At 54.0% G+C, this 56,937-nt stretch carries 58 protein-coding genes, 1 other RNA gene, 1 pseudogene, 1 riboswitch and 1 other annotated feature (2 of these 62 running past the window's edge); of the genes and pseudogenes, 21 read left to right on the top strand and 39 right to left on the bottom strand.

Translation table 11 applies throughout. The features are described from left to right. Both ydiK and rprA read left to right on the top strand, forming a co-directional pair. On the top strand, nt 1–80 hold the 3' end of the coding sequence (ydiK, locus tag PAT9B_RS08445) for an AI-2E family transporter YdiK (protein ID WP_013508837.1). It extends 1,033 nt beyond the left edge of the window; the window shows 80 of its 1,113 coding nt (coding positions 1,034–1,113); its start codon lies beyond the left edge, outside the window; the stop codon is at nt 78–80. 256 nt (nt 81–336) lie between these two features. Continuing rightward, nucleotides 337–444, top strand: an RNA gene (rprA, locus tag PAT9B_RS29630) — antisense sRNA RprA. Between the two features lie 73 nt (nt 445–517). Here the strand turns inward: rprA and PAT9B_RS08440 are convergent. The 3 genes from PAT9B_RS08440 to ppsA all read right to left on the bottom strand — a co-directional run bounded on the left by PAT9B_RS08440 (nt 518) and on the right by ppsA (nt 5,310). Further along, complete coding sequence (locus PAT9B_RS08440; RefSeq protein ID WP_150105779.1) at nt 518–1,183, bottom strand: hypothetical protein; 666 nt, start codon at nt 1,181–1,183, stop codon at nt 518–520. Continuing rightward, nucleotides 1,177–2,694, bottom strand: coding sequence for a reprolysin-like metallopeptidase (locus tag PAT9B_RS30230; protein ID WP_013508835.1), 1,518 nt, complete (start codon nt 2,692–2,694; stop codon nt 1,177–1,179). Before PAT9B_RS30230 ends, PAT9B_RS08440 begins: the two co-directional genes overlap by 7 nt. 231 nt (nt 2,695–2,925) lie before the next feature. Continuing rightward, nucleotides 2,926–5,310: a phosphoenolpyruvate synthase gene (ppsA, locus tag PAT9B_RS08425; protein ID WP_013508834.1), complete on the bottom strand. Its 2,385-nt coding sequence runs from the start codon at nt 5,308–5,310 to the stop codon at nt 2,926–2,928. A 446-nt stretch (nt 5,311–5,756) separates the two neighbouring features. On the opposite strand from ppsA, the gene PAT9B_RS08420 reads away from it, so the two are divergent. Both PAT9B_RS08420 and PAT9B_RS08415 read left to right on the top strand, forming a co-directional pair. Beyond that, complete coding sequence (locus PAT9B_RS08420) at nt 5,757–6,584, top strand: pyruvate, water dikinase regulatory protein (protein ID WP_013508833.1); 828 nt, start codon at nt 5,757–5,759, stop codon at nt 6,582–6,584. A gap of 171 nt (nt 6,585–6,755) precedes the next feature. Next, nucleotides 6,756–7,802, top strand: coding sequence for a 3-deoxy-7-phosphoheptulonate synthase (locus tag PAT9B_RS08415; RefSeq protein WP_013508832.1), 1,047 nt, complete (start codon nt 6,756–6,758; stop codon nt 7,800–7,802). Here PAT9B_RS08415 and PAT9B_RS08410 read toward each other — a convergent pair whose 3' ends face one another. The 16 genes from PAT9B_RS08410 to PAT9B_RS08340 all read right to left on the bottom strand — a co-directional run bounded on the left by PAT9B_RS08410 (nt 7,803) and on the right by PAT9B_RS08340 (nt 22,080). Continuing rightward, nucleotides 7,803–9,242, bottom strand: a complete 1,440-nt coding sequence (locus PAT9B_RS08410; RefSeq protein WP_013508831.1) for a protein adenylyltransferase SelO — start codon at nt 9,240–9,242, stop codon at nt 7,803–7,805. Nucleotides 9,243–9,340: 98 nt separating this feature from the next. After that, a complete protein-coding gene (locus PAT9B_RS08405; protein ID WP_041525932.1) occupies nt 9,341–10,084 on the bottom strand; it encodes an EAL domain-containing protein in 744 nt (247 codons plus the stop codon). Nucleotides 10,085–10,398: 314 nt separating this feature from the next. Continuing rightward, the gene (locus PAT9B_RS08400; protein WP_013508829.1) at nt 10,399–10,857 is read right to left on the bottom strand and encodes an NlpC/P60 family protein; all 459 of its coding nucleotides are present in this window, start codon (nt 10,855–10,857) and stop codon (nt 10,399–10,401) included. Between the two features lie 74 nt (nt 10,858–10,931). Continuing rightward, nucleotides 10,932–11,678: a vitamin B12 ABC transporter ATP-binding protein BtuD gene (btuD, locus tag PAT9B_RS08395; protein WP_041525770.1), complete on the bottom strand. Its 747-nt coding sequence runs from the start codon at nt 11,676–11,678 to the stop codon at nt 10,932–10,934. Between the two features lie 3 nt (nt 11,679–11,681). Continuing rightward, on the bottom strand, nt 11,682–12,224 hold the full coding sequence (locus tag PAT9B_RS08390; protein WP_013508827.1) for a glutathione peroxidase: 543 nt from the start codon (nt 12,222–12,224) through the stop codon (nt 11,682–11,684). A 40-nt stretch (nt 12,225–12,264) separates the two neighbouring features. Then, a complete protein-coding gene (btuC, locus tag PAT9B_RS08385; RefSeq protein WP_013508826.1) occupies nt 12,265–13,248 on the bottom strand; it encodes a vitamin B12 ABC transporter permease BtuC in 984 nt (327 codons plus the stop codon). Between the two features lie 98 nt (nt 13,249–13,346). Further along, a complete protein-coding gene (locus PAT9B_RS08380) occupies nt 13,347–13,703 on the bottom strand; it encodes a DUF2502 domain-containing protein (RefSeq protein WP_013508825.1) in 357 nt (118 codons plus the stop codon). 193 nt (nt 13,704–13,896) lie between these two features. Next, a complete protein-coding gene (ihfA, locus tag PAT9B_RS08375; protein WP_007892687.1) occupies nt 13,897–14,199 on the bottom strand; it encodes an integration host factor subunit alpha in 303 nt (100 codons plus the stop codon). A 4-nt stretch (nt 14,200–14,203) separates the two neighbouring features. Further along, on the bottom strand, nt 14,204–16,591 hold the full coding sequence (gene pheT / locus PAT9B_RS08370; protein ID WP_013508824.1) for a phenylalanine--tRNA ligase subunit beta: 2,388 nt from the start codon (nt 16,589–16,591) through the stop codon (nt 14,204–14,206). A gap of 14 nt (nt 16,592–16,605) precedes the next feature. Next, nucleotides 16,606–17,589, bottom strand: a complete 984-nt coding sequence (pheS, locus tag PAT9B_RS08365; RefSeq protein ID WP_013508823.1) for a phenylalanine--tRNA ligase subunit alpha — start codon at nt 17,587–17,589, stop codon at nt 16,606–16,608. Nucleotides 17,590–17,660: 71 nt separating this feature from the next. Then, nucleotides 17,661–17,786, bottom strand: a sequence feature (Phe leader region). Beyond that, the gene (gene pheM, locus PAT9B_RS31090) at nt 17,737–17,781 is read right to left on the bottom strand and encodes a pheST operon leader peptide PheM (RefSeq protein ID WP_106120997.1); all 45 of its coding nucleotides are present in this window, start codon (nt 17,779–17,781) and stop codon (nt 17,737–17,739) included. (Overlaps the previous feature by 45 nt.) A 115-nt stretch (nt 17,787–17,901) precedes the next feature. Next, a complete protein-coding gene (gene rplT / locus PAT9B_RS08360) occupies nt 17,902–18,258 on the bottom strand; it encodes a 50S ribosomal protein L20 (RefSeq protein ID WP_007892678.1) in 357 nt (118 codons plus the stop codon). 42 nt (nt 18,259–18,300) lie between these two features. Then, nucleotides 18,301–18,498 (bottom strand): 50S ribosomal protein L35, encoded by a 198-nt coding sequence (gene rpmI / locus PAT9B_RS08355; RefSeq protein WP_006118955.1) that lies wholly within the window; start codon nt 18,496–18,498, stop codon nt 18,301–18,303. Between the two features lie 101 nt (nt 18,499–18,599). Then, on the bottom strand, nt 18,600–19,142 hold the full coding sequence (gene infC, locus PAT9B_RS08350) for a translation initiation factor IF-3 (RefSeq protein WP_013508822.1): 543 nt from the start codon (nt 19,140–19,142) through the stop codon (nt 18,600–18,602). 3 nt (nt 19,143–19,145) lie between these two features. After that, nucleotides 19,146–21,074 carry a threonine--tRNA ligase gene (gene thrS / locus PAT9B_RS08345; protein ID WP_013508821.1) on the bottom strand — a complete coding sequence of 643 codons (1,929 nt, stop codon included), beginning with the start codon at nt 21,072–21,074 and terminating at the stop codon, nt 19,146–19,148. 244 nt (nt 21,075–21,318) lie between these two features. After that, on the bottom strand, nt 21,319–22,080 hold the full coding sequence (locus PAT9B_RS08340; protein WP_013508820.1) for a YdiY family protein: 762 nt from the start codon (nt 22,078–22,080) through the stop codon (nt 21,319–21,321). 331 nt (nt 22,081–22,411) lie between these two features. Here PAT9B_RS08340 and ghoS point away from each other — a divergent pair, with 331 nt between their 5' ends. Further along, on the top strand, nt 22,412–22,696 hold the full coding sequence (gene ghoS, locus PAT9B_RS08335) for a type V toxin-antitoxin system endoribonuclease antitoxin GhoS (RefSeq protein ID WP_013508819.1): 285 nt from the start codon (nt 22,412–22,414) through the stop codon (nt 22,694–22,696). 90 nt (nt 22,697–22,786) lie between these two features. Then, nucleotides 22,787–23,680: a fructosamine kinase family protein gene (locus PAT9B_RS08330; RefSeq protein ID WP_013508818.1), complete on the top strand. Its 894-nt coding sequence runs from the start codon at nt 22,787–22,789 to the stop codon at nt 23,678–23,680. A gap of 4 nt (nt 23,681–23,684) precedes the next feature. Here the strand turns inward: PAT9B_RS08330 and PAT9B_RS08325 are convergent, their stop codons facing one another. Then, nucleotides 23,685–24,221, bottom strand: coding sequence for a YniB family protein (locus tag PAT9B_RS08325; RefSeq protein WP_013508817.1), 537 nt, complete (start codon nt 24,219–24,221; stop codon nt 23,685–23,687). A gap of 123 nt (nt 24,222–24,344) precedes the next feature. Here PAT9B_RS08325 and hxpB point away from each other — a divergent pair, with 123 nt between their 5' ends. The 8 genes and pseudogenes from hxpB (at nt 24,345) to PAT9B_RS08285 (ending at nt 30,474) form a co-directional block, all read left to right on the top strand. Further along, entirely contained in the window at nt 24,345–25,013 is a 669-nt protein-coding gene (gene hxpB, locus PAT9B_RS08320; RefSeq protein ID WP_013508816.1) for a hexitol phosphatase HxpB, read from the top strand. A 38-nt stretch (nt 25,014–25,051) separates the two neighbouring features. Next, nucleotides 25,052–25,120: riboswitch (Fluoride riboswitch) on the top strand. A 127-nt stretch (nt 25,121–25,247) separates the two neighbouring features. Further along, complete coding sequence (locus tag PAT9B_RS30560) at nt 25,248–25,433, top strand: hypothetical protein (RefSeq protein WP_150105778.1); 186 nt, start codon at nt 25,248–25,250, stop codon at nt 25,431–25,433. Between the two features lie 16 nt (nt 25,434–25,449). After that, nucleotides 25,450–25,815 (top strand): annotated as a pseudogene (locus tag PAT9B_RS08310) (phosphopyruvate hydratase); the annotation flags it as partial. 175 nt (nt 25,816–25,990) lie between these two features. After that, nucleotides 25,991–26,827, top strand: coding sequence for a 5-dehydro-4-deoxy-D-glucuronate isomerase (gene kduI, locus PAT9B_RS08305; RefSeq protein ID WP_013508814.1), 837 nt, complete (start codon nt 25,991–25,993; stop codon nt 26,825–26,827). 17 nt (nt 26,828–26,844) lie between these two features. After that, nucleotides 26,845–27,606 carry a 2-dehydro-3-deoxy-D-gluconate 5-dehydrogenase KduD gene (kduD, locus tag PAT9B_RS08300; RefSeq protein ID WP_013508813.1) on the top strand — a complete coding sequence of 254 codons (762 nt, stop codon included), beginning with the start codon at nt 26,845–26,847 and terminating at the stop codon, nt 27,604–27,606. A gap of 132 nt (nt 27,607–27,738) precedes the next feature. After that, complete coding sequence (locus PAT9B_RS08295) at nt 27,739–28,329, top strand: metal-dependent hydrolase (protein ID WP_013508812.1); 591 nt, start codon at nt 27,739–27,741, stop codon at nt 28,327–28,329. Nucleotides 28,330–28,481: 152 nt separating this feature from the next. Next, nucleotides 28,482–29,873, top strand: a complete 1,392-nt coding sequence (locus PAT9B_RS08290) for an L-cystine transporter (RefSeq protein ID WP_013508811.1) — start codon at nt 28,482–28,484, stop codon at nt 29,871–29,873. Nucleotides 29,874–30,102: 229 nt separating this feature from the next. Then, the gene (locus PAT9B_RS08285; protein ID WP_013508810.1) at nt 30,103–30,474 is read left to right on the top strand and encodes a DUF6515 family protein; all 372 of its coding nucleotides are present in this window, start codon (nt 30,103–30,105) and stop codon (nt 30,472–30,474) included. A 54-nt stretch (nt 30,475–30,528) separates the two neighbouring features. Here the strand turns inward: PAT9B_RS08285 and osmE are convergent, their stop codons facing one another. Next, nucleotides 30,529–30,864, bottom strand: coding sequence for an osmotically-inducible lipoprotein OsmE (gene osmE / locus PAT9B_RS08280; protein WP_013508809.1), 336 nt, complete (start codon nt 30,862–30,864; stop codon nt 30,529–30,531). 193 nt (nt 30,865–31,057) lie between these two features. On the opposite strand from osmE, the gene PAT9B_RS08275 reads away from it, so the two are divergent. The 5 genes from PAT9B_RS08275 (at nt 31,058) to cho (ending at nt 35,653) form a co-directional block, all read left to right on the top strand. Beyond that, nucleotides 31,058–31,642 carry a TetR/AcrR family transcriptional regulator gene (locus PAT9B_RS08275; protein WP_013508808.1) on the top strand — a complete coding sequence of 195 codons (585 nt, stop codon included), beginning with the start codon at nt 31,058–31,060 and terminating at the stop codon, nt 31,640–31,642. Further along, nucleotides 31,639–32,829, top strand: a complete 1,191-nt coding sequence (locus PAT9B_RS08270; RefSeq protein ID WP_013508807.1) for a multidrug effflux MFS transporter — start codon at nt 31,639–31,641, stop codon at nt 32,827–32,829. The genes PAT9B_RS08275 and PAT9B_RS08270 overlap by 4 nt, the downstream gene beginning before the upstream one ends. 117 nt (nt 32,830–32,946) lie before the next feature. Continuing rightward, nucleotides 32,947–33,774: an ammonia-dependent NAD(+) synthetase gene (gene nadE / locus PAT9B_RS08265; RefSeq protein ID WP_013508806.1), complete on the top strand. Its 828-nt coding sequence runs from the start codon at nt 32,947–32,949 to the stop codon at nt 33,772–33,774. Nucleotides 33,775–33,839: 65 nt separating this feature from the next. Continuing rightward, nucleotides 33,840–34,730: an aromatic amino acid DMT transporter YddG gene (gene yddG / locus PAT9B_RS08260; protein ID WP_013508805.1), complete on the top strand. Its 891-nt coding sequence runs from the start codon at nt 33,840–33,842 to the stop codon at nt 34,728–34,730. Nucleotides 34,731–34,792: 62 nt separating this feature from the next. After that, nucleotides 34,793–35,653, top strand: coding sequence for an excinuclease Cho (gene cho, locus PAT9B_RS08255; protein ID WP_013508804.1), 861 nt, complete (start codon nt 34,793–34,795; stop codon nt 35,651–35,653). Between the two features lie 79 nt (nt 35,654–35,732). On the opposite strand, the gene spy is transcribed toward cho, so the two are convergent. From spy to PAT9B_RS08225, 6 genes are all read right to left on the bottom strand, one after another. Next, entirely contained in the window at nt 35,733–36,230 is a 498-nt protein-coding gene (spy, locus tag PAT9B_RS08250) for an ATP-independent periplasmic protein-refolding chaperone Spy (protein ID WP_036626977.1), read from the bottom strand. A gap of 318 nt (nt 36,231–36,548) precedes the next feature. Then, nucleotides 36,549–37,544 carry a succinylglutamate desuccinylase gene (gene astE / locus PAT9B_RS08245; RefSeq protein WP_013508802.1) on the bottom strand — a complete coding sequence of 332 codons (996 nt, stop codon included), beginning with the start codon at nt 37,542–37,544 and terminating at the stop codon, nt 36,549–36,551. Nucleotides 37,545–37,591: 47 nt separating this feature from the next. Continuing rightward, nucleotides 37,592–38,920 (bottom strand): N-succinylarginine dihydrolase, encoded by a 1,329-nt coding sequence (gene astB / locus PAT9B_RS08240; protein WP_013508801.1) that lies wholly within the window; start codon nt 38,918–38,920, stop codon nt 37,592–37,594. Then, on the bottom strand, nt 38,917–40,386 hold the full coding sequence (gene astD / locus PAT9B_RS08235) for a succinylglutamate-semialdehyde dehydrogenase (protein WP_013508800.1): 1,470 nt from the start codon (nt 40,384–40,386) through the stop codon (nt 38,917–38,919). Before astD ends, astB begins: the two co-directional genes overlap by 4 nt. Continuing rightward, the gene (gene astA, locus PAT9B_RS08230) at nt 40,383–41,414 is read right to left on the bottom strand and encodes an arginine N-succinyltransferase (protein WP_013508799.1); all 1,032 of its coding nucleotides are present in this window, start codon (nt 41,412–41,414) and stop codon (nt 40,383–40,385) included. Before astA ends, astD begins: the two co-directional genes overlap by 4 nt. Continuing rightward, the gene (locus PAT9B_RS08225; RefSeq protein WP_013508798.1) at nt 41,411–42,631 is read right to left on the bottom strand and encodes an aspartate aminotransferase family protein; all 1,221 of its coding nucleotides are present in this window, start codon (nt 42,629–42,631) and stop codon (nt 41,411–41,413) included. Before PAT9B_RS08225 ends, astA begins: the two co-directional genes overlap by 4 nt. Nucleotides 42,632–43,517: 886 nt before the next feature. Here PAT9B_RS08225 and PAT9B_RS08220 point away from each other — a divergent pair. Beyond that, the gene (locus PAT9B_RS08220; protein WP_013508797.1) at nt 43,518–44,597 is read left to right on the top strand and encodes a porin OmpC; all 1,080 of its coding nucleotides are present in this window, start codon (nt 43,518–43,520) and stop codon (nt 44,595–44,597) included. 84 nt (nt 44,598–44,681) lie between these two features. On the opposite strand, the gene PAT9B_RS08215 is transcribed toward PAT9B_RS08220, so the two are convergent. The 7 genes from PAT9B_RS08215 to PAT9B_RS08185 form a co-directional block, all read right to left on the bottom strand. Further along, nucleotides 44,682–46,118, bottom strand: a complete 1,437-nt coding sequence (locus PAT9B_RS08215) for a YchO/YchP family invasin (RefSeq protein WP_013508796.1) — start codon at nt 46,116–46,118, stop codon at nt 44,682–44,684. A gap of 176 nt (nt 46,119–46,294) precedes the next feature. Then, entirely contained in the window at nt 46,295–47,092 is a 798-nt protein-coding gene (locus PAT9B_RS08210) for a glucose 1-dehydrogenase (RefSeq protein WP_013508795.1), read from the bottom strand. A gap of 11 nt (nt 47,093–47,103) precedes the next feature. Then, a complete protein-coding gene (locus PAT9B_RS08205; RefSeq protein WP_013508794.1) occupies nt 47,104–48,171 on the bottom strand; it encodes an ABC transporter permease in 1,068 nt (355 codons plus the stop codon). Nucleotides 48,172–48,188: 17 nt separating this feature from the next. Next, entirely contained in the window at nt 48,189–49,721 is a 1,533-nt protein-coding gene (locus PAT9B_RS08200; RefSeq protein ID WP_013508793.1) for a sugar ABC transporter ATP-binding protein, read from the bottom strand. 9 nt (nt 49,722–49,730) lie between these two features. Continuing rightward, nucleotides 49,731–50,342 carry a DUF2291 family protein gene (locus PAT9B_RS08195; protein ID WP_013508792.1) on the bottom strand — a complete coding sequence of 204 codons (612 nt, stop codon included), beginning with the start codon at nt 50,340–50,342 and terminating at the stop codon, nt 49,731–49,733. Between the two features lie 44 nt (nt 50,343–50,386). Then, on the bottom strand, nt 50,387–51,322 hold the full coding sequence (locus PAT9B_RS08190) for a D-ribose ABC transporter substrate-binding protein (protein WP_013508791.1): 936 nt from the start codon (nt 51,320–51,322) through the stop codon (nt 50,387–50,389). A gap of 65 nt (nt 51,323–51,387) precedes the next feature. Next, nucleotides 51,388–52,185: a GolD/DthD family dehydrogenase gene (locus PAT9B_RS08185; protein WP_013508790.1), complete on the bottom strand. Its 798-nt coding sequence runs from the start codon at nt 52,183–52,185 to the stop codon at nt 51,388–51,390. A gap of 374 nt (nt 52,186–52,559) precedes the next feature. Here PAT9B_RS08185 and PAT9B_RS08175 point away from each other — a divergent pair, with 374 nt between their 5' ends. Continuing rightward, nucleotides 52,560–53,378 (top strand): DeoR/GlpR family DNA-binding transcription regulator, encoded by an 819-nt coding sequence (locus PAT9B_RS08175; protein WP_013508789.1) that lies wholly within the window; start codon nt 52,560–52,562, stop codon nt 53,376–53,378. A gap of 110 nt (nt 53,379–53,488) precedes the next feature. Here PAT9B_RS08175 and cheZ read toward each other — a convergent pair whose 3' ends face one another. From cheZ to PAT9B_RS08150, 5 genes are all read right to left on the bottom strand, one after another. Next, nucleotides 53,489–54,130: a protein phosphatase CheZ gene (gene cheZ / locus PAT9B_RS08170; RefSeq protein WP_013508788.1), complete on the bottom strand. Its 642-nt coding sequence runs from the start codon at nt 54,128–54,130 to the stop codon at nt 53,489–53,491. 9 nt (nt 54,131–54,139) lie between these two features. After that, nucleotides 54,140–54,529: a chemotaxis response regulator CheY gene (cheY, locus tag PAT9B_RS08165; protein WP_013508787.1), complete on the bottom strand. Its 390-nt coding sequence runs from the start codon at nt 54,527–54,529 to the stop codon at nt 54,140–54,142. 39 nt (nt 54,530–54,568) lie between these two features. Then, nucleotides 54,569–55,618 carry a chemotaxis response regulator protein-glutamate methylesterase gene (locus PAT9B_RS08160; RefSeq protein WP_013508786.1) on the bottom strand — a complete coding sequence of 350 codons (1,050 nt, stop codon included), beginning with the start codon at nt 55,616–55,618 and terminating at the stop codon, nt 54,569–54,571. Then, nucleotides 55,615–56,490: a protein-glutamate O-methyltransferase CheR gene (gene cheR / locus PAT9B_RS08155; protein ID WP_013508785.1), complete on the bottom strand. Its 876-nt coding sequence runs from the start codon at nt 56,488–56,490 to the stop codon at nt 55,615–55,617. The genes PAT9B_RS08160 and cheR overlap by 4 nt, the downstream gene beginning before the upstream one ends. Before the next feature lie 106 nt (nt 56,491–56,596). After that, on the bottom strand, nt 56,597–56,937 hold the 3' portion of the coding sequence (locus tag PAT9B_RS08150) for a methyl-accepting chemotaxis protein (protein WP_013508784.1). Its footprint extends 1,336 nt past the window's final position; the window shows 341 of its 1,677 coding nt (coding positions 1,337–1,677); the start codon falls outside the window, past its right edge; it ends in the stop codon at nt 56,597–56,599.

Genomic DNA, 56,937 nt, shown 5'->3' with positions numbered 1-56,937 from the left:
TGCATGAAGCGCCCGCACCGGATGACGACCCGGAAACTGTGGTGGAAGAACTGACCGAGCACGACGATCACTCAGCCTAATCCCCCTGTGACGGTGATAAATTCCCAGTTAATCACCGTCACTTAATTCCCTTTTGTTAACGAAATTTTCCATAAGCGATTTTTAAGAAAAAACGCATTTTCACGCGATTCTGGCCAGTTTTGGTAACGGAAGGATTATTTTTTGTACTGATTCGCCGCCAAAACCCACCAAAAACACCCTTAAAAGATTATCAGCTTTAAACTAATAAGAGGATTCTTAAAGACGCCGCCAGCGGCTGTGAATAACATGTTTCCTATGTTTGAGATCAAACCACTGATTTTTAAACAACCTTTTTCCCCTGAGTAAAGTGAAGAATTGCTGTGTGTAGTCTTTGCCCATCCCCTGTGATGGGCTTTTTTTTTGGGGAATGCTAATGGTTCAGAGCATCCAATCCCGCAATTGGCAGCCTTACGGCTACCAACCACGTGTTTCCGCGTTACTTGTTGAATGAGACCTCGACTGTCTGGCTGGCGCGTTGTTTCTTCCAGATGTAGTTACGGTACTGCGACCCGGCAATAACCGTGAAACTGTTGTCACCGGTTTTTTCGCCCATTTTGATCTGCGTAAGGTTGGCATTTACCTCATGCGCTAAATATGGCGGCCAGTCGTATCGGCTGAGGCGATCTGTGGGGATCGCCACACTGCGTTGTTCCGCAACAGAGCCATCACTGTTTTTTACCTTAACGGTGACGACGCTTCCTGCGGTTAAATCTGTCTGGGATTTATCCCCGAAAGCATCCTCTTCTTTTAACCAGGGATTATCAGCAGCGTTTAACGTGGCAAATTCAACGGTTAAATTATTCTTCTTCGCCAGCGGCAGCCAGATTCGATTACGGTAACTACTGCCCGCTATGACGCTGATATTCCCCTCTTTCAGTTCACCGGCAATCACATTGGATGATTTTTGCGCGTTGATAATTTTGGCCAGCTGCGTAGGCCAGGTTGTCGCTGAGGAGCTTTCCGCCTCATTATTAAAGAAATACTGCTCAATTACTTTTCCTGATGACTTATCTTTAACAGCCATTACTGCCGTAGCATAGGCCGGCAAACCATCGCCGCCATTGATTACAGCAACATCTCCCCATTCAGTACCGTTTACCACCGCAAAGGTTTACGCTGGACACTGGCCTGATAAGCATCTTTATACTCCTGGTGAAGCCAAATATGATTCAAATAACTGGACCCGCTGACAGGAATAATGTTGCCGCCTTTAATCTGTCCGGCTTCAAGCATTCCCTTCGGAAAATAGCCGTTAACGGCAACCGCAATCTCGTAAGGCCAACTCCATTGAGCTGGATTAACAATTTTTTTATCGAGAGTCAGTGTTGTATTGGTCTTACGTTCTGTCAAACTCACTTCAAAATATTGATGTTCAGGCAGTTCACCATCAGCCAACTGATACTGACTGTCCCAATATGGAAAAGTATCACTATAGTTGAAACGCTTTTCCTTCAGATAACGAACTGCATCATTAGTTGATGCCTTGCCCATTGCCAGACCACCATAGGTTCTTAACGGATCAGAAAAATAGTTGACTCTGCCACAGCTTTGTTGCGAGCAGGCCTTTGACATAATAGTTCGGAATTTACCTTCAACTTTATAACCGTAAGAATAAGGTGCTTTCCCTGCCTCATCTTCATTATGACTTAAACCCATGTTATGCCCGATTTCATGCGCTAAAGCCCAGCTGCCTGCACCAACTGCACAACCTGTCACCACCACGTTTGTTCGGCCCCCAAACTGGGCCAGCCCGCACGCGTCCTTACTTTCCTTGATCAATAAAGTGACAAAATCTGCATGCGTTTCTGCTTGTTTAGCGAGTACAAATTTATTCAGCGCCGTGCCACTGGTAAACATTTGGGTTTGCATTTCGTATATTCCGCTTTCATCAATTCCGGCATCCATCACGCCTGCAACATCGAACTGAATTAACGTATCACTGTTTGCATAGCTTTCATTAAGTTTATTATTAAGATAACCGGCATAGCCTTCAGGATTAGGTTCAAACAATTCGCGCGACTGGTTGGTATAAAGATATAAAACCCGCATTCTGGCTGGCGTTGTATCGGCACGCGGTTCCTCATGCTCGCTCAGATTCTCATGCTCGGTATGCTGATTGATAGCGCTATGTTCGTCGACGATAGCATCGTGGTCATCCTCATGGCAGCCAGACTTTTCAATTTTTACCAATGCCTGGATGCCGTCCCCTACCGGATAAATTTCATAATAAGATCCATCGTTGAGGCTAATACCGCCATTAATCCCTTTATCATTGATGGAAAACGTTACTGTATCTTTATTGTTTTTCGACTGACCTTTCCAAATCCGATTGCCAAGATTGTCTCTTTCCAGAGAGTTAGCTATGATTTCTATTTCGCGATTTTTTCCTCCGATCTTAAACTGAAAAGAGGATGTCTTATTTAATAAGATATTCTTATTTATTTTAATTAACTGATAGCTCTTGTTTTCATCATGCAAGCTTCTGAGCAATGGAGTCTCAGGCTCATTCACCTGCTGTTTAGTCATGCTAAAAAGTTGTGGTGCGGCAAAGACGGAAGATGAAAGTGTTGTGGCAATAATAGTAACGAGCAGTTTTTTCTTGAAGGCAAACAAAACGAATATCCCTGAATAACATAGATATCAGCATATATAAACGCTGCGAATCACATGCGCGGAGTAAAATACCCAACCCGCATGTACATCATGTTATAAAATGGCGAACAAATAACCCATGCGGCTATTGCACCACCGATACAGGAATAAGGGAAAAACCTTCGTCAAAGGCGTGATACTGCGGGAAGAACATGCCCCGGAAATATTCCGGGACATGCGTATAACGGGGGATTATTTTGCTGCGTTCAACTCTGCCAGACTCAACCAGGTCTCTACCACGGTATCCGGGTTAAGCGACAGGCTGTCGATACCCTCTTCCATCAACCAGGCAGCAAAGTCCTGATGGTCGGACGGCCCCTGACCACAGATACCTACGTATTTCCCCTGTTTCTTCGCGGCCTGAATCGCCATCGACAGCAGCGCTTTCACGGCATCATTGCGCTCATCAAACAACGCCGAAACCACACCAGAGTCACGATCCAGCCCCAACGCCAGCTGTGTCATATCGTTGGAACCGATAGAGAAGCCATCGAAATGTTGCAGGAACTGGTCCGCCAGCAGCGCGTTTGATGGGATCTCACACATCATGATCACCTTCAGGCCATCCTCACCGCGTTTAAGTCCCTGTTTCGCCAGTTCTTCCACTACCGCTTCTGCCTGCGCCACGGTACGAACAAACGGGATCATGATTTCCACGTTGGTCAGCCCCATGTCATTACGCACCCGCTTCACGGCAGCACATTCCAACGCGAAACAGTCGCGGAAGCTGTCGGCAACATAACGACCTGCACCACGGAAACCGAGCATTGGGTTCTCTTCTTCCGGCTCATAGCGCTCGCCGCCCACCAGGTTGGCGTACTCGTTCGATTTGAAATCAGACAGACGCACGATGACACGCTTCGGTGCAAACGCGGCGCCGAGTGTGGCAATGCCTTCGGTCAGACGGGCAATATAGAACTCAACCGGATCGTCAAAACCTTTCATCATCTGACGAATTTCCTGTTGCAGTTCCGGTGTCTGCTGGTCAAATTCCAGCAGCGCCTTCGGGTGCACGCCGATCATCCGGTTAATGATGAATTCCAGCCGTGCCAGTCCAACGCCTTCATTCGGCAGGCAGGCAAAATCGAAAGCACGATCCGGGTTGCCAACGTTCATCATGATTTTCAGTGGCAGGTCCGGCAGGCTATCCACCTGAGAACTGGTGACTTCGAAATCCAGTAGATCATCATAAACGTAACCGGTGTCACCCTCGGCGCAGGAGACGGTAACTTTGTGACCGTCTTTCAGTCGTTCCGTGGCATCGCCGCAGCCGACCACCGCCGGGATGCCCAGCTCACGGGCGATGATCGCCGCGTGACAGGTGCGTCCACCCCGGTTAGTGACAATCGCGGAGGCCTTCTTCATGATCGGTTCCCAATCCGGGTCGGTCATGTCGGTCACCAATACGTCGCCCTTCTCGATACGGTTCATCTCACTGATGTCTTGGATCACCTTAACTTCACCAGCACCGATACGATGACCAATGGCGCGCCCTTCTACCACAATCTTGCCTTTGCCCTGCAAGTTGTAGCGCTCCATCACCTGACCATTGGAACGCACCGTTTCCGGGCGAGCCTGGACGATAAATAACTTGCCGGTGTGGCCATCTTTGGCCCATTCAATGTCCATCGGGCGTTTGTAATGTTGCTCGATCAACACCGCCTGTTTAGCCAACGCCTGCACCTCGTCATCACTCAGGCAGAAGCGGTCGCGGTCGGCTTCTGCCACATCTTCGATGCGCACCTGCTTACCGTGCTCATGAGAATCGGCGTAGACCATGCGCAGTTTTTTAGAACCCATATTGCGGCGCACAATCGCCGGGCGATTGGCTGCCAGCGTTGGTTTGTGGACGTAGAATTCATCCGGGTTCACGGCACCCTGAACCACCATTTCGCCAAGACCTAAGGCTGCGGTGATAAACACCACCTGATCAAAGCCGGATTCGGTATCAATGGTAAACATCACGCCAGAGGAGGCGAGGTCAGAACGCACCATGCGCTGGATACCCGCTGACAGTGCAACGCCGCGATGGTCATATCCCTGATGCACACGGTAGGAGATGGCGCGATCGTTAAACAGTGACGCATAAACGTGTTTCACCGCCACCATGACGGCATCAATGCCCTGCACATTCAGGAAGGTTTCCTGTTGCCCGGCAAAAGAGGCATCGGGCATATCTTCAGCCGTCGCCGAGGAACGTACCGCGAAAGAAGCCTCGGCATCATCAGCGGATAATTGCTGATAGGCATCATTGATCGCCGCTTCCAGTTCTGGCTGGAACGGCGTATCAACCACCCACTGGCGGATTAGCTTGCCGGCTTTCGCCAGCTCATCAACGTCATCAATATCAGTCTTATCCAGCAGATCATAGATACGCTGGTTCAGCCCGCTTTGATCGAGAAACTGATTAAAAGCATAAGATGTGGTCGCATAGCCATTGGGTACAGCCACACCCAGCGACGACAAATTGGTAATCATTTCACCCAGAGAAGCATTCTTGCCTCCCACCCGATCAACATCATGCATGCCAAGCTGGTTGTACCAGAGCACTAGCGGCTGTTCGCCTTTATTGGACATCGAGATTATCCTTTTAAATGATTGGGGCACATGGAACATTTTGCTATTCGCAAATACAGCCTGGCACAAGCGGAATATAAAGACTAAGTGTTGAATCGTTAAAGCAGCGAAAGAAATGAAAAATCGGATTAGTACCCGCAATTATTCAGGTTGCGCAACACCAGCCATTAGCGCTAACAGATTGCTTCCGCAATAAATTTCTCATTTTCAGAGGGTTAGCGCTTGCATTTTGTTGCGCAACAAAATACGACTTTATTTTGTGCGCGAAGCAAAATAAGCGAAAAAAGGATGATTTCCGAAACGCTATTTCATCTATATTGATGGTTAGATTAATGTCAGCACGGCCCTGATTCTTTGCTATATGGACATTTCATTTTATTATTTATAAAAATGAAATATTGGCAATGGTAATGTTGCACAAAGGTTATCAAGAGGAAGTTTTCATTATGAGCACCGAACGTAGCGTGTTTTACATCTCCGATGGCACCGCCATTACCGCTGAAGTCCTCGGCCATGCGGTGTTGTCACAATTCCCGGTCAACACCAATAGCGTTACCCTGCCATTCGTCGAAAATGTGCAGCGTGCTCAAGCGGTTAAAGCCCAGATTAATGCACTCTATCAACAGAGCGGTGTGCGTCCGCTGGTGTTCTTCTCCATCGTGACGCCCGATGTCCGGGAAATTATTCTGGAGAGCGAAGGTTTCTGTCAGGATATTGTCCAGGCGCTGGTTGGCCCGTTGCAGAGCGAATTAGGGGTGTCTTCCATGCCCGTCGCCCACCGTACTCATGGGCTGACGGCGAGTAATCTGGGTAAATACGATGCGCGCATCGCCGCGATTGATTATACCCTGGCTCACGATGACGGCATCTCACTGCGCGGCCTTGAGGACGCTCAGGTCATTCTGCTCGGCGTGTCACGTTGCGGTAAAACCCCCACCAGCCTGTATCTGGCGATGCAGTTTGGCGTCCGGGCCGCTAACTATCCTTTTATTGCCGATGATATGGATAACCTGAAACTGCCGCCAGCCCTGCGCGCCCATCAGCATAAGCTGTTTGGTCTGACCATCGACCCCGAGCGACTGGCCGCCATTCGTCAGGAGCGTGCGGAAAATACGCGTTATGCCTCGCTACGCCAGTGCCGCCTGGAGGTGGGTGAAGTTGAAGCCCTGTTCCGCACCCATCAGATTCGCTATCTCAACAGTACCAACTACTCGGTGGAAGAGATCGCCACCAAAATTCTCGACATTATGGGCCTGACGCGCCGCATGTATTGACCTGGCGTAGCGCGGCGGCAGGTGACCAATACGCGTTTGTAAAGCGCGGCTGCCGACTGGTGGAAATTCCTTTCGCTTTAGCCGGTTGAATTCGCAGGTCAATGGTTTATTGTGACTTTCATCACTTCCCGGTATTTCACCGTTGCGAAGAACAGATTTTCGAGAACCCTGATGAACAAAACTGATGAACTGCGTACCGCGCGCATCGGCAGCCTGATAATGCCCGCCGCGTTAGCACAACAGCACCCTATTTCGGCCGACATTGCCGCCACCGTGACCGCTGCGCGCCAGCGAATTGCCCGTATTCTCACCGGAGAAGATCGCCGCCTGTTGGTGATTATCGGCCCTTGCTCACTGCACGATCCCAAAGCCGCGCTGGAGTACGCACAGCGTCTGAATGTCCTGCGCGAACAGTACCAGGACAGGCTGGAAATCGTCATGCGCGCCTATTTTGAAAAACCACGTACCGTGATTGGCTGGAAAGGCTTGATCTCTGATCCGGATTTAGATGGCAGCTTTGATGTGAATCGTGGCATCGCTATTGCCCGCCAGTTGCTGATTGATATCAACGCGATCGGTATGCCGACCGCCACCGAATTCCTCGATATGGTGATCGGCCAGTTTATTGCTGATCTGATCAGCTGGGGTGCCATCGGCGCGCGCACCACTGAAAGCCAGATCCACCGTGAAATGGCGTCAGCGCTGTCTTGCCCGGTTGGTTTTAAAAATGGCACCGACGGCAACGTCCAGATCGCTGTGGATGCGATTCGTGCGTCGCGCGCCAGCCATATGTTCCTGTCCCCTGATAAGAACGGTCAGATGACCATCTATCAGACCAGTGGCAACCCGCATGGTCATGTCATTCTGCGTGGCGGCCGCCAGCCCAACTATCACGCGGATGACGTGGCAGCAGCAGCGGCGAATCTGCGTGATTTTAATCTGCCGGAACAGTTGGTCATTGATTTCAGCCACGCCAACTGCCAGAAACAGCATCGCCGTCAGCGTGATGTAGCAGAAGATGTGGCCGCGCAAATCCGCGCCGGTTCACGCGCGGTGGCTGGCGTGATGATTGAAAGCTTCCTACAGGAAGGCAATCAGAAAGTGGTCAGCGGCGAACCGCTGGTGTACGGCCAGTCAATTACCGATCCTTGCCTCGGCTGGGACGACAGTGCAGACGTGCTGGCACGCCTGGCGGCTGCCGTCGACAGCCGTTTCTGATTAGCTGGAGCAACTCACTTCCAGCGTTTTTCCCCACTCCGGTGGCCGTTGGCGCAACTCCGCGCTGACGGCCTCATCGCTAAACGGCTGCTGCAATGCCAGATGCAAGCGTTCCAGGGCAGCGGTTTCACCACGTTCAACCTCTTCAATCACCTGCTGAGCAAGATAGTTGCGCAACACCAAGGCCGGGTTGGCCGCTTTCATCACTTGCTGGCGTGTTTCATCACTGGCTTCATCCCGCAACAGACGCTGACGATAGCCGTCATACCAGCGGTCAAAAGCATCGCGATCGATAAATTCGTCCCGCAATGGCGAACGCGTCTGCTGCTGTTGCGTCTCACTGAGCAGACGGAATGTCAGGGTATAGTCGCTGTGCTCCTGGGTCATCAGTGCCAGCAATCCGGTAAGGATTTCGTTGTCATTGGCCTCCGGGGTGAGCAATCCGAGTTTGGCGCGCATTCTTTCTCCCCAGACGCGCATCAGCTCCGGTTCATAATGGCTCAGCGCCTGTTTCAATTGCTCGGTGCTCATTAAGCCGGACAACGCATGTGCCAGACGATTAAGATTCCATAAGCCGACCGCAGGCTGATTATCGAAAGCGTAGCGCCCCTGATAATCGCTGTGATTGCAGATAAAGTTGGGCTGATAATCGTCGAGGAAGCCGTAAGGGCCGTAGTCGATGGTCAGCCCCAGCAGCGACATATTATCGGTATTCATCACCCCGTGGGCGAACCCGACACTCTGCCACTGAGCGATTAAACTGGCGGTGCGCTTCACAATATCGGTGAACCACAGCAGATAGCGATCCGCCTCCTCCTGCAACATTGGCCAGTGATGGCGGATGGCATAATCGGCCAGCTGACGAACCTTGTCTGGCTCGCCACCATAGTAGAAATGCTCAAAATGACCAAAGCGCAGATGACTCTCAGCAATGCGCATCAGCATCGCGCCACGTTCCTGCGTCTCACGCAGCACAGGTTCCTCGCCCACCGCCAGGGATAGCGCACGCGTGGTGGGGATGCCCAGATGATGTAAGGCTTCCGAAGCGAGAAATTCACGCACCGTGGAGCGGATCACCGCGCGACCATCCCCCATGCGTGAATAGGGGGTCAGCCCTGCCCCTTTCAGGTGCCAGTCCAGCTTACGTCCGTCCGCCAGTTGCTGTTCACCCAGCAGAATGCCCCGCCCATCGCCCAATTGTCCGGCCCAGACGCCAAACTGGTGCCCGCTGTACACCTGTGCCAACGGTGCCATGCCCGGCAGCAACGCTTGCCCGAACCAGACACCATGGCCGTCCCCGCTGAACAGCGACGGGTCGAGCGCCATGGTCGTTGCCAGCGGCGCGTTGTGGTACAGCAGACGCCCTCCCTGCAACGGGGTTGGGGCCAGGGCGGTATAGAATCCCGGCAACTCACGCTGCCAGCTATTGGTAAACTGCATAGTCACTCCGCGAGGTGCATCGTTGCCGGGCACCGCGATTGGGTTGAAAATCAACGGATAGTGTAACGCTGACACTGCGGAGATAACAGATGAATGGATTACTGCTGCAACGGAGAATTAAGAGTCACGTCGGGATAAATCAGGTCATGCAAGCGTTCCGCTTTGACCACCGGAAACAGGCTACCCTGCAAATGTGCACCGCTAAGCGCCGTCACTTTCTCCAGCATCGCTGCATCATCAATGCCGCAAATAATAATCTGCGTGCTATCGCTGGTGAAATTGTCGATAAGCGTCTGAATAAAGGGTATAAAAGATGCACGTTTTGCCAGCGCCTGAATAAAGTTTTTGTCCATTTTCAGTACACTAAAAAGATTATCGTAAACCGCCGTCGCCGGTGCTTTACCTGCACCAAATTGCGAAAGTGATAAACGAAATTCACTTTTTAGCGCACTCAAAAGTGGATGTGATTTACCCTGCGATAATTGAGGGAAAGTCTCGCTGACATCCAATACAATAAACGGCAGTTGTTTAAATTTCCTTAACAGAAATTCACTTTCAAGCAGTGTCACTGCCATAGAATCATCAATACGAACCAACGCGGTAATTTGATTTAACTCAAAAAACTCGCGGTACTTTTCCAGTAATGTCAGCTGGCTCTGAAGCAAACGCAGTTGTTGAGCGTCGTCTAATTGCGGCAACAGCAAATCCTGCGGCAGCGTGATAGGCGCGCTGTCGTGGACAAATTGCGTAACCAGTTCAACCGCAGTTAACTGGCCCGCCAGAGAATAGGCTGGATAAAACCAGGTTTCCGACTGATAGTCGGCAGATAAATGAACTTTCATTTCAATAGCCAGAAGCAGTGGCGATTGGCGCATCGTATATCAATGAAAACGCTCAGGCAATAGGACCAAACGTTAGAAGAGAGATGCTTTTGTGCCTGATGGTGTCATTTTTAACGCTGAAATAATCCTTAAGCCAAATAACCAGGGTCTGATATCCATACGCTAAATTACATTAAGGTATTATTGTTAGTATTAAACCCGCCGCAGGTAAAGTGCCATTTTAAAGCAGAGCATTTTTAGGGGCAGAAAATTTAATTTAAGTACAGATATCCGCGCATCACTTTTAGCCAAAAGTGTTTTTTGGCTATCCTCGGCTAAATACGCCGTGCCTGCCAGAATACTTTTCGCCAGTAAACATTATCCAGCGACGATCGCATCACACCCTGACTGGTAGAGGCATGAATAAAGGTGTTATCGGTATCATAAATACCCACATGCAGACCATTTTCACCACTGCCGGTTTTAAAGAACACCAAATCGCCCGGTAATAGATCATCCTTATCAATCCGGGTACCGATATCGCTTTGCGCGTCGGTCGAGCGCGGTAGCTGAAGATCGAATCTATCGCGGAAGGTAAGATAGACAAAGCCGGAACAATCCACCCCACCACGACTCAGGCCGCCATAACGATAAGGGGTGCCATGCCAGTTATTGAGTTGATCATTGAGTTGGGCAATGACGGTGATGGAGTCGGACAGGCGACCATTGGGCGGGGGGGCATGGTGACTGCATCCTGCCAGCAGGAGTACCAGAATCAACATCATCAGCCGCATCAGAAAAATCCTTAAATCCGTTGCCCGAGCAACACTTTAGCGGCAAAACCTTATCTTGCGCAAGGCGTTGGCCTTCACGGCACCAGCAATAATGCGCCCTGAGGGGTTTCTATACGTTGAAACTGGATATTATAAAGCGGTGCCAATTGACTGACGGTCAGTACGCTATCAGCCGTGCCTTGCGCCACCAGCCTCGACTGATGCATCAGCCACACCCGATCAGCATGGCGCAGGCTGTGGTTAAGATCATGACCGCTGGCAACAATGGTGATACCGGCGGCACGCAACTGCGCCAGCAAGCCATCCACTGCCCGTTGCTGTGCCACATCCAGCGCACTCATCGGTTCATCAAGGAACAGCAATTTGCCACGCGCATTGATTGCCGGATGAATTTGCAGCACAACCGCGGCAAGGCGCACCCGCTGCCATTCGCCGCCGGAAAGTTGCAGCAGACTGCGCATCAGCTTGTCTTGCAGACCCAGCCTCTCCAGCACCTGCAATAACAGCAGGTCTGCCTCTGAGGTGACATGGAGCACATGCATACGCAGATAATGCCAGACTGGCATCTGTCCCGGGGGGGGCTGTTGTTGTGGTAACCAGCCACGCGTCTGCGCCAACGCGACGCCATTCCATTGTGCTAACGGCTGACCAGAGAGATGAATATCACCCGTTGCCGGCAGCAAACCGGCCAACACGTTGAGCAGCGTGCTTTTACCTGCGCCATTCGGCCCCACCAAATGCACCAGTTCACCAGCGCGCAGCTCAAGATCGACGGGGGCCAGCCGTCCTGTGACGCTGGCCCCGCGGCACTGCATTAACATGCCTTACGCCAGGGCCTGTTTAATACGGGCAACCAAGGTGGCATCGTCCGGCGTCATATCCGGCGCGAAACGCGCAACCACTTCACCTTGCTTATTGATCAGGAATTTTTCGAAATTCCACAGGATATCGCCCGGTGCTTTCGGCGCACGGCCTTTGCTCACCATACGCTCATAAAAACCGCTGCCTTCCGGACGCAGCGCTTCCGGCTGGGCCGCCACCAGGGCGCTGTACAGTGCGTGGCGCGCCGGACCATTCACATCGGTCTTTTCAAACATGGGGAACGTGACGCCGTAGGTGGTGCTACAGAAGGTTTTGATCTCTTCGCTGCTACCCGGCTCTTGCTCCAGAAACTGATTACACGGAAAACCAAGGACGCTGAAGCCTTGTGACTGCCACGCCTTTTGCAGCGCTTCCAGTTGCTCGTATTGCGGCGTGAGGCCACATTTTGAGGCGACATTCACCACCAGCAGCACCTTACCCTGCCACTGTTCCAGGGTGGTTTTTTCACCGTCAAGCGTAACCAGTTCTGTTTGATAAATGCTCATTGTCGATTCCTGTTGTTGATGCCAAGAGAGCCAGCCATAGCTAGCGCGAGGATTTTACTAATAACACGATAAACAGTGGCGCACCGAGCGTGGCAGTCACCACGCCGATGGGCAGCTCAGCCGAGGTCAGAACCAGCCGGGCGATAATGTCCGCCGCCAACAATACCACGGCTCCTGCCAGCGCGGCTGCCGGGAGCAGATAGCGATGATCGCTGAAACCACTGAGGCGTAACAGATGCGGGATAACCAACCCGACAAAGCCTATGGCACCGGCCATCGCCACGCTGACGCCCACCAACCAACCCATGGTCAGCACCAGCAGGTTGCGCCACAGCAGCATTGGCAGGCCCAACTGACGCGCTGAAGTCTCCCCCAAGGCCAACAGGTTGAGGACCCGTGCCGTCGCAATCAGGGCCAGGATGGCCGGGATCAGCGCCAACATCATCCAGCCATAGCGCCAGTCGATGCCGCTAAACCCACCCATCATCCAGTACATCAGTTGGCGTAGATCGAGGCTGGTGCTGAAGTACACCGCCCAGGTCATTATCGCACTGCAAATAATCCCCAATGCAACACCTGTCAGCAGCAAGCGGCTGACCGACAGATGACGATGGGCGAAGTGCAGCAGGATCAGGGTGATCAATAGCGCCCCAGCCATTGCCGCCAGCGCGAGGCTCCACAAGGAACCGTTGCCGAGCATCACGCCCAGCACCAGGCCAATACCCGCGCCATTAGATACGCCGAGCAAGCCTGGTTCGGCCAGCGGATTGTTGAACAGCGCCTGCATCACCACGCCGCAAACGGCCAACGCCGCCCCCACCAGCAGTACTGCGAGAGTACGCGGCAGACGTAATTGCCAGACGAACAGGTCACCCTCGCCTGAGAACCAGTGCAGCGGTGAAATCCAGCTATCACCGGCACACAGGCTTACCACCATCAGGATAATCAGTAACGCGCCCAGAGCAATAAGCCAGCGCTGGCTGCGGCGGTCTGCCTGGCGGGCAAGCTGATCCAGCAGAGTCATAAATAAGATTGGCTGAGAAAACAGAGATTTGATTGTAGTGGGATTACAGCAAAAAGAAAGGTCATTGACGGCGTCAGGATGACACCGTCAATGAGGAATTAATTACGCGGAGGGATCGGTTGGCCGTTGTGGTTATCACGTTTGTCGTGATTCTGCTGCGGCTGGTTGTTGTGCTGTGGCGGGCGCTTCTGCGGTTCTTTGTTACCCGGATGCTGTGTCTGCCAGCCATTACCGTTCCAGTAACCGTGCGGACCTTTCATCCCCACACGCTGGTTGTGATGCTGTTTCCACCATGAAGGTGAACGCCAGTCGTAACCATCCCAGAAGTAACCGCGTTTATCCTGATCACCAATATGAATCGATACGCCCGGTGTGTTGATGTTTACGGAAACATTCGCACTGGCGAGCAGCGGCATGCCTAACAGGATGCTTAATAAAAGTGCTGTCTTTTTCATCAGCTTAACCTCTTGTTTTGTGTTGGCGCTGTTATAACAAAAGCGCAGAAGAGGTCACTATCAGCAAGTGCCGATTTTCATGCTATTTTCCGCATACTTACGCAATCCTTACATTGTGGAAAAAGCATGGAGAATGGCGTTTTTCTCACCAAAATAAAAAAGGCCGCTAAGCGGCCTTTTTGTTGTACTGAAATTAGTCAGCATCCTTGGGTGTCGCATTCTCGACGCGGCTTTTCAACTTCTGACCGGGACGGAAGGTCACCACCCGACGGGCAGTGATCGGAATATCTTCCCCGGTTTTTGGGTTTCTGCCCGGACGCTGGTTTTTGTCACGCAGATCAAAATTACCAAATCCGGACAGTTTAACCTGTTCTCCGTTTTCCAACGCGCGGCGAACCTCTTCAAAAAATAGCTCGACCAACTCTTTGGCGTCGCGTTTGCTCAGCCCGAGCTTTTCAAACAGGTACTCTGACATTTCAGCTTTTGTAAGCGCCATAGGTTCAATCCCTCAAGGTTGCCTGGAATCGCTCTTTTAATGCCGCAACACATTTGGCAACGGTCGCGGCAATCTCCTCTTCTTCGAGTGTCCGGCTGGTATCCTGCAAAATCAGGCTAATCGCAAGGCTCTTTTCACCTTCGTTTACGCCCTTACCACGGTACACGTCAAACAAGTTTACGCCAACTACCTGATTTACGCCAACTTTCTTACACTCCGCGATGATATCTGCTGCGGGCACGTTTTCAGCCACTACCACAGCGATATCACGACGGTTCGCCGGGAAGCGAGAAATCTCGCGCGCATCAGGCAGGACGCGGTCTGCGACCTTATTCCAAAGCAGTTCAAACACTAAGGTGCGGCCGTTGAGATCCAGCTTACGTTCCAGCTCCGGATGAACCACCCCGATAAATCCGATTCGTTCGTCGTGTAAATAAATTGCTGCACTTTGTCCCGGATGGAGCGCTGGATTTGCTTCGGCACGGAAAGAAATCGCATCCAGTTTGCCGGTTAAATCCAGCAGCGACTCTAAATCGCCTTTTAAATCATAGAAGTCAACCGTCTGACGCGCCAGATCCCAATGCTCTTCATTGCGATTACCGCTCAATACGCCCGCCAGCATAAGATCCTGACGGATACCGAGATCGGCCTGAGTATCAGGTACAAAGCGCAAACCGCTCTCAAACAGGCGTACACGGCTCTGCTGACGGTTCTGGTTGTACACCACCGCCCCCAGTAAACCGGTCCATAATGACAGGCGCATCGCCGACATATCGCTGGAAATCGGGCTGGGCAGAATCAGCGCTTCTTCGCCCGGATGCAGCAGTTGCTGGACTTTCGGGTCGACGAAACTGTAGGTAATCGCTTCCTGATAGCCTTTATCCACCAGCAGTGTTTTGGCGCGTTTCAGCGACAAATCGGCTTCGCGATGCTGCGTCATCACCAGGCTGGCCTTGACCGGGACATCCGGGATGTTGTTGTAGCCGTAAATACGCGCCACTTCCTCAACCAGATCTTCTTCAATAGCCATGTCGAAACGCCAGCTCGGCGCGATGGCCGTCCACTCACCGGCGCTCACCGTGACTTCACAACCCAGACGCGTCAGGATATCGGTCACCTGGTCATCCGCAATCACATGACCGATCAGACGGTCCAGTTTTTCGCGACGCAGACGGATGGTGGCACGCGGCGGTAATGCCGCGGCGTCAGTCTGATCGATAACCGGACCGGCTGCGCCACCACAGATGTCCAGCAGCAGCTGGGTTGCACGTTCAATCGCTTTGTATTGCAGTGCCGGATCAACACCGCGCTCGTAACGATGTGATGCATCGGTGTGCAGACCCTGGCGGCGGGCACGACCGGTAATTGCCAGTGGGTCGAAGTACGCGCATTCGAACAGAATGTTTTGCGTCGCATCATTCACACCAGAATGTTCGCCACCGAAGATGCCGCCCATCGCCAGCGCTTTGTGATGATCGGCAATCACCAGCGTATCGCTGCTGAGTTTTGCCTCACTACCGTCCAGCAACGTCAGGCTTTCACCCTCTTTCGCCATGCGTACCACGATGCCGCCATCGATACGATCGAGGTCAAAGGCATGCATCGGCTGCCCCAGCTCCAGCAACACGTAGTTGGTGATATCCACCACCGGATCGATAGAGCGGATACCGCAGCGGCGCAGTTTTTCACGCATCCACAGCGGGGTTGCCGCTTTGACGTTAACGCCTTTCACGACACGGCCAAGATAGCGCGGGCAGGCAGCGGTGGCGTCAACGCGAATCGGGAAAGTATCGCTAATGGTGGCTTTAACCGGCTCGATAACCGGCGCAGTCAGCGGCAGGCCGTTCAGCACCGCCACATCACGCGCGATACCGATGATGCCGAGGCAGTCAGCACGGTTCGGCGTCACGCTGATTTCGATGGTGTTATCGTCCAGCTTCAGGTATTCGCGAATATCGGTGCCGATGGGCGCATCAGCGGGCAATTCAATAATGCCGCTGTGATCGTCGGAAATACCCAGCTCAGAGAAGGAACACAGCATGCCTTCAGACGGTTCACCGCGCAGCTTGGCCGCTTTAATCTTAAAATCACCCGGCAGTACCGCGCCCACGGTTGCGACCGCAACTTTCAGGCCCTGACGGCAGTTCGGTGCACCACAGACGATATCCAGCAGACGATCGCCGCCGACATTGATTTTGGTGACACGCAGTTTGTCCGCGTTAGGATGTTGGCCGCACTCCACCACTTCACCCACGACAACACCGTTAAAAGCACCGGCAACAGCATCAACGCCGTCGACTTCCAGACCGGCCATAGTGATTTGCTCAGACAGCGCGGCGCTGTCCAGGGCTGGATTTACCCATTCGCGTAACCAGAGTTCACTGAATTTCATTGGATAACCTGCCCTTATTTAAATTGTTTGAGGAAACGTAAATCATTTTCGAAGAAGGCGCGCAAATCGGTCACGCCATAACGCAGCATAGTCAGACGCTCCATGCCCATACCGAAGGCGAAGCCGGAATAAACTTCCGGATCGATGCCAACGTTACGCAGCACGTTCGGGTGCACCATGCCGCAACCCAGTACTTCCAGCCATTTGCCGTTTTTGCCCATCACATCCACTTCAGCGGACGGTTCGGTGAACGGGAAGTAAGACGGGCGGAAGCGGATTTGCAGGTTTTCTTCAAAGAAGTTATTCAGGAAATCGTGCAGCGTGCCTTTCAGGTTGGTAAAGCTGATGTCTTTATCCACAATCAGCCCTTCCATCTGATGGAACATCGGGGTGTGGGTCTGATCGTAATCGTTACGATACACACGGCCCGGCGCGATGATGCGAATCGGCGGCTGCTGATTTTTCATGGTACGAATCTGTACGCCTGAGGTTTGGGTGCGCAGCAGACGGGTGGCATCGAACCAGAAGGTGTCGTGATCGGCACGCGCCGGGTGATGACCCGGAATGTTCAGCGCGTCAAAGTTGTGGTAGTCGTCTTCAATTTCCGGCCCGGTGGCGACCGCGAAACCCAATTCACCGAAAAAGGTTTCGATACGATCGATGGTACGGGTGACCGGATGCAGACCACCGTTCTCAGTACGGCGACCCGGCAGTGAAACGTCGATGGTTTCTGCCGCCAGACGCGCATTCAACGCGGCGTTCTCCAGCGTCTCTTTACGCGCGTTAAGACGATCCTGTACCTGCTGCTTGGCGTCGTTGATAACCGCACCGGCCGCCGGACGTTCCTCCGCCGGCAGTTCGCGCAGGGTGGTCATCTGTAATGTCAGATGGCCTTTTTTCCCCAGGAATTCGACGCGCACAGCGTCCAGAGCGGCGATATCCGACGCCTCGTCGATGGCGGCCGTGGCACGGGCCACCAGGTCTGCGAGTTGGGACATGATTTCCTCTTCTTCCAGTCAGGCTGGTCTGTTCTCGTTGGGATCTCGCGATCCAATGTAGTGTCGCCAGAAACAAAAAAGCCTCCACGTGGGAGGCTTTCAGCGCGATTTTTCGTTTCTTTTCTTATGCGCAAAAGCCCCCGGATGTCAGGCGCTAAAGTAAAAAAAGAAACGGAAAATAGCAGCATTCATGCTTGCGTTACCTTGTGATGATTTCAACGGCCCTATTGAAAAGCGCGGCGCGTAAAATGTCAATCTTTTGCGTGGGTTGCGGATAATAAAAAAGGGAGCAAGCTCCCTTTTTTACCTGACTTACGCCAGAGCTGATTTCGCTTTTTCAACCAGTGCCGTGAAGGTCACTTTGTCGAATACAGCGATGTCTGCCAGGATCTTACGGTCGATTTCAATGGACGCTTTTTTCAGGCCATTGATGAAACGGCTGTAAGAGATGCCGTTCTGACGTGCCGCAGCGTTGATACGCGCGATCCACAGCTGACGGAACTGACGCTTACGTTGACGACGGTCACGGTAAGCATACTGACCAGCTTTGATAACAGCCTGGAAGGCAACGCGGTATACACGTGAACGTGCACCGTAGTAGCCTTTAGCTTGTTTTAAGATTTTCTTGTGACGTGCGCGAGCAATTACACCACGTTTTACGCGAGCCATGGGACTCTCCTGTTTCTATTCTGAATGATTAAAAAATTAAACTTAAGCGTATGGCAGGCAGGCTACTACCAGACCCAGATCGCCTTTAGACACCATGCCTTTCGGACGCAGGTGACGTTTACGCTTAGTTGATTTTTTGGTCAGAATATGACGCAGGTTCGCGTGCTTACGCTTGAAGCCGCCAGAAGCGGTCTTCTTGAAGCGCTTAGCCGCGCCACGTACAGTTTTAATCTTTGGCATTTTTACAAATATCCACTTCGCATTGTTAATAAAATGAACCAGACAGGCGAATAAAAAACCCGCACAGCGCGAACGCTGCGCGGCATTTATTACTTGAAAGCCTACTGTTTCTTCTTAGGTGCGAGCACCATGATCATCTGGCGGCCTTCGATCTTCGATGGGAAGGATTCGACCACTGCCAGTTCACTCAGATCTTCTTTCACGCGGTTAAGCACTTCAATACCGATCTGTTGGTGCGCCATCTCACGACCACGGAAACGCAGCGTGATTTTGGCTTTATCGCCCTCTTCCAGAAAACGAATCAGGCTGCGGAGTTTTACCTGATAGTCGCCTTCGTCGGTACCAGGACGGAATTTAATTTCCTTAACCTGGATAACTTTTTGCTTCTTCTTCTGTTCCTTAGAAGATTTGCTCTTTTCATAGAGGAACTTGCCGTAATCCATAATACGGCAAACCGGCGGTTCGGCGTTCGGGCTGATTTCAACTAAATCTACGCCAGCTTCTTCTGCTTTCTCGATAGCTTCGCGCAGAGAGACAATGCCAAGTTGTTCGCCATCAACGCCTGTCAGGCGCACTTCAGTAGCGCGAATTTCGCCGTTGATACGATTAGGACGCGTCGGTTGTACTCGTTTTCCGCCTTTAATACCTTATTCCTCCAATTGGTGAAGATGTCGGCTGCGAATCTCTTGTTGCAGCTTCTCAACAAACACATCTACGTCCATGCTCCCGAGGTCTTTACCACGGCGGGTGCGCACGGCAACTTTGCCTGCTTCCACCTCTTTTTCACCGCAAACCAGCATATAAGGGACGCGACGTAATGTGTGCTCGCGGATTTTAAAGCCTATCTTCTCGTTTCTCAAGTCTGCTTTGACACGAATTCCTGCATTCTGCAATTTCTTTGTCAATTCGCTGACATATTCTGCCTGACTGTCGGTGATATTCATCACCACCGCCTGAACCGGAGCCAGCCAGCTTGGGAAGAAGCCAGCAAACTCTTCGGTCAGAATACCGATAAAGCGCTCCATTGAGCCCAGAATCGCGCGGTGAATCATGACCGGAGTCTGACGATCGTTGTTTTCACCCACATAGGTGGCGTCCAGACGCTTCGGCAGCGAGAAGTCTAGCTGAACGGTGCCACACTGCCAGGCGCGATCAAGACAATCGTGCAGGGTGAATTCAATTTTCGGACCGTAGAAAGCCCCTTCGCCCGGTTGATATTCAAACGGAATCTGGTTTTCTTTCAGTGCTTCCGCCAGGTCCACTTCCGCACGGTCCCACATTTCATCGGTACCGATACGTTTTTCCGGACGGGTAGACAGTTTTACCACAATTTTTTCGAAACCGAAGGTGCTATACATGTCATACACCATCCGGATACAGCTGTTCACTTCATCACGTACCTGATCTTCGGTACAGAAGATGTGAGCATCATCCTGGGTGAAGCCACGCACACGCATCAGGCCATGCAACGAACCTGACGGCTCATTACGATGGCAGCTGCCGAACTCCGCCATACGCAGCGGCAGATCGCGGTAGGATTTCAGACCCTGATTAAAGATCTGGACATGCCCCGGGCAGTTCATCGGTTTGATGCAGTATTCACGGTTCTCCGAGGAGGTGGTGAACATCGCTTCTTTATAGTTTTCCCAGTGCCCGGTTTTTTCCCACAGCACACGGTCCATCATGAACGGACCTTTTACTTCCTGGTACTGGTACTCTTTCAGCTTGCTGCGAACAAACACTTCCAGCTCGCGGAAGATGGTCCAGCCGTCATTGTGCCAGAACACCATGCCCGGCGCTTCTTCCTGCATGTGGTAGAGGTCGAGCTGCTTACCGATTTTACGGTGATCGCGTTTCGCCGCCTCTTCCAGACGCTGCAAATAGGCAGCCAGCTGCTTTTTATCGGCCCATGCGGTGCCATAGATACGCTGCAACATTTTGTTGTTGCTGTCGCCGCGCCAGTAAGCGCCGGAGATTTTTTGCAGCTTAAAGTGATGGCAAAAACGCATGTTCGGCACGTGCGGACCACGGCACATGTCGATGTATTCTTCATGATGATACAGACCCGGACGGTCATCATGGCTGATGTTTTCATCAAGAATGGTGGTTTTGTAGCTTTCACCACGCGCAGCAAAGACGTCACGCGCCTCCTGCCAGCTCACCTTTTTCTTGATAACGTCGTAATTGGTCTCTGCCAGCTGGTGCATACGCTTCTCCAGCTGCTCGATATCTTCCTGAGTCAGGGTATGGTCGAGATCGACATCATAATAGAAGCCGTTATCGATCACCGGGCCAATGGCCATTTTGGTGTTCGGCCACAGCTGTTTGATAGCATGACCCAACAGGTGCGCACAGGAGTGACGGATGATTTCCAGACCCGCCTCATCTTTGGCGGTGATAATCGCCACCTGAGCATCGTCATGAATCAGATCAACCGCGTCCACCAACTCGCCATTCACGCGTCCGGCAATACAGGCTTTCGCCAGACCCGGTCCGATATCTAACGCGATATCCATCACGCTGACCGGACGGTCAAAACTGCGCTGGCTGCCATCAGGAAGAGTAATTACTGGCATTTCATATCCTTAATTGCAGTGGTAAGCCACACGAAAGCCTACATGCAACATTGAGTTCAATAAGGGTAACCCGGCGTAATGTCAGACCCACATTGTCGGAATGACGCCGGGGAAATAAAGCGCCGCAAATGATAACAGCTTTCCGCGATGAGCAAAACCCGCAGAAAATGCGCTAAGCCTGCGTCAGCTAAAAAAAAACCGCTGCGTGGCGTCGCCAGGCAGCGGTGATCTCCATCAGGCAAGCTTACATAGCGTAAGAGAGCTGAATGGTGGTTTTGGTATCGGTACGATCCGGCGCAGATTCCGGCGGATTGTTGTTCCAGGTCACGTTGTACGCCAGTTTCAGCGCAAAGTGTTCGTTAATCGCCACCTGAAGACCGGTTTCTGAGTTCACCGTGGTGTCTTCGCCGAAACTGCTCAGCACAGAAACACCCTGGATAAATTTGGTGGTATCGGTCAGCTGCCACTGATAGCTCACCGCACCGTAGCCCAGCGCCTTGGTTTCATGACCACCATCGTGGAAATCGTCATAACGGACACCCGGACCAAATTCAGCACGCAGCGAGTGCACCGGACCATTCAACAGCTGACGACCATAACCGGCGGTCAGAACGTCGCGTGAATCGTAGCCATTGAAGCGGTCGCTCAGCCAGCTGGCCTGACCAAACAGGTAGTCAGCGCTGTTGAGGTTATAACGGGTACGGCCACCGATGTTGTAGGTCTCGGAAGAACGCACATCATTGGATGAGTTGTTCGCCGCGTTACCCCACAGACTATAGGCGGTGCTGGTCTGATACCACGTCATTGACGTCGAGGCACTCAGCGCAGAACTGGTGGTGTTACCGGTTTGCGCCAGGTAACCCGCTGACGCGCTGCCTTCAAACGGTTTTTTCGCCGTTGAAGGGTCATCCATGGAGGTGAAGACGGTGTTATCTGCAAATGCCTGGTGACAAAATGCTCCAGCAGAGAGCAAAAGAACAGCGGACAGCTTGTTGAAGGCTTTCATTTAAATGTGATCCGTACGACGGTTTAAAAAGTGATGAGTCTGAAGAGTTTTCCCGGACGATCAACGCAATTTACGGTAAGTTTTGTAAAAAAGTATGAAGTCAACGGAAAAGCCTGGTTTTGCGCTGAGGCCGCGCGCTAAATGGGATTATTCCCATTAACCGCGCGCATTATAGAGGGCAATTAGCGAAATAGCAGCCGAATTGCTACAAGAATTTTCCGAACACCTCTGCGCGATTATTTCAGGTTATCCCGCGCCAAATTGCTGTAAATTCGCTCAATCTGGCCCACTGGTCTACGCTGACATCTGTTCCAGAACAATGAGGTGAAAGATGAGCGACTTAAAGCGTTACATTGTGACCTTTCATTATCAGGAGAAGGGACTGAGTGACCTGCAATCCCTCAACAGCGAAATGCTTAATGCGGGTTATAACACCACGTTAAATGATGCTGAGGGCCACCCACACGAACTGGGGACTAACAGCTTCGGTGTCATCAGTGCACTCGAAGAGCAGGTGCTGGCCGAACAGGCCGCCGGACTGGCCTCGGTCGCGCTGGGAGAAAAACCCGATGTTGAAGTCACCACCCTGGAAGCTTTTTTAAAAGCACAACCCTAACGAGATGTGAAAAGCGCGCGCCGGTGCTGGTTTTGTTCAGGTTTTGAGCGTTACAATTGAACTCAGGCAGCGAATAAAGAGGATTACCCTATGTGGTCAGCCATTAGTCGACTGTTAAGCGAATACGCCGGCGATGCCGAAATCACTGAACGCCACGAACTGCCTGGGGGCGATGTCCATCCTGCCTGGCGCATTCGTTATGGCACACTGGACGTCTTCGTCAAATGTAACACGCGCGATATGCTCACACTGTTCAGCTGGGAAGCCGATCAGCTGGCGCTGCTGGCGCGCACCCACACGGTCCGCGTCCCTGAGGTCTACGGTGTGGGCAACGATCGCGATACCAGTTTCCTGCTGCTGGAGTATCTGCCGCCGGAACCCCTCAATGAACACACCGCATTTCAGCTCGGCCAACAACTGGCGCACCTGCATCAGTGGAGCGAACAGCCGCAGTTTGGCCTCGATTACGACAACAACATCACCACCACGCCCCAACCCAATAGCTGGCTGCGCCGCTGGTCGGTCTTTTTTGCCGAACAGCGCATTGGCTGGCAACTGCAACTGGCGGCAGAGAAAGGTGTCAATTATGGTGATACCGACTTGATTGTCGATTGTGTGCAACGCGCGCTCACCAACCACCATCCACAACCTTCATTGCTGCATGGCGATTTATGGCCAGCAAATTGCGCCGGCAGTCCTGGCGGGCCGTGGATTTTTGATCCCGCCTGCTACTGGGGCGATCGCGAATGTGACCTGGCGATGTTGAGTTATTACGCTGAGCTGCCGCGGCAGATTTACGAAGGGTATCATTCGGTCTGGCCGTTGCCAGAAGGGTTCTCGCAACGCCAGCCGGTGTACCAACTCTACTATCTGCTAAACCGTGCCAACGTGTTTGGCGGCAACTGGACCGACGAAGCGACGTTCGCCATTGGCCAGTTGCTGGATGAAGATGTTCTGGGACAACGTCAGGCCAGACCGGCCTGACGCATTACAGCAGACCGAGCAGTTTCAGCACGAAGTAACCGGCAATGGCGATGACAATCGGCAGCACATACAACGGAAACACCTGCAACAGAATGGTGTGGCGTGGGACATTGATCTTCTCCTCCAGCTGCGCCCGGGTGCGGCCTTCGCTGCCCTTGGCTTGCTCAAGAATCAACTGGTCCTCAATCCCCTCTTTAATATGGCGTGACTGACGCCACATGCGGGCACCTGAAGCCTGCAACGCGATCCCGACAAAAATCAAAAAATAGATAATCCAGAAACCGATATTGGTGCCGCCGTTAAATTCCGGCACCGGCGAATTTTGCCAAAAGAAACTGAGAAACGGGGTGTTGAACTTCACCATATCAATCATGACATGCACAAAATCAAGCATCACGGCGTCAATGCCAGGCTGCTTTTCGCTGTGCTTAAACATAAAACCCAAGATGGAGATAATGGTGGACAGCAGCGCCGGAATAAAAATCACCCAGCCAGCCACTCGCTTGAGGATGGCGATACGGCCAGCCTGTTGGTAAGTCATGGTGTCTCCCTGAACGGAATAAGATTTGCCCTAAGTCTACCTGCACTGCATCTTTTTTTCCTGAAAAAAGCGCAGCATGCTGAGTCATGGTAAGGTAGGTCAAATTTCAAACGGAGCTGTAGTATGTCTTATCGTCGCCCTGTTCTGGCCGCCATTTTTGATATGGACGGATTACTGATCGACTCAGAACCGCTGTGGGATCGCGCCGAACTCGATATTTTTGCCTCACTGGGGGTAGATCTGACCCGCCGCCACGAATTACCGGATACCCTGGGATTACGCATCGACCAGACCGTGCGCATGTGGTACGAAACGCTACCGTGGAATGGCCCGGACCAACAAGAAGTTACGCAGCGCATCATCGCGCGCGCATTGGCGCTGGTGGAAGAGACCCGTCCTCTGCTGCCCGGCGTGGAACAGGCGCTACAGTTATGTCGGGAACAGGGACTGAAAATCGCCCTCGCCTCCGCCTCACCGCTGCATATGCTGGAGCGGGTGCTGGAGATGTTTAACCTGCGCCACTATTTTGACCAGATCGCCTCTGCCGAGCATCTTCCCTACAGCAAACCTCATCCACAGGTTTATCTGGATGCCGCCGCACAGCTGGGTATTGACCCCCTCAACTGCGTGGCACTGGAAGATTCCTTTAACGGCATGGTCGCCAGCAAAGCCGCGCGTATGCGCTCTATCGTGGTACCTGCGGCGGAGCATCGCGCTGATGCACGCTGGGCGCTGGCCAATGTCCGCCTCGATGACCTCACCCAACTGGCTGCCGGGCATTTGCACGGATAAGCCCAAAAGCAGCGTCTGGCTGAATTCTGCTGATACTGCGCTAACAAGGTGATGGCGTTCCACCTTACCCAACCGCCCCATTAAGGGCTGATGACGCCTGATATGACTCTTGCTCACAAGAGGTATGTCAGGCCGTCCTGAATTGACTGTTCCTCCCGGCCCGCCCCATGATATATCGCTTTGGTCTTACCCCGTTCCATGCCACCACCTGGCAGGAAAGCGCACGACACCGCCGTGAAGATTCTCCAAATGGTGACCCTGTGCCAGCGTGCACAGGTTGAAAAATGTGTCGCGGAACTCGGCATCGATCGGGTGATTGCCGGGCACCGTAATCGCCGCTTTGGTGGGCTGTCCTCGCACTCGGTGGACGATATTAATCATCTTCAGGTCGACATCCTGATCAAACACCTGAAACGCTAATTCTTGTGAGGTAATGATGAGTTTTACACTGGATAGAGTAATCGCCCGTGAAATTCTTGACTCACGGGGCAACCCCACGGTGGAAGTGGATGCTTTTACTACTGACGGACAAATGGCCAGAGCCTCCGTGCCCTCCGGTGCCAGCACCGGCTCGCGTGAAGTCAACGAACGTCGTGATGGCGACAGCCATCGTTTTGGCGGCAAAGGGGGGCGTGATGCGGTGCAAGCGGTTAACAGCGACATCAATGCGCGGCTGATCGGCAGCGATATCCGTGAGCAACGCACAATCGATACGCGCATGCTGGCGTTGGATGGTACGGAGAATAAAAGCCGACTCGGTGCCAATGCCATTTTGGGCGTTTCCCTGGCGGTGGCGCGCCTTCACTGACCGAGGCAGTACGTCAGGGTAGCGTTGCCCGGCATTATCGTGAACCCTTGATCGCCGACACAAATAAATAAAACAACGTTTCATTTTTATTGAATTCATATCCCATCCTGCCTAAGATGCCAACAGACCCGCATCGGGACCTATTCCTTCTGATATCCAGAGGCCTGAGATGGACTTACGTCAAAGTATTCACAGCGAGCACGCCAAAACCCTCGACACCGCCGCCCTGCGGCGCGAATTTTTGATTGAGAACATATTTACCCCGGATGATTACACCCTGACCTACAGCCATATCGACCGCATTATTATTGGCGGCGTGATGCCGGTGGCACAGCCCGTGACCATCGGCAGCGAAGTGGGTAAGCAACTGGGGGTGAGCTATTTTCTCGAACGCCGTGAGTTGGGGGTGATTAACATCGGCGGTCCGGGGCTGATTGAGGTGGATGGCAAGACCTGGGAAATTGGTCATCAGGAAGCCTTGTATGTCGGCCAGGGGGCGCAACAGGTGATTTTTCGCAGCAGCGACGCCAGCCATCCGGCGAAGTTTTATTACAACAGCGCCCCGGCGCATACCCACTACCCGGACAAGAAAATCACCCTTGAGGATGCAGTCAAAGCCACACTGGGTGATGCCGCCACCTCTAACCGCCGCACCATCAACAAATTTATCGTGCCGGATGTGTTGCCGACCTGCCAGCTGACCATGGGCCTGACGCGCCTTGACGATGGCAACTTGTGGAACACCATGCCCTGTCATACCCATGAACGCCGTATGGAAGTCTATTTTTATTTTGATATGGCCGAGGACAGTGCGGTGTTTCATATGATGGGCCAGCCGCAGGAGACCCGACATCTGTTGGTGCATAACGAACAGGCGGTGATTTCACCCAGTTGGTCGATCCATGCCGGTGTCGGTACCCAACGCTATACCTTTATCTGGGGCATGGTGGGGGAAAATCAGGTGTTTGATGACATGGACCACGTCAGCGTCAGCGCACTGCGCTAGTGCACAAGGGGAAGATAATGATTCTGAATGCTTTTAATCTGGAAGGAAAAATCGCCCTGGTCACCGGTTGCAATACCGGGCTGGGTCAAGGGATGGCGCTCGGGCTGGCGCAGGCTGGTTGCGATATTATTGGCGTCAATCGCGCGGGTCCGGATGATACCGCCGCAAAAGTTGCCGCGCTGGGGCGCCGTTTCTGGCCGATTCAGGCCGATCTCGCGCATCCATCCATCGTGCCACAGGTGGTGGAACAGGCGGTGGCACTGGCAGGACGTATCGACATTCTGGTCAATAACGCAGGCATTATTCGCCGCGAAGATGCGCTGAACTTTAGCGAAAAAGACTGGGACGATGTCATGAATATCAATAGCAAGAGTCTGTTTTTCCTTTCGCAACAGGTGGCGCGGCAATTTATCGCCCAGGGGAATGGTGGCAAGATCATTAACATCGCATCCATGCTTTCTTTCCAGGGGGGGATCCGTGTGCCCTCGTATACCGCCTCGAAAAGCGCGGTCATGGGGCTGACGCGATTGATGGCTAATGAATGGGCGAAGCACGGTATCAATGTTAATGCCATTGCCCCCGGTTACATGGCGACGAATAACACGCAACAAATCCGCGATGATGAATCACGCAGTGAAGAGATCCTTGGCCGGATTCCAGCCGGACGCTGGGGCGATCCGAACGATATGATGGGACCCGTGGTGTTCCTCGCCTCTGGTGCGTCGGATTACGTCCACGGCTACACGCTGGCAGTCGATGGCGGTTGGCTGGCGCGCTAAGCTCCTCTTTTCCCGCGTCATTCTGGCGCGGGCATCGTCTTAAATTCACGCCTGGTTACAGCGTCACATATTCTCATTTACTGGATAAATCCCTATACTGGATGCATCGACAGTTTGCAGCCAGGTTCTATCATGACGGCCGAAGGCCACATCATTTTCGCCATTGCCAGTGCTATTTTTGCCAAGCGCGCGGAGCTAACGCCGGTAATGGCCAGTGCCGACTGGTGGCATCTGGTGCCCGCTGCGCTGCTGACCTGCCTGCTGCCGGATATTGATCATCCCAAATCAGTGTTGGGACAACGCTTAAAGTGGCTTTCCCAGCCCATCGCCCGAGCCTTTGGCCATCGGGGGTTTACCCACAGCCTGCTGGCGGTCGCGGTGAGCCTATGGCTGTTTCAGATTAATGTTCCCGCCAGTTGGCCGATCCCCGCCGATGTGTTGCAGGGCATGACCCTGGGTTATCTCAGCCATATTGTCGCCGACATGCTGACACCGGCGGGTGTGCCGCTGCTGTGGCCCTGCCGCTGGCGCTTTCGTTTGCCGTTGCTCAATAGCCAGAAAGGCAACCAACTCGAACGCGCGCTTTGCCTGGCACTGGTGGGTTACGCGTTGTGGTTTCCACCCGGGCTGCCGTCTTTTGGTGCAAACGGCTGGCCCGAGCAACTGTTCAACACGCTACAAAATGGCGTAGGTAGAGTATTAAACAGCCAAAGCGAGCGATAATCAGACAACTTTCAGTATAAAGTTATAATCAATTCCATTTGGATATAAGCCTGCCCATTTATGAACTGTTAACATGCCCGGATTCCTCTCAGGAATCACACTGTATTCCGCGCCTGAACATGCAGAGGCGCGGCAAATCTCTGGAGTAGAGCATGGATTTTCCCCTGATTATTAATCTCGTGGTGTTCGCCGCGCTGCTGGTGTTGCTGGCACGCATCGGCAACGAGCGCTGGAGTCTGTCGAAACGCGTCTTGACGGGCCTGGTGATCGGCGTGTTGTTTGGTCTGGCGCTGCAAACCATTTACGGTGAGAACAGCCCGGTGGTGAAAGCCTCAATTGGCTGGTTTAACATTGTCGGCAACGGTTATGTGCAACTGTTGCAGATGATCGTGATGCCGCTGGTTTTCGCCTCCATCCTCAGCGCCGTAGCCCGTCTGCACAATGCGTCTTCGCTGGGTAAAATTAGCGTTTTGACCATTGGCGTATTGCTGTTTACCACGGCGATATCAGCACTGGTGGGTGTGATGGTGACCGGCCTGTTTGGGTTAACCGCCGATGGCCTGGTGCAAGGTGCGCAAGAAACCGCACGTCTCAACGCTATTCAGAGCAACTACATTGGCAAAGTGGCTGATTTGACAGTGCCACAGCTGTTGCTTTCCTTTATCCCTAAAAACCCGTTTGCCGATCTGACCGGGGCTAACCCGACGTCGATCATTAGCGTGGTGATCTTTGCCGCGTTTCTCGGCGTGGCCGCGTTGCAGTTGCTGAAAGATGACAAAGCAAAAGGCGAACGCGTGCTGGTGGCGATTGACACCCTGCAATCCTGGGTCATGAAACTGGTGCGTTTGATCATGAAGCTGACCCCTTACGGTGTGTTGGCATTGATGACCAAAGTGGTGGCGGGATCAAACCTTCAGGACATTATCAAGCTGGGTGGTTTTGTCGTGGCCTCCTATCTCGGCCTGGCAATCATGTTTGGGGTGCACGCCCTGCTGCTCTCGTTCAACGGTATCAACCCAATGCGTTTCTTCCGCAAAGTGTGGCCGGTGATTACCTTTGCCTTTACCAGCCGTTCCAGCGCCGCCAGTATCCCGTTGAACGTGGAAACCCAGACGCGTCGCCTCGGTGTACCGGAATCGATCGCCAGCTTCTCCGCTTCATTTGGTGCCACCATTGGTCAGAATGGCTGTGCCGGCCTGTATCCGACCATGCTGGCGGTAATGGTTGCCCCGACGGTCGGCATCAACCCGTTTGATCCACTGTGGATTGCGACGTTGGTAGGGATTGTAACGCTCAGCTCCGCCGGTGTGGCCGGTGTTGGCGGCGGTGCCACCTTTGCCGCCTTGATCGTGCTGCCCGCCATGGGCCTGCCGGTGACGCTGGTGGCGCTGCTGATCTCCATCGAACCGCTGATCGACATGGGCCGCACCGCACTCAACGTCAATGGCGCGATGACCGCAGGTTCTCTGACCAGCCGCTGGCTCGGTCTGACCGACAAGAAAGTGTTGGAAAGCGACGACCACGCCGAACTGGCGCATCGTTAACACATGCCCCTCCCGTAGCGGCACGATTTATCGTGCGGGATTCTGGTAACGGAAAACTGCGCGATAAATCGCGCCGCTACATCTCCTCCCTCCTCAATCTCTGACAATCATGGCGCTACCGTCAGGAAAGTGTTAAGCATGGTAAATAGAGGAAAAATCAGCCACTTTCCGCTTGTGTTTTGTCGTTGAAAAGCCAATCCTGCTACCAGTCATAGCAGGAGAACTACCGATGAAAAAAGTTATCGCCTCCGTGCTGGCGTTAACCTTATTAACACCAGCCATCGCCCTTGCCCACCCAGGCCCGTGGGGACCCGGTCCTGGTCCGGGACCACATTGGGGTGGACCCGGTCCATTACGTTTCTTACCCGATGCCGCAACTGCGGTGTTGATTGGCGGCCTGACCTATTACCTGCTGAACGGCAGCTACTACCAGCGTCAGGGTGATACCTACGTGGTGGTGCAACCGCCGCAATCCGTACCGGTCGAAGGCATGCGTGTGCTCGACTTTAACGGCAAACGTTATTACGTGCAGGATGGTCATTACTATCAGCGCGATATCAACGGCAGTTATAACGAAGTACCACGCCCCTACGGTTTATAAGCCACCAATAAAAACGGCCCGTCACTGACGGGCCGTTTGCTATTCTGCTGCCGCTTACTGTGTCGCCTGCGGGTCAGTATCGTACTCTTTACAGCTCTGGAAGCCGTAGTTCATCACGTGACCGGTATCGTTGTAGCTGACAAAGTAAGTCTGAAGCTTGCCATCACGCTCGCCCAGCACATAAGTCTGGCAGGTGCCGCGCGCATGTACCATGGTGATCTCAGTAGAAGGTGCTCCGGCAATCTGACGCACCTGATCACGGGTCATCCCTTTTTTCACATCCTTCACCACAGGTTTGGTTACGAAGCTCTCGGCACGATCATAAGCCGTACAACCAGAGAGCGCTGCCAGCGTTAAAGCCGCAGCGATACATCCCAGCACTTTATTCATCTTGTTGTTCCTCATTACTGTGTCCATGTAACGCTAAGCCTGGAACATAAATCCAGATTAATCAATTTTATGGCTGCATATTCGGTTTGTTCTGAAGCGTCAGGATTGCGTAAAAGTGCCTGTGTTCCCGCGTCTGGCTCCGTATAATCGCCTAATGAGAATAAGCACTCTCAAAACTATTTTCAGGGCGGTTATGAGCAGACAACGCGAGAACAAAGATGAGCGCCACCGTCAGCGCCAGGATGAAATCATCCGCGCGGCACGTGACTGCTTTCGTCGGGAGGGCTTTCATGCCGCCAGCATGGCACGACTGGCTTGCGCCGCCAGTCTCAGCGTGGGGCAAATCTACCGTTATTTCCCCAGCAAGGACGCCATCATTGAAGAGATGGTGAAACGGATTGTCGATGCCCGTGTCGCCGCAATGCGCGATCGGGTCGATAGCGATCAGATCGCCACCACCCTCGCCTGGCGCGAAAGCCTGAACATGGAAGATGAATTATTGATGTTGGATGTCGCCGCCGAAGCGGGCCGTAACCCACGCGTTGCGGCGATGCTGGAAGCGGCAGATGCACGTATGTTTAGCCATGCCCGCCAGAAAGTCCGGGCCAGCCATCCCGAGCTGAGCGACGAACAGGTGAACGCCTGCGTCGAAGTCCTGGCGGTGTTATTTGATGGCACCGCCCTGCGCCGCCTGACGCCACAGAAAGCGTCAGCGGCTACCCTGCAACACCTTTATCAGAACCTGATTTCACACCTAATAAAGACAGAGGATAAATGACACCTGCACCTTCTAACCGCCTGGTTTATGCCATCACGCTTGGCCTGCTCGCTGCACTTGGGCCGCTTTGTATCGATCTCTACCTGCCCGCCCTGCCAGAACTGGCGCAGGATCTGCACACCGAAACCGCCACTGCACAGTTAAGCCTCACGGCAACGCTGATCGGTCTCGGTGCGGGTCAGTTGCTGTTTGGCCCGCTGAGCGACAAATTTGGCCGCCTGCGTCCTTTACGGGTTTCGCTGCTGTTGCTGTTTGTCGCCTCAATCGGTTGTGCCTGGGCACAAGACATCAATCAACTGCTGGTGGCGCGTCTGTTTGAAGGTCTGGCTGGCGGCGGTGGCGCAGTGCTCTCACGTGCGGTGGCGCGTGATATGTACAGCGGTTATGAACTGACGCGCTTTTTTGCCTTGCTGATGCTGGTCAACGGCCTGGCACCCATCGCGGCTCCTGTACTGGGTGGCTTTATGCTCACCGTGCTGAACTGGCGTGGCATTTTTATGGTGTTGGGGGCGGTAGCCATTTTGCTGATCCTGCTCACGCGCTGGAAACTCCATGAAACGCTGCCCGAAGCAAAACGCAATCGTGGCTCCATATTCTCCGCCTGGGCCGCGCTGGGCGAGGTCTTTACCCATCGTGCCTTTATGGGATTCTGTTTAACGCAGGGCTTTATGATGGCGGGGATGCTGGCTTACATCGGCGCATCACCGTTTGTCCTGCAACAGATCTACGGTCTGTCGCCACAGGTCTTCAGCTTCTGCTTTGCCGCTAACGGTTTCGGTCTGATTATTGCTTCACAGACCAGCGCCCGTCTGTGCCGACGTTGGGGTGAGTATCGGGTATTGCAAGGCGGCCTGTTGCTGGCCTTTGTCGCCTCCGCCTGTCTGCTGATAGCGGGTACGGTCGGTGCATCGCTGCCGGTGATTCTGCTGGCACTGTTCTTCACCATCGCCAGCAATGGCGTTATCGCCACTACCGCTTCTTCGTTGGCGATGCAGAGCCAGGGCCACCGCGCAGGCAGCGCCTCGGCAGTCATTGGCGTGACCATGTTCACCCTCGGAGCCATCAGCGTGCCGCTAACCGGCATAGGCGGCACCTCGGTGCTGAGCATGACCGGCACCATTTTTGGCTGTTTTATGTTGGCGATTGTGATGTTTCTCCTACTGACTAAGAAGCCGAAAAGCGCCTGATTTGCCAGCAAATAACCCGAACAACAAGCCATACGGCTTGTTGTTTTGGGCCAGCCGCGTTAGCTTTAGCAAATGATTCGCATTGTGCCGTCCGGCAACTGACTTGAGGAGAGGTTCATGTCACTGCAGCAGGAAATCATTGAAGCCCTTGGTGTTAAACCCGTCATCGATCCCCAGCAAGAAGTTCGCGTCAGCGTTGATTTTTTGAAGTCGTACCTGAAAACCAATCCCGGGATCAAGACCCTGGTGCTGGGGATCAGCGGCGGCCAGGATTCCACGCTGACGGGCATTTTGTCGCAAACCGCCATCCGTGAATTGCGCGAAGAGACCGGTGATAACGACTACACCTTTATTGCTGTGCGTCTGCCTTATGGCGTGCAGGCCGATGAGCAGGATTGTCAGGATGCGCTGGCCTTTATCCAGCCGGATCGATCGCTGGTGGTCAACATCAAAGAAGCGGTGCTGGCGAGTGAACGCGCGCTGCAGGATGCCGGGATCACCCTGTCCGACTATATTCGCGGCAACGAGAAAGCGCGCGAGCGTATGAAAGCCCAGTACAGCATCGCCGGGATGACCAAAGGGGTGGTGGTGGGGACTGACCATGCAGCCGAAGCGGTCACCGGGTTCTTCACCAAATATGGCGATGGCGGCAGTGATATCAACCCGATCTTCCGCCTCAATAAAGGTCAGGGTAAACAACTGCTGAAACTGCTGGGTTGCCCGGAACATCTCTATCTGAAGCACCCGACGGCTGACCTCGAAGATGATCGCCCGGGATTGCAGGATGAAGTGGCCCTTGGTGTTACCTATCAGCTGATTGATGCCTATCTGGAAGGCAAAACCATTGATGCGGCGGCCGCCAAAATCATTGAAGGCTGGTATCTGAAAACCGAACACAAACGTCGTCCGCCGATTACCGTGTTCGACGATTTCTGGAAAAAATAACCCCCTCCGGCGTTTTCCATTTCGGGACGGAAGACGCCTCTCTTTGCCTGGTCTGAATATTTTTTATGCCTGCACATTTACCGCGCGCAACCCTGATTGGCCTGAGCGCGATTTTACTCTGGAGTACCACCGTTGGCCTGTTGCGCAGCGTGAGCGAAGCCTTTGGCGCTACCGGTGGTGCGGCCTTGATCTACACCACCACCGCGCTGTTGCTGTGCCTGACACGCGGACTGCCGGATTTGCGCCAGATGCCGACACGCTATCTGTGGGGCGGCGGTGTGCTGTTTGTTGGCTATGAAATCTGTCTCGCGCTGGCGATTGGTCTGGCGCAGGATCGCGCTCAGTCGCTGGAACTGGGGATGATCAATTACCTGTGGCCCTGCCTGACCATCGTCTTTGCCATTCCGCTTAATCAGCAGCGTTTCCGCGTCTGGCTGTGGCCCGGATTGTTGTTGTCACTGGCGGGCATTGTCTGGGTCCTGCAAAGCCGGGGGGGCAGCTCATGGTCGCAGCTCGGGCATAATCTGCTCAGTAACCCGCTGGCGTATGGGCTGGCCTTTATCGCCGCCTTCGCCTGGGGGCTGTACAACAACGTGACGCGCCGTTATGCCAACGGCAAAAGTGGCGTCAATCTGTTCTTTGTGGTCACCGCGCTGGCGCTGTGGATCAAATTCGCGCTCACCGAACAGCTTAGCTCGCTGCATTTCAGCCTGATCCCGGCGCTGGAGGTGTTATTTATGGGCGTCTCCACCGCCGTGGCCTATTCCGCGTGGAATCACGGCATTCAGCGCGGCAACCTGACGTTACTGGCAACGGCATCCTACTTTACGCCAGTGTTATCGGCGCTGTTGGCTTCGCTTTGGCTCGGACTGACACCGTCCCTGACCTTCTGGCAAGGGGTGTTGATGATTACCCTCGGCTCGTTGATCTGCTGGCTGGCTACCCGCCGCCTGTAGTGGGTGGCGAAAAAAACGCCATGCTGATATACTGGATGGACAACCAGTAACCGGAGTCCTCCTTGGTCAAACGCGTCACAGGTTACCGCCTTGAATTTGATGCGGCAGCCATTTACCAGTATCCCGAACATCTGCGCCAGTGGCTGGAAGGTTTACCGAATCAGCCCGGTGTCTATGTCTTCCATGGTGAGAGCGATAACCTGCCGCTGTATATCGGCAAAAGCGTTAACCTGCGCAGCCGTGTGATGTCCCATTTCCGCACCCCGGATGAAGCCAGCATGCTGCGTCAGGCGAGGCGCATCAGTTGGATACCCACGGCGGGCGACCTCGGCGCGCAGTTACTGGAAGCGCAGATGATCAAAACGCAGCAGCCGTTGTTCAATAAACGCCTGCGCAAAAACCGCCAGCTCTGCTCACTCCAACTTAACGACACCGTGCCGCAGGTGGTCTACGCCCGCGATCTCGATTTTTCCCGCACGGCCAATCTGTACGGCCTGTTTCGCAGCCGTCACGCCGCGCTGGAGAAGCTGAAAAGCATCGCCGATGAACAGCGCCTGTGCCACGGTTTGCTCGGGCTGGAGAACCTGCGCAGCGGTCGCGGGTGTTTTCGCGCCGCACTCAAACGCTGTGCCGGTGCCTGCTGCGGTAACGAGCCGCCTGAGGCGCATCAACAGCGTTTACAACAGGCGCTGGACGCATTACGGGTGGTGTGCTGGCCGTGGTCAGGTGCAGTAGGCATGGTGGAGCGTGGCGCGACGATGACGCAGATCCACGTGATTGATCACTGGTTCTGGCTGGGTTCGGTGAGTAGTGAAGCCGAAGCGCGCCAGCTGCGGCGCAACCCGCACGGCTTCGATCATGACGGTTATAAAATTCTTTGCCGTCCCCTGCTGTCTGGCGAGTTCCCGTTGATCGCACTGTAAAAGCAAAACCGCCGACGCTGCCCAAAGCATCAGATGCGATGGACAACGTCGGCGGTCTCAAACCGTCAGGCTATGCGAATTATTCGCCCTCAGCCGGTGGTGGTGGCATCTTACCATCGTGCGGGCGTTTCTCTGTCAGACGTTTCTCAAAGTTCGCGTTGAATTGCTTTTTCTGCTCCGGCGTCAACACGTTATAGAGTTTGTTCTGCGTTTCCATCATCGCCACGGCACGCTCTTTGGCATTGGCAGTCATTTTTTCTGCCTGTGCTTCCGCTTTCGCACGGTCGAAGGTGTCAGAAGCAATCAGCGCGTGGTTAGCACGGCGTTCTTCCAGTGACGGACGTTTAAAGTCTTTGTGGCTTTCACGCATGATGTCATGCATTTGTTTTTTCTGGGCGTCGGTCAGGTTAAGACCTTTGAACATCATGTCCATACCACCATGACGCATCGGCGGCTTATGCATTGGTTTCTCGCTGCCGGCCGGCGGAGGCGTCAGGTTGTCTGCCGCAGCATGGACGATATTGGCAGCACCGAGAGCCATCGCGGTAGCCAGGAAGAGGGAAGTCAGTTTACGCATAATATTGTCCTTACTTTTCAGTTTCATGACGACAGCCTGTGTCGCGTCTTCGGAAACAAGCATACGACGCTGAACGTCAACTACTCAGAGGCTGAGTAAAGCCCTGAAAGCATAAAAGACAGATATCAGGCGATCATGGAGAGAATGAGAAGAAATGCGTGAGGAATTGCAAAAGAGTATGACGAATAAGGCAAAAAACGCAGGAATTAAGGAGGAGTGTAACGGTATTGTCGGCGTAACGAAAGGACAATTGCGCACTCATCCGCCGCTAATGGCACGATTTATCGCACGCTGATCAACGCGCGATAAATCACCTTGCTACAACGTCAATGCCTGCGTTTGTTCGTTCTCTTCCACCAGCATCAATCCGGCACGTAATCCCGGTGCCACATTCGGGTTGGGGAACAAGACAAACTCGCGAGCCTGCTGCACGTAGTAACGGGTATCGCCCTCCTCCGCCAGCAACGTCCCGTGCGGAAAGGCAGTAAAGTTGAGGGTATCCGATCCCATATGCAGCACAAAGGACTCGCCATGGCGGGTGATTTGTTGTGCCACCCGGTAATGACGGGGGGCGACCTGCACCTGCGGTAAGGTCTCACCATACAACAGCGCCGCCAGTGCCTGCTGGGCTGCGCTGAACTGGGTAAGATCATTCTCGCCAAATGGCAGCGCCTTGCCCAACTCCAGCGTACAGCTGGCAGCAGCATAATGCTCACAACTGAAATGGGTAAAGGTGCCTCCCGGAGAACGATGAAACACCAGCGCTTCCAGCCCCGCCGCCGCCAGCCAGTGCATAAAATCCTGCGGCCACGGACGTTGATTCAAAGGCATCACACCAAAACGCGTATGGTAAGAACCGCGAATCGCGGTATGCAAGTCGAGGTGCCAGCGGGTTTCGGTTGTCAGGCAGGTGTGCCAGAAGGTTTCCAGCGCCTGCTCCAGCCGTAAGGCACGCCGCGCCTCCGGCACATCAGCGACCTGCTGCCAGCGGCCACCAAACAGACGATTGATATCGTACTGCTGATAACGTTTCCCGCTGCGCAATGCCTGCGGATTCCCCAGCAACACCAACAGACGTACCGCTAACGGTTTTTCACCGCGCAGCAGGGGCGTCAATAGCAGGTTCAGGATCTCTACCGGCGCGGTTTCATTGCCATGGATGCCCGCAGAAAGCACTAACGCCTGCGAGGTCGGGGTATGCGGGGTCAGGGACAGAATGCCCTCATCAAGCCACTGCCAGCTGAGGTGGGCGTTTTGCCCGTGACGCTCCAGCGGCACCCGGCCAGACAATGTTTGCTGTAAAAAATCCTGCATTCTTTCTCCTTACGTAAAACAAGGGGCGACTCATGCGCCCCCAAGCGTTAGCGCTGAAATGCGTAGACAGAACCTAAGTCTAGCAGCTGTGTCAGCTCATCTAACGCGGTACGCCCTTCACGCAGCAATTGCGGGTCAGCCAGGTCGGCCTGGGTTAAGCGATCGCGGTAATGACGATCGACCCACTCATTCAGGACACCAAACAGGCGATCATTCATCAATACCGCCGGATTCAGTGCCTGGCGCTCCGCTTCCGTCAACACCACACGTAAACGTAAACAGGCCGGGCCACCGCCGTTGTACATACTTTCGCGCAGGTCGAACACCTTGAGTTCGCGAATCGGCCCGCCGCTTGCTACCAGCTCGGTCAGATAACGCCATACGCCGCTATGCTGACGTGACTCTTCCGGCAGTACCAGCAACATGCCACCCTCCGCACGTTGCAACAGCTGGCTATTAAACAGATAAGTATTGACCGCATCCGCCACAGACACTTGATTGCGCGGCACTTCAATCGCGCAAAAACCGGGGATCCGCGACTGTAAATCAGCCAGCAATTGTGGCTGATTGACAAAGGCATCCTCATGACAGAAAAACACCTGCTGGTTGCTCACGGCGATAACATCGTTATGGAACACCCCCTGGTCGATCACCGCCGGATTTTGCTGAGCATATATCGTCCGCTCATGATGCAACTGATGCAGTCGGGCCACGGCCTCACTGGCTTCCCGCGTCTGGCGTGCCGGATAGCGCACCGGTTCTGAACCTTGTGACTGACCGTCGCGACCATACACAAACAACTGCACTCCGGCATCACCATAATCGGCACCGAAACGGTTATGGTTGGCCGCCCCTTCATCACCAAATAACGCAACCTGCGGCAACGCGTCATGAATGCTGAAGTGATGCGGATCGCGGAAAATGGCACGCAGCAAGTCAGCGGTTTCCGGTGCTTCAATCGCGCGATGGAATTTGTTGTTGAGGTTAGCCACGGTGAAATGCACGCGACCGTCGGCACTGTCGGCAGATGGCGAGACGGTAGCGGCGTTCGCTACCCACATCGCCGAGGCCGAACTGGCGGCTGACAACAGTTGTGGCGCCTGTTTCGCCGCCTGCGCCAACACCTGTTCATCGCTACCGTTGAACCCCAACTGACGCAGCAACGGCAGATTGGGACGTTCATGCGGTGGAATCACCCCCTGCACATACCCCATATCCGCCAACGCTTTCATTTTCAGCAGCCCTTGCTTCGCCGCGAGGCGTGGATTTGAGGGCTGTAGCTGGTTACGTGTCGAGGCTTCATTACCAAAGGATAATCCGGCGTAATGGTGCGTCAGCCCCACCAGGCCGTCAAAGTTGGCTTCAAAGGTTTTCATTCCGCTGTCCCCGCCGCAGAAAAATCGAGACCCGGTGACAGCGTGCCCGGCAGATCAAGGTTGGGGCTTTCCAGCGAGGCCATCGGCCACGCACAGTAATCCGCCGCATACCAGGCGCTGGCGCGGTGGTTGCCGGAGGCACCAATACCGCCGAACGGTGCCGAGCTGGCCGCGCCGGTCAGCGGTTTGTTCCAGTTAACAATACCGGCACGGGCTTCCAGCAACAGCTGATCAAACTGCTCACGATCGGGTGAAATCAAGCCACAGGAGAGGCCGTAGCGCGTCTGATTTGCCAGACGGATCGCCTGTTCGAAGTGGTCATAGCGCACCACCTGCAACAACGGGCCGAACACCTCTTCATCGGGCAAGGTGCGCACGTCGGTCATATCGATGATACCTGGGGTGATGATGGCGCTGTCACGATCCGGCCAGTGCATGCCCAGCAACACCTTGCCACCGAGATCCACGCGTTTTTGCCAGGCGGCAAAAATTTGTCCAGCGGCAGCCGGGGAAATCACACTGCCCATAAAGGGTTGTGGCTCCGCATTCCAGGCCGCAGGCTGCAAGCGGGCGCTGACCTCAACCAGACGTTGCAGGAAAGCATCGCCCGCCGCACCGCGTTTCACCAGAAGACGGCGGGCGCAGGTGCAGCGTTGCCCGGCGGTGATAAACGCCGACTGAATCGCAATATGCACGGCACCATCAATGTCCGCCGGGTTTTCAACGATTAAGGCGTTATTGCCGCCCATCTCCAGCGCCAGCATTTTTTCCGGCTGCCCGGCAAACTGTCGATGCAGGTGATAACCGGTTGCCGCGCTGCCGGTAAACAGCAGGCCATCAATTTGACTCTCCGCCGCCAGTGCCTGACCGGTATCACGCCCGCCCTGCACCAGACCCAACACCCCGGCAGGAATGCCGGCTTTTTGCCACAACTGCACGGTTTTTTCCGCCGTCATCGGTGTCAGTTCGCTCGGTTTGAACACCACGCAGTTGCCCGCCAGCAGGGCAGGCACGATATGGCCGTTTGGCAGATGTCCCGGGAAGTTATAAGGACCAAACACCGCCAGTACGCCGTGTGGCCGATGCCGCAGCGAGCTTTCCCCCTCCGCTGTGGTGCCGGTACGGGTGTGGTAGGCTTTGATTGAGATGGCGATTTTGTTGATCATCGCCTGTACTTCAGTCAGCGTTTCCCAGCGCGGTTTGCCGGTTTCACGGGCGATGGTCTCAGCCAGTTCATTTTTATGCGCTTCCAGCTGGCGACCAAAGGCTTCCACCAGCGCCTGACGCTCAGCTAAGGGCTTGCGTGCCCAATGTGGGAAGGCAGCACGTGCCGCCTCACAGGCCGCAGCGACCTGAGACGGTGACGCAGATTTGCCCTGCCACAGGGTGTCACCGCTGACCGGATTGAGTTTACTGAACGCTTCAGCGCCACCGGTCAGCCATTGACCGTTAATAAAATGCGTCATGCTTTTTTCTCCTCGCGACCCAGCGTGACCACACGCAGGTTGTCGCCATAAGCACAGCACAGCGCATCACGCTGACTGTCGTTGAGGCGCACGCGGCCAGACGCAATATCTACCGGCAGCAGCGCCACGCGAAACTGTTGATAATCAAGGTTAGCGACCAGGCACAACGGCCATTCTTCGCTGGCTTCACCGGCCACCGCCGGCAGCAACTGACTTTTACGAATCGCACGGATACGGTCGATTTCACACTCCAGCGTCGGGCCGCCGTCGAAAATGTCGACGTAATTGAGGTAGCGGAACCCTTCGGCTTCCAGCACCGCGCGGGCAGGTGCCGTTTTCGGATGTACCACACCAATCACCTTCTGTGCCTCTTCACTCAGGTAGTGGGTGTATAACGGATGTTTTGGCATCAGTTCGGCGATAAAGGCTTTCTGCCCGGTGCCGCTCAGGAAATCCGCTTTGCTGAACTCCATCGAAAAGAAACGGCTCCCGACGCTGTCCCAGAAGGGGGAATGACCGTTGTCATCGCTGACGCCACGCATCTCCGCCACCACATGCTTCATAAAGCGGTCACGGAAATTGGCCATAAACAGAAAGCGCGATTTGGACAGCAGATAACCATTTTTGCCATCACGGTAGTCCGGATCGAGGAACAGCGTACATAGCTCACTGCTGCCGGTATGGTCGTTACTCAGCGACAACGTTGGCAAGCTGGCATAAACATTCAGCTCTTTTGACGCATGGACCTGGGTGCCAACGCGGAAGTTGTACCAGGGGTCCTGCAAACCCACCGCCACTTCAATGGCACAAATACCCACGGCGCGATTGTCTGCACTGTCAGCCAGCACAAATACATATCCCTGCTCAGCACGCGGTAGCGCACCCTGCCAGGTTTGCAAAGAACGCTCGATACGCGCCTGTAAGGTCGTGCTATCCGCCGGTAGCGACGTCAGGCCGCCACCGGTTTTGCCCGCCAGCGACAGCAACTGCGCAAGGTCGTCACGTTCGACGGGGCGGATTACCATCATGATGCTGCTCCTTTGAGCACGCGTTCGCAGGCACGAGCGAAACGCGCCAGCCCTTCTTTGGCTTCTTGTTCGCTGATATTCAGTGCCGGGGCAAAGCGCACCACGTTAGCACCGGCAATTAGCACCATCACGCCCTCTTCTGCGGCGGCGAGATTGAACTGTTTGGCTTTACCGGCAAAATCATCATTCAGCACGGCACCAATCAGCAGCCCCAGACCACGAATCTCTTTAAACAACGGCAGGCGTTGATTCAATTCTTCCAGCGCCGAGACAAACCACTGATGGCGTTCAGCAACACCGGCCATAAAGGCGGGCTGATTAATCAGCTCAACCACTTTGCCCCCAACCGCGCCGGCCAGTGGGTTACCGCCGTAGGTGGTGCCATGGGTACCCACGCCCATCACCAGCGCCAGATCTTCGCGTGTCAGCATGGCACCAATCGGGAAACCGCCACCCAGCGCTTTCGCCGTGGTGAGCACATCCGGGGTCACGCCGTAATGCATATAGGCATACAGGGAACCCGTGCGCCCCATACCGCTTTGTACTTCATCAAAGATCAGCACCGCATGATGCTTATCGCAGAGCGCACGCAGACCACGCAGGAAGGCCGGATCGGCCGGTACCACACCGCCTTCACCCTGAATCGGTTCAACAATCACCGCGCAGGTATGGTCATTGATTAAGGCGGCGGCTGCTGCCAAATCATTGAAAGGGGCATGCTGGATATCCGCGGGCAACGGCGCAAAATCACGTGAATAGGCAGGCTGGCCTCCGGCAGTAACGGTAAACAGCGTGCGTCCGTGGAACGCGTTGTTGAAGGCGACAATGCCACTTTTCTCTGCGCCAAAGCGGTCATGCGCCACTTTGCGCGCCAGCTTCAACGCGGCTTCGTTCGCTTCGGCACCGGAGTTACAGAAAAACACCCGGTCAGCAAAGGTCGCGTCGATCAATTGCTTCGCCAGGCGCAAAATCGGTTCATTGGTGTAACCGTTGCCGGTGTGCCACAGCTTGCTGGCCTGTTCCTGCAACGCCTGTTGCAATGCCGGATGGGCATGGCCCAGCGCATTGACAGCAATGCCCCCGGCAAAATCGATGTAATCCTTGCCCTGCTGATCCCATAGCGTTGAACCTTCGGCACGCACCGGTACAAACGCAGCAGGTGCATAAACCGGCATCATCCATTGATCAAAATCGTGACGTGAAACCTGCAGTGACATAGCCCTTTCTCCTGCCCCACCCGAAGTGAAGCCTTTGTTTTAAAATTGTTAAAAACCGGTGACTTTCAGCTTAACTGTATATTGCAGTAACCGTGCCAGCCAGAGGAAAAAGTGCATAAATGGATTTCAATAACGAAATATCAATAACTTAACCAGATGCCATATTCACTTTAACTGCATAAAAAGTGAATAACAGTCTGATGGCGTCTATATGTCAGAGAATTCTTAAGCGGATTTATGCATTCACAAAATGAAATATTGCTTTTGTGATCGCCGAGGAAATATTTCGCCAGCATGACGCAACCGAAGCACCAAAACGGTTCATATAGATCCATTTTGGTGCACAAAAGTGCGATATTGGTGCGGGGTAATAACAGCGCCTGATGGTTATTTTTAATACAGAAGCCAACAAATAAATAACACTCCTGCGCATTTTTTATCCATTTCCATTCACTTGCTGCGCAAAATAATGTTAGTGACTAAGGTTATTATAAATTCGGAAATAACCAGAAACAGTGTATTTATAGAAAAAGTGATCAGGCTAATTATTATCAGGCGCAGCGAGTTTGTTATTGAACAAAAACACATAGGCTTGTGCTATTTACGGGCAGAAGAGAATCTATTAGACACAAATAATCAAAACACAAAAATATCATATTAATCAATATATTAAATATTAATTATAGCTAATGCACAGTGATTTTAAGGATAAGTAAAAACAATAAACAATCCCATATAATGGAATTGGAGATTAAGATTCGCACAAAAAGCCAACAAGAAATATTTAGTTACATTTATTGCACTTTCGATCTTGAACCTTTTGTGTCATTTTCATTTCGCCCCATAGCAGGGCAACAATTAAAAAATAACACAGGGTAAAATTTAAATGATGAAGCGCACTTTACTGGCAGCAGTAATGCCGTTACTGCTGGGACTTTCTACGGCTCAGGCCGCCGAAATCTATAACAAAGATGGCAACAAACTCGACCTGGTCGGTAAAATTAACGTTTCACACCTGTTCTCCGATGACAGCAGCAACGATGGTGAAACCTCCTCTTACACCCGTCTGGGCTTCAAAGGCGAAACCAAAATCACTGACCAGCTGACCGGTTATGGTTTCTGGCAGTACCAGTACAGCCTGAGCCATTCTGAAGGGGGTTCTGATTCACAAACCGGTAACCGCACCCGTCTGGGCTACGCCGGTCTGAAATACGGTGAGTTGGGTTCACTGGACTATGGCCGTAACTATGGTCTGGTTTATGACGCACTGGGCTACACCGATATGCTGCCGTTCTTCGGTGGTGACTCTGGTTACACCGACGCCTTCCTGTCTGGCCGCTCAACGGGTGTGCTGACCTGGCGTAACAAAGATTTCTTCGGTCTGGTGAAAGGTTGGAACTTTGCTGCGCAGTATGAAGGCAAAAACGACCGCACCAGCTACTCTGACATCGCGGTACGTCGTTCTAACGGCGACGGTTTCGCGCTGTCTACCTCTTACGACTTCGATTTCGGCCTGAGCCTGGTCGGTGCTTACGCCAGCCTGGATCGTACCGAGACCCAGAACGCCGCCACCCGTGGTCACGGTGATAAAGCGCAGCACTGGGCTACCGCGATCAAATATGACGCGAACCAGATCTACCTGGCAACCATGTACGGCCAGACCCAGAACGCTACCCCGATCTCTGGTGGTTTTGCTAACAAAGCTGTCAACTTCGAAGCAGTTGCACAGTATCAGTTCCTGAACGGTTTCCGTCCGTCACTGGCTTACGTCTCTTCGAAAGGTAAAGACATCGAAGACATCGGCGATGCGGATATCTTTAAATATGTGTCTATCGGTGCGACGTACTACTTCAACAAAAACATGTCTACCTATGCGGAATACCGCATCAACCTGTTGAAGGACAACAACCCGCTGGGTCTGGCAACCGACGACATCACCGTTGTTGGTCTGGTTTACCAGTTCTAAGTCAGTTTTACCCTCATTGTCACATCCGGCCCGTGTCAACCGGATGTCCCAAGGGCAGCGAAAGCTGCCCTTTCTTTTTTCTGGTCACGGCTCCAGCAGGTCAAATCGATTATCAGCCGCTGACTCCATTGCAAACGGTTGTTCGACCTGCAAGGTAATCCAGTTTGAGGTGACACGCTGTTGTTTACTGTCCTCCAGCGTAACCGCCAAACGATAGCGGTTACTGGCTCCTGGCGTGCTATCCCATGCGGGCATAATAATGCTCCAGCCCTGCGGGTCTTGATTATTCGCCGGTGGCGTCAGGCTTAGCGCCTGGGTATCACCCTGCCAGCTCACTCCAGCGATCGCATTGGCAGATCGAATTTGCAGTTTTAATGGCAGACTTTCACCCGCGTTCAGCTGCCACGGCGGGGTGGCGAGAAATACCGACAACGTCTGGCGCTGCCGGTATTCCAGCACCGGCGTGTAATTACGCGTGACCGTGTCATAGCGACTGCCGCGCAATGAGCGGGCTGCCGCCACATTATCGGCGCTCAGTTGCTGGCTTAGCGCCACACCAAAGCGATAATTGAGGCGCAAGCCAAACTGATCCTGACTCTCCCCTTCACTACTGGTTTTGTGGCTGGCGGAAACAGTGACTAACGGCACCGGCGTATAGGAAAGACCGAAGGTGAGTGCCGACGGGTTATGGTAACGCGTGCCGGAATTGAACAGGTCAACATCCTGTCCCAGATACTGCTCCCAACTGACCGACATCCCGAGTTGACGATAGAAAGGCAGATAACCCTGGGTGGTAAAATCATAACCGCGTGCCATACGCTGCTGTTGCGTGGGGTCACCATTATGCCATCCCGATAGCGGATAATAGTAATTGGCCGAAAAGCGTAGATAGTCTGCCCAGGCTTCGGTACCAAGGGAACCGCGTTGCAACGGGCTGGTAAACAGATGATCGACAAAGGCGTTATAACCCAGCAGCCAGCTCCCGGCGACCCAACGTTGCCCTAACCCGGCATTGCCCACCAGCCCATCATCTGTTTGATGGAAACCCACCTGGCTAAAGGTAAGATAACGATTACGATCGGCCCACGGAGTGAGTAATTCAGCCCCACTGCCAGTAAAATTCCCATTCATATCAACAGCAAAATCGATCTGCGCATTGCCGTAAGGTGACAGCAACGACTCCCCTTCACTCGATACCCGCTGCGCCACTTCTTCGCGGAAATGATTAAAGGCCCACAGCCCGGCCTGGTGCCCGAAGGTGGTATCGCTGCTGTTTTCGCTGGCTTCACCAATGCTTTTGGCCATATCCGCCAGTTTTTGCGAGAAATTGCTGCTGTCGTCCTGATAGCCAAGTGCGGGCAATGCGTCTGCCATTTTCTGAAATCGCGCCGCATCGCTGAACGGTGTGTCGGAAATCGTCGCGTCGCGGTTAAACGCCTGAACAGCAGGCACAGTGACCAGCAGTGCGATCGCACCGAGGGTGATACGTCGGGATGAAGGCGTTAAAACAACAAGTAACATGGGCAAAATCAGGTTTCAGCTCAGGTAAAAATTAGAGGTCTCTCACAAAATCACATCTTTTTACCTTAACATATTCCTGACTTTTCGCAGCCTCATGCTGTCTGATTACGCTTGCGTCGTATCTGACGCGCAGGTTGCCAATGTGCACAACCTGCGCGACGCTACTGCCACAGCATTCACGAAAAAATCAGACCGCCATCCACGTTGATGGTTTGACCGGTGATATAACGGGCATCATCGGATGCCAGAAACGCCACCAGCCCGGCGACATCCTCAGGTTGTCCGGCGCGTTTCAACGGAATATTCTCCACCCATTCCGCCATCAATTCGCCCTTGCCATACTGTTTCTTGTCGCTACTAAGGATTTCGCCCCACACCCGGTCATTGTAATCCCACATTTCGCTTTCGATGATGCCAGGGCAAAAGGCGTTGACGGTGATATGCCAGGGTGCCAGTTCCAGCGCCAGGCTTTGCGTGATGCCAATCACCCCCATCTTGCTGGCGGCATAATGCGGGGTATAGATAAACCCCTGCCGTCCCTGTCCCGATGAGGTGTTGATCAAACTCCCCCCGCCTTGCTTCACCATATATTTTGCCGCTTCACGACAGCACAGCCAGACCCCGGTGGTATTCACCGCCAGAATCTTGTCAAAATCACTTTTCGGCATGGTGTCGAAGCGATCAATGGTGATCACCCCGGCATTCTGAATCGACACATCAATGCTGCCAAAACGTTCCGCCGCCTGCTGATAAAGCTGCTGCACTTCCGACTCGTTGGTGACATCCACCTGGAGGGCAAGGATCTCGCTGCCATATTGCTGTGTTAACACGTTGGCGGTTGCAAACACCCGTTCTGCATTCGACACCATCACCAGCCGTGCGCCGTCCCGTGCGAAACGCGCGGCGATACCCGCGCCGATGCCACGACAGGCACCGGTAATCACCACCGTCTTTCCACTAAAATCACGCGTCATATTGCCTCCTGTTATCCGTGACTCACTTCAGACAGGGCGGCTGATTGCTGCTTTTTTTCATGCCTGCGCAGCAGCACCACCTTGCTTTGTAATTTTTGCTGGAACTGATCGATCACCACCGCGGTCACAATCACCAGACCTTTAATCACCATTTGCCAGAAATCACTGACCCCCATCATCACCATGCCATCGGCCAGAAACACGATGACAAACGCCCCGATAATCGAGCCAGATACCCGACCACGTCCGCCTGCCAGCGCTGTACCGCCTAATACCGTGGCACCGATGGCGTCCATCTCAAACATGTTGCCGGTCATCGGATGCGCGGTTTGTAGCTGCGATGCCACCACCAATCCCACCAGCGCCGCGCACAGGCCGGAGAAGGCATACACAAACACCTTCACTTTAATGATCGGGACGCCCGCCAGACGTGCCGCCGATTCGTTGCCACCGGTGGCATAGATATAGCGCCCGAGGGGCGTTTTGCGCGTCAGATAGAGGCCGAGCAGCAGGAAGCCCACCATCAGCCAGATGGGGATATAGATGCCCAGCACCGTACCGGAACCCAGCAAGGCAAAACCGGTATTGCCTAACTCGGGCATCCCCACCAGGTTGGCGTAGGTGCTACCGTCGTTGAACAGCAATGCTGAACCGCGCGCGACATACATCATGCCGAGGGTACAGATAAAAGGGGCCACCCCCAGCCGGGTGACCACCGCGCCATTAATCAGGCCCAGCAACACGCCAAACAGCGCCACCAGCAAAATCACTTCCGGCACGTTGAAGAACATCACGTTACCGCCCCACAACGGTAAGCCGTTGGTGAGCAGCGCACCGGCCACCATGCCGCAAATCCCGGCCACCGCCCCGACCGACAGATCGATACCGCCGGTCAGGATCACCAGCGTCATACCGATAGCCAGTAAACCGGTAATCGCCACATGCTGCGTCATGATCAGCAGGTTGGAGGTGGTCAGAAAATTCGGCACCATCAGGCTGAAAAAGCCAATGACGATCAATAAGGCAATAAAGGTGCGCGCCTTCAGCAAGTACATATAAAGCAGATATTTTTTATTCATGATTCTCTCCGGAAGGCTCAGTCATGCGGTGTTGAAGCGCTGATCAGGGCTTCCCTGGTCGCTTCACGTCGTGACAGATCGGCGGTGATACGGCCATCGGCCATCACCAGAATGCGGTCTGCCAGCGCCATCACTTCATCCAGTTCAGAAGAAGAGAACATCACCGCCAGCCCTTGCTGTGCCAGGTTGCCAATCAGGTGGTACACATCGGTTTTTGCCCCGACGTCAATACCACGCGTCGGTTCATCCAGCAGCACCACCTGCGGCCCCGTCATCAGCGCTTTACCCAGTACCACTTTCTGCTGGTTGCCGCCGCTGAGTGAGGTGATGGGCAGTTCAGGATCGCTGACTTTGATCGCCAGATGGCCAATCATTTCGTCAACCCGACGCTGTTCCTTTTGTGGGTTGAGCAGGCGCAGCGCACGACGAAAACCGCGCAGGCTCAGTTCGGTCAGCGTCATGTTGGCGGTGATCGACATCAACTGCACCACGCCTTCGGTCTGGCGATCTTCCGGCACCAGGGTGATGCCTTTTTTCAGGCGCTGCTGAAAGTTGTGTCGATCGAGGTTTTCACCGTTCAGGCTGACGCTACCCGACTGGCACGGCATCATGCCTATCAGCCCCTTAAACAATTCAGTACGCCCGGCCCCCAGCAGACCATAGATGCCGATCACCTCGCCTTTGCGTAACGAAAAAGAGACGTCATTGAGTTTGTAACCGCCGTTTTGATGCAACGCCGTCAAACCGTTGACCTGCATGACCGTGTCACCCTGCGCAGCGGGCTGGTAATCAAAATGCTTTTTCTTGTCCCCCACCATCTGCTCGATGATCCACGGGATTGAGGCATCCCGGACTTCACGCTCGCTGATAAAACGCCCGTCGCGGAAAATGGTGATATGGTCGCCAATCTCCATCAACTCCTCCAGCCGATGGGAGATATAGATGATGGTCACGCCACGCCGCTTCAGTTGTTCAATCACGTTGAACAACACCTTAACTTCCGACTGGCTGAGCGCGCTGGTCGGTTCATCCATGATCAGCACTCGCGTATCTTTTGACAGCGCCCGCGCAATCTCTACCAGTTGCTGATGGCCGATGCCCAGTTCACCCAATGGGGCATAGGGGTCCACATCCAGCTCCAGCCGTTCCAGCAGGGATTTCGCCAGCGCGTATTGATATTTTTCGTTGATCACTCCGCGCTGGAAAAATTCGTTCGCGATAAAGATGTTGTCCATCACATTCATATTCGGGAACAGGTTCAGTTCCTGGAAAATAATGCTGATACCGTGCTGCTCGGCCTGATGGGTGGAGTGCAACGACACCGGTTGACCGTCCAGCAGGATCTCGCCGGAGGACGGCGTTTCCACCCCCGCCAGCATTTTCATCATGGTGGATTTACCGGCCCCGTTTTCACCAATTAACACGTTAACCTTGTTGCGCCAGACGCGATAATTGACCTGGTCGAGGGCGGTGACGCCCGGGTAGATACGCGAGACATTGCGGGTTTCGATAATCACATCCGACTGTTCGGCAGGCTGAAGATTTTGCATCGTCATCTCCTATTGTCGGGTGATTTGCGCCGGCGTGATATCCGGTGCCTGTTGTGGAATATCCCAACTGCTGAACACGCCAGCCAGCGCCACTTTATCGCCCACCTGCGGTTTGAATCCTTGCATCATGTTCGAAGCCTGCTGGTTGATAGCGCGGCCATAGTCGCCAAACAACACCTGATCGTTGAAATCCTGATAGCTGGCGCCTTTATACACATCCCGCAAGGCGGTGCCGCGAATAATCGGCCCCATCTGTATCGTCACCTCTTCACCGGAGCTGTCTTTCACCGTCATTTTTCCGCTGCGCGACGTGGTGTTCACCGCCGTGACATCCCCCTGGACGCTGACGCTGAATACACAGGGATTCTCTTCCTGGCTGCGATAACCGTAGGTTTTGCAAGCGGTGTCAAAATCCTTCGCCGACTGCAGTTCTTTCATCAATTGCGCGAGGGGCTTCGCCTCATGCGCTACCTGTGGCACCAGCTTCTGCTGCCACGTCAGGGCGATGTTCGCCATCTGTGGATTGGGGGGATTTTTCAGGTCGGCCAGCTCCTGCTGCGACACAATGCGGCAACCGCTGAGGATCACGACAGGAAGCAGTAGCCAGAGTCGTCTGTACATCACATTCTCCCTGGCGCCCGGCACGCGGGCGCACCTGTACGTAATTAAGATTTGTAATTAAAATCCTGCACGTTTTTCGCATTGTCCGGGGTGATCAGAATGCCGCGGAACATCACACGCTGCTTCTCGGGTTTAGTCCCTTTCTGGATATAGTTATCGAGATCCGTTACGCCTTCCGCCGCAATCGCCTGCGCCTGTAACATCACGGTGGCTTTCAGTGAACCCGCCTCAACGGCATCACGCTCATCGTTACTGCCATCGATGCCCACCACGATGACATCGTTACGCCCCGCCGCTTTCAATGCGGCAATCGCCCCCAGCGCCACCGGACCGTTGCCGCAGATCACCCCTTTCACATCCGGGTGCGCCTGTAAAATGCTGTCCATAATGCGTTTGCCATCAATCAGGGTTCCTTTGGCATCCTGACGTGCCACGCTTTGCATATCCGGGTATTGATCAAGCACCTGATGGAAGGATTTGGAGCGCGTGACGCAGTTGTTATCCGCCAGGTTGCAGGTCAGTTCGGCATATTTCCCTTTCTCTCCCATCTTCTCGACAAACACGTTGGCGACATCAGAACCCGCCTGGAAGTTGTTGTGCGTAATCTGCACCAGCGCCACATCATCGACCGGGATTTCACGGTTGATCAGCACCACCGGAATACCGGCGTCCTTGGCTTTTTTAATCGCCGCGACACTGGCGGTCGAGTCGGCGTTATCCAACACAATACCCTGCACTTTCTTGCCGATTGCGGCGTCGATCAACTCACTCTGTTTTTTCACATCTTCGCCATGCGACAGCACCGAGGTTTTGTAACCCAGTGCCTGGGCTTTGAGGTTGGCCCCTTTGGCTTCAGATGCGTAATAAGGGTTATCCAGTGAATTCACCAGAATCATGATGGTGCCTTTATCCGCCGCGAGGCTGGCTTGCGAAACCAGACAGCTGGCAAGAGCAGTAAACAGCAGGGTACGGGTTTTCATGATGATGTCTCTCTTTGTAATTATTACGTTTGCAGGGTGTCGCCTTCTCTGGTGCAGGCGCGGAGTTACCAAATGGTGAAACCACCGTCGATCATCAGATCGGCACCGGTGATCATGTCGCTGGCGTTGCTGGCGAAAAACAGCACGGCCGCCGCGATTTCGTCGGTATAGGCAAAACGACCCAGTGGGATCAGGGTTTTCATTTTTTCCCCTTTCTCACCACGCCAGGCTTTTTCGCCCATCGGCGTCAGCACCACCGTCGGGGACAGGGTGTTGACGTTGATGCGGTACGGCGCGAATTCTTTTGCCATCACTTTGGTCATCCCCAGCAGACCGGCTTTGGCAGAGGTGTAAGCCACATGGTTATCAATGGCGATGGATGCCGCCTGTGAGGCGATATTGATAATTTTGCCGCCCTTACCCGCACGCACCATGCGTTTACCAGCAGCCTGCGAGCAGAGAAAAGGACCGGTGAGGTTGACGGCGATCTGCTTCTGCCACTCGGCAAAATCCGTTTCCAGTACCGGCTGCAACATCACGTAGCCCGCGCAGTTCACCAGGATATCGAGCTGGCCGTAATGCTGTTCCACAGTGGAGAACGCCTCTTCCACCGAGGCGGGATCGGTGACATCACAGCAGACCAGTAACACCCGCCCGGCATCAAATTGCGCACTGACGCTGGCAACTTTGTCACTTTCGAACGGAGGGTAAAGCAGCGCCAGCCGGGCACCTTTCTCCAGCAGCATGGCATTGCTGGCCATCGCGATACCGCCGAGACCGCCCGTCACCACCGCCACTTTGCCGGTTAGATCCAGGTCGGTGTTCACGCCGTAGCGCAGATTGACATCATATTCCCCACTCATCCTCACTCTCCTTGGTTGCTTGTCGATGGCTCTGGTTATGGTTGGTCGGGTATTGGCTTACGCCACTCATTTTCGAACAAAAATATAAGCTATCGTTTGTTAACGGTTTGTGGGTGAGATCAAATTTCATACAAATCACCGCAATAATTTTTACTTCATTGATATTAATGACTTTTATAAAAAACATAAAAATGCACCATGGACAAAGGCGCTATTGTCCTTCTGCGAAATCAATCTCATAACGCAATTACATTTTCGTTCGAAAATACATATGCGTGCGAGTCACCTCGCAAATCCCGCAAGCGCAGAGTAAAATCAGCTCGGGTTTCTTTTCGCAGAGATCAGACCGTGATTGGAAAAAGGGAGCGTTTCGATTGAAAAGCAAAACTGAGCAGCTGGCCGATATGCAACAGCGCCGTGACAAGATCCTGGAGATGATCCGTGAAGACGGCACGGTCACCGTAAAAGCGCTGACAGAAACCTTTGGCTTAACCGAAGCGACCATCCGTACCGACCTGCGCATGTTGCAGAAAGCCGGCCATGTGCAGCGCTACCACGGTGGTGCCACGCTGATGACGGGCAAGCAAAACACCGGCGCACTGCTGCTGGAACGTCAGACGCATCTGGAAGAGAAAGAAGCGATTGGTCGTCTCGCGGCACATTACGTGGAAAACGGTGATACGGTGATTTTCGACTCCGGCACCACCACCACAGCGATTGCGGAGGCGATCGGGCACATCCGTCGGCTGTCGGTGATTACCACGGCGGTAAACATCGCGTTGAAGTTGGGCGGTGAACCGGGGATCAATATTTTACTGACCGGCGGCACTTTTAAGTTTCCGACGTTATCGACATCGGGAGAAAAAGCGGCGTCGTTTTTTGAAAATGTGCTGGCAGAAAAGCTATTTCTGGCCACCGCCTGTATCTCACCCCGGCTGGGTTTAAGTTTTCCCAGTGAGACGGACATTAAGGTGAAGATGGCGATGATTAACTCAGCCAGCACCGTCTATGTGGTGGCGGATTCCAGCAAGATTGACAAGGTTTCGATGTTTGCCCTGCCCTGTGACTGGAGCCATATCCACTACCTGATTACCGATAGCGGTATCACACCGGCGCAAATTGCCGCGTTTGAAGCCCTGGGGGTGCAGGTGCTGGTCGCGCCACTGGCCGTCGCACAGCGTCGCGCAATGTGATCGTAGCGGCGCGATTTATCGCGCAAGGCTTTTTGGCCGCATGAGTCAAACCCGCGCGATAAATCGCGCCGCTACGAAACACAGATCACCATTGATGGCGATCCGACTAATTAAAACCCTAAACTATCCAGCAGGTCGTCCACCTGATCCTGGTTTGCCACCACACCCGGCGCATCCGAGTGGATTTGCGGGCCATTCAGCAGGCTGGTGCTTTGCTTACGCTGCTCCGCACTCACTTCCGGCATGTTTTCCAGCAGCACCATCAACAGTTGGCGCTCAATTTCCTGGATCACATCCATCATGCGCTTGATCACCTGACCGGTCAGATCCTGGAAGTCCTGCGCCATCATGATTTCCAGCAGCTGCTTATTGGTAAATGCGGTGTGCTCGGGCACGGCGGTGAGGAATTCGCGCGTATCCGAAACCAACTCGCGCGCATCCGCCAGCTCAATCGGGTTTTCAAACCAGGCATCCCAGCGGCCTTTCAGCTGGTTCGCTCCGGCTTCCATTTTGTCCTGGTGCGGCTGCGCCGCTTCAACGCAGTTCAATGCACGGTCAGCAGCCTGCGCTGTCATCTGCACCACATAATCCAGACGGTCTCGTGCATCCGGAATCGCTTCCGCTGCTTCAGCAATCGCCTGATCCAGCCCCAGCTCACGCAGGCTGTCACGCAGCATGCGCGTCAGTGAGCCAATGCGGGAAATGATATCCTGTGCCGAGACTTCTTCTGTTGGTTTCGGAAGGTCGCTCATCACATCTCCTTACATACCCAGTTTTTCGAAGATCTTGCCCAATTTTTCTTCCAGTGTGGCCGCAGTAAACGGCTTCACCACATATCCGCTGGCACCGGCCTGCGCCGCCGCGATAATGTTCTCTTTCTTCGCTTCCGCGGTGACCATCAGTACCGGCAATTTGCCCAGCGTGGCATCAGCACGGATAGTCTGTAGCAGTTCCAGACCGTCCATATTCGGCATGTTCCAGTCAGAAATCACAAAGTCAAAGCCGCCTGCGCGCAGTTTCGTCAATGCATCAGCACCGTCTTCTGCCTCTTCAACGTTATTGAATCCCAGCTCTTTTAACAGGTTGCGAACGATACGACGCATCGTATTGAAGTCGTCCACCACCAAAAAGCGCATATTTTTATCAGCCATATCTACTCCTGTGTTGTCTCGCCCGGCAGGACGGGCCTGTTAAATTCGCAATGCCTGTCCGGCGCTAATTTTCGCCAGCATGTGCTGGCTGATGTGGCCCAAATCGACCACTTCGCTGGCACCGCCGAGTGCAATTGCCTCGCGCGGCATGCCAAATACCACGCAGCTGGCTTCATCCTGGGCGATGGTCCAGGCACCGGCGCGATGCATTTCCAGCATCCCGGCCGCGCCGTCGTTCCCCATCCCGGTCAGAATGACACCCACTGCATTTCGTCCGGCGTTCACCGCCACCGATCGGAACAGCACGTCCACCGACGGCTTATGACGATTGACGGGCGGCGCGTCGTTAATTTTCACCACGTAGTTGGCACCACTTCGTGCCAGTTCCATATGCATCGCACCAGGCGCAATGTACGCATGACCGGGCAGAATACGCTCGCCGTCTTCCGCTTCTTTCACGGTGATCTGGCACAGCTTATTCAGGCGCTCAGCAAATGAGCGGGTAAACCCTGGTGGCATATGCTGGGTGATCAGCAGTGCCGGGCTGGTCGCCGGCAGCGGCTGCAACACATGGCGGATCGCCTCCGTGCCACCGGTGGATGAACCAATCGCAATCAGCTTTTCACTACTCAGCAACGGCACCGCTTTCAACGTCGCCGGGACCGCCGTGGCTGCCCGGACATGCAATTTTGCGCGTGCGGCGGCGCGAATTTTATCGGCGATCATCTGGCTGTAAGCCAGCATACCTTCACGGATACCGAGCTGCGGTTTGGTGACAAAATCCACCGCCCCCAACTCCAGCGCCCGCAGGGTGATCTCCGATCCTTTCCCGGTCAGCGATGACACCATTACCACCGGCATCGGGCGCAGACGCATGAGCTTTTCGAGAAAATCGAGGCCGTCCATGCGCGGCATTTCCACATCCAGCGTCAGCACTTGCGGGTTGTACTGCTTGATTAGGTCACGCGCCACCAGCGGGTCCGGTGCCGTAGCAACCATCTCCATATCAGGATGGCTGTTGATGATTTCGGTCATCAACTGCCGCATCAGCGCAGAGTCATCCACGCACATCACGGTGATTTTGCTCATCGTCTTTCCTTGGTCAGTCCATAGACAGTCTGTCCACGCAGCCAGAACTCTTTACTGATCTGGCTGAAGTTCTCTGAATGCCCGGCAAACAGCACACCACCCGGCTTCAGCAGGGGAACAAAACGGCGCAGGATTTGCTCCTGCGTCTCTTTATCGAAATAGATCATCACGTTGCGACAGAAAATCGCATCAAAGGGTCCGGGCAACGACCAGTCATTCGCCAGCAAATTAAGCTGGGCATAACTCACCTGGCTGGACAGCTCCGAACGTACCCGCACCATCCCTTCATGTGGGCCCGTGCCACGCAGGAAAAATCGCTGCAACTGGGATTGCGACAACGTGCGCAGCTCCTCCTGGCGATACACCCCGGCAACGGCTTTTTCCAGCACCTGGGTATCAATGTCGCTGGCATGAACCTGAAACTTCCCCGGCCCGGCACCCAACGTTTCCGCCAGTGTCATGGCAATTGAGTAAGGTTCCTCACCGGTTGACGCGGCAGCACACCACACGTTGTAGCTACCACTGCGCTTGCGCGCATGGTCAGCGAGGATGGGAAAATGGTGCGCCTCACGGAAAAAGGAGGTCAGGTTGGTGGTCAGAGCATTAATAAATGCCTGCCACTCAGCGCTGTTGGGGTCTTGCTCCAACAGCGCCAGATAACGGCCAAAATCATCAATGTTCAGCATGCGCAGGCGTCGCACCAGACGGTTGTACACCATCTCGCGTTTGTGATCGGCCAGCACGATGCCTGCACGCTGATAGATCAGCTGGCTGATACGGCGAAAGTGCGCATCAGAAAGCGGCAGGCGCTGCACCATCTGCGTGAGCAACGAGGTCGCTTCATTTTGATCCATTAACGTTGATTTCTTCATCTCAGGTCACCCGGCAACAAACTGATTAAATTGTGGTTACTGCGGTTGCTACTGTGCTGCCAGTGCTCACCCAGGTACAGGGGCCGTGTTGCCACGGCCTCGGGTTTTAAAAGGTTTCCCAGTTATCGTCAGCGCGGGTGCCTGCCGGTTGGGCCAGCGCTTTGGCCGCGGCCGGACGCAATAATTTTGGCGCTGTAGATACGTTAACGGCCTGGGCGACAAATTCTTTACCAATATTGAACACGGCAACGGACTGTTTCAGTCGGCTGGCCTGATCTTCCAGCGCGGCGGCGGCGGTGGCTGACTCTTCCACCAGTGCGGCGTTTTGCTGCGTCACGCGATCCATCTCGTTAACCGCCAGGCCAACCTGGTCGATTCCACGACTTTGTTCGTCCGACGCCGACGCGATTTCACCCATGATGTCGGTGACACGCGTGACCGCATTGA

The organism is Pantoea sp. At-9b (genome assembly GCF_000175935.2).
In the GTDB taxonomy this organism is placed as follows: Bacteria; Pseudomonadota; Gammaproteobacteria; order Enterobacterales; family Enterobacteriaceae; genus Pantoea.
The sequence above is the reverse complement of the archived record's forward strand: the minus strand, read 5'-3'. Positions and strand labels throughout refer to the sequence as shown.

Bases quoted from the DNA above. Each gene is read 5' to 3' on its own strand.
- ppsA (WP_013508834.1), bottom strand. From the start codon at position 5,310: ATGTCCAATAAAGGCGAACAGCCGCTAGTGCTCTGGTACAACCAGCTT.
- PAT9B_RS08420 (WP_013508833.1), top strand. From the start codon at position 5,757: ATGAGCACCGAACGTAGCGTGTTTTACATCTCCGATGGCACCGCCATT.
- PAT9B_RS08415 (WP_013508832.1), top strand. From the start codon at position 6,756: ATGAACAAAACTGATGAACTGCGTACCGCGCGCATCGGCAGCCTGATA.
- PAT9B_RS08410 (WP_013508831.1), bottom strand. From the start codon at position 9,242: ATGCAGTTTACCAATAGCTGGCAGCGTGAGTTGCCGGGATTCTATACC.
- PAT9B_RS08405 (WP_041525932.1), bottom strand. From the start codon at position 10,084: ATGAAAGTTCATTTATCTGCCGACTATCAGTCGGAAACCTGGTTTTAT.
- PAT9B_RS08400 (WP_013508829.1), bottom strand. From the start codon at position 10,857: ATGCGGCTGATGATGTTGATTCTGGTACTCCTGCTGGCAGGATGCAGT.
- btuD (WP_041525770.1), bottom strand. From the start codon at position 11,678: ATGTTAATGCAGTGCCGCGGGGCCAGCGTCACAGGACGGCTGGCCCCC.
- PAT9B_RS08390 (WP_013508827.1), bottom strand. From the start codon at position 12,224: ATGAGCATTTATCAAACAGAACTGGTTACGCTTGACGGTGAAAAAACC.
- btuC (WP_013508826.1), bottom strand. From the start codon at position 13,248: ATGACTCTGCTGGATCAGCTTGCCCGCCAGGCAGACCGCCGCAGCCAG.
- PAT9B_RS08380 (WP_013508825.1), bottom strand. From the start codon at position 13,703: ATGAAAAAGACAGCACTTTTATTAAGCATCCTGTTAGGCATGCCGCTG.
- ihfA (WP_007892687.1), bottom strand. From the start codon at position 14,199: ATGGCGCTTACAAAAGCTGAAATGTCAGAGTACCTGTTTGAAAAGCTC.
- pheT (WP_013508824.1), bottom strand. From the start codon at position 16,591: ATGAAATTCAGTGAACTCTGGTTACGCGAATGGGTAAATCCAGCCCTG.
- pheS (WP_013508823.1), bottom strand. From the start codon at position 17,589: ATGTCCCAACTCGCAGACCTGGTGGCCCGTGCCACGGCCGCCATCGAC.
- rplT (WP_007892678.1), bottom strand. From the start codon at position 18,258: ATGGCTCGCGTAAAACGTGGTGTAATTGCTCGCGCACGTCACAAGAAA.
- rpmI (WP_006118955.1), bottom strand. From the start codon at position 18,498: ATGCCAAAGATTAAAACTGTACGTGGCGCGGCTAAGCGCTTCAAGAAG.
- thrS (WP_013508821.1), bottom strand. From the start codon at position 21,074: ATGCCAGTAATTACTCTTCCTGATGGCAGCCAGCGCAGTTTTGACCGT.
- PAT9B_RS08340 (WP_013508820.1), bottom strand. From the start codon at position 22,080: ATGAAAGCCTTCAACAAGCTGTCCGCTGTTCTTTTGCTCTCTGCTGGA.
- ghoS (WP_013508819.1), top strand. From the start codon at position 22,412: ATGAGCGACTTAAAGCGTTACATTGTGACCTTTCATTATCAGGAGAAG.
- PAT9B_RS08330 (WP_013508818.1), top strand. From the start codon at position 22,787: ATGTGGTCAGCCATTAGTCGACTGTTAAGCGAATACGCCGGCGATGCC.
- PAT9B_RS08325 (WP_013508817.1), bottom strand. From the start codon at position 24,221: ATGACTTACCAACAGGCTGGCCGTATCGCCATCCTCAAGCGAGTGGCT.
- hxpB (WP_013508816.1), top strand. From the start codon at position 24,345: ATGTCTTATCGTCGCCCTGTTCTGGCCGCCATTTTTGATATGGACGGA.
- kduI (WP_013508814.1), top strand. From the start codon at position 25,991: ATGGACTTACGTCAAAGTATTCACAGCGAGCACGCCAAAACCCTCGAC.
- kduD (WP_013508813.1), top strand. From the start codon at position 26,845: ATGATTCTGAATGCTTTTAATCTGGAAGGAAAAATCGCCCTGGTCACC.
- PAT9B_RS08295 (WP_013508812.1), top strand. From the start codon at position 27,739: ATGACGGCCGAAGGCCACATCATTTTCGCCATTGCCAGTGCTATTTTT.
- PAT9B_RS08290 (WP_013508811.1), top strand. From the start codon at position 28,482: ATGGATTTTCCCCTGATTATTAATCTCGTGGTGTTCGCCGCGCTGCTG.
- PAT9B_RS08285 (WP_013508810.1), top strand. From the start codon at position 30,103: ATGAAAAAAGTTATCGCCTCCGTGCTGGCGTTAACCTTATTAACACCA.
- osmE (WP_013508809.1), bottom strand. From the start codon at position 30,864: ATGAATAAAGTGCTGGGATGTATCGCTGCGGCTTTAACGCTGGCAGCG.
- PAT9B_RS08275 (WP_013508808.1), top strand. From the start codon at position 31,058: ATGAGCAGACAACGCGAGAACAAAGATGAGCGCCACCGTCAGCGCCAG.
- PAT9B_RS08270 (WP_013508807.1), top strand. From the start codon at position 31,639: ATGACACCTGCACCTTCTAACCGCCTGGTTTATGCCATCACGCTTGGC.
- nadE (WP_013508806.1), top strand. From the start codon at position 32,947: ATGTCACTGCAGCAGGAAATCATTGAAGCCCTTGGTGTTAAACCCGTC.
- yddG (WP_013508805.1), top strand. From the start codon at position 33,840: ATGCCTGCACATTTACCGCGCGCAACCCTGATTGGCCTGAGCGCGATT.
- spy (WP_036626977.1), bottom strand. From the start codon at position 36,230: ATGCGTAAACTGACTTCCCTCTTCCTGGCTACCGCGATGGCTCTCGGT.
- astE (WP_013508802.1), bottom strand. From the start codon at position 37,544: ATGCAGGATTTTTTACAGCAAACATTGTCTGGCCGGGTGCCGCTGGAG.
- astB (WP_013508801.1), bottom strand. From the start codon at position 38,920: ATGAAAACCTTTGAAGCCAACTTTGACGGCCTGGTGGGGCTGACGCAC.
- astD (WP_013508800.1), bottom strand. From the start codon at position 40,386: ATGACGCATTTTATTAACGGTCAATGGCTGACCGGTGGCGCTGAAGCG.
- astA (WP_013508799.1), bottom strand. From the start codon at position 41,414: ATGATGGTAATCCGCCCCGTCGAACGTGACGACCTTGCGCAGTTGCTG.
- PAT9B_RS08225 (WP_013508798.1), bottom strand. From the start codon at position 42,631: ATGTCACTGCAGGTTTCACGTCACGATTTTGATCAATGGATGATGCCG.
- PAT9B_RS08220 (WP_013508797.1), top strand. From the start codon at position 43,518: ATGATGAAGCGCACTTTACTGGCAGCAGTAATGCCGTTACTGCTGGGA.
- PAT9B_RS08215 (WP_013508796.1), bottom strand. From the start codon at position 46,118: ATGTTACTTGTTGTTTTAACGCCTTCATCCCGACGTATCACCCTCGGT.
- PAT9B_RS08210 (WP_013508795.1), bottom strand. From the start codon at position 47,092: ATGACGCGTGATTTTAGTGGAAAGACGGTGGTGATTACCGGTGCCTGT.
- PAT9B_RS08205 (WP_013508794.1), bottom strand. From the start codon at position 48,171: ATGAATAAAAAATATCTGCTTTATATGTACTTGCTGAAGGCGCGCACC.
- PAT9B_RS08200 (WP_013508793.1), bottom strand. From the start codon at position 49,721: ATGCAAAATCTTCAGCCTGCCGAACAGTCGGATGTGATTATCGAAACC.
- PAT9B_RS08195 (WP_013508792.1), bottom strand. From the start codon at position 50,342: ATGTACAGACGACTCTGGCTACTGCTTCCTGTCGTGATCCTCAGCGGT.
- PAT9B_RS08190 (WP_013508791.1), bottom strand. From the start codon at position 51,322: ATGAAAACCCGTACCCTGCTGTTTACTGCTCTTGCCAGCTGTCTGGTT.
- PAT9B_RS08185 (WP_013508790.1), bottom strand. From the start codon at position 52,185: ATGAGTGGGGAATATGATGTCAATCTGCGCTACGGCGTGAACACCGAC.
- cheZ (WP_013508788.1), bottom strand. From the start codon at position 54,130: ATGAGCGACCTTCCGAAACCAACAGAAGAAGTCTCGGCACAGGATATC.
- cheY (WP_013508787.1), bottom strand. From the start codon at position 54,529: ATGGCTGATAAAAATATGCGCTTTTTGGTGGTGGACGACTTCAATACG.
- PAT9B_RS08160 (WP_013508786.1), bottom strand. From the start codon at position 55,618: ATGAGCAAAATCACCGTGATGTGCGTGGATGACTCTGCGCTGATGCGG.
- cheR (WP_013508785.1), bottom strand. From the start codon at position 56,490: ATGAAGAAATCAACGTTAATGGATCAAAATGAAGCGACCTCGTTGCTC.